This is a genomic window from Mesorhizobium sp. WSM4823, assembly GCF_055811195.1.
The window spans coordinates 733,143-788,875 of record NZ_JBVVQL010000001.1; the positions used below are offsets into that span (position 1 = coordinate 733,143).

A 55,733-nucleotide genomic window follows, 5' to 3' on the forward strand; every position below is an offset into this window, starting at 1 on the left:
CAACCCGCCTCCCCAAATCCCCCCCGCGACCCTCCCACGCCCCCGGCGCCGCGCCCCGGGGTTTTTTTGGGGGGGGCGGGGGGGGGGGGGCCCCCCCCCCCACCGACGCCTGCTTTTCCCCGGCGCGCTGCCGCAAAACAAAGTCGCGATAGCTGATGCACTCGACATCCGGCTTGGTGCAGACCTCGCCTGCAAAGCGCTCCAGCGCATTCCAGTAGGCGCCGTCATTCATAAGCGTGAAATGGAAGCCGAGTTCCAGCGGAATGCGTTTCCCCTGGTGTTGGGCATCGAACGCGGCGCGAAAGGCGTCATAGGTCCGGTCGGCGAACTCGTCTGCCTTGCTCGGCCGCTCGAAGCCGCCGGAATGCCTGACATAGAGATTGTAGTCCATCGCGATCACCCGTCTTCTGTCGGGGCCTTCCGGAATCTGCGGCAGCGAAAAGCGCGTGATGCCATTGGCGGTCGTCGGCCGGACCGGTCCGCGCGAGACGCCGCTCGCGTCGAAGACGTAGCCCGCCTTTGGCAGCGCCTCGTAAAGCGCCTTGTTTGTCGACAGATAGGGTGCGCGAAAGCCGACTGACTGACGCGCGATTTCGCGCCAGCCCGCGGGTTCGGGGGCAATGCCGTTGATCGAATAGGCGTTTTCGAGAATGTGGGAGAAAGAGCCGAACTCGCTCAGCCAGTCGGCCTTGCTCCAGTCCTTGCCGTCGAAATGGCCGCAGCCATGGCTGCCGATGTCGTGCCCCTCCGAGGCGGCGAGGTTTATCTGCTCGAGCCGGTCGGCGACTTCCTGCTTCGAGGCCGCAAAGCCGATATTGGATTTTCCCGATGTCTTGCCGGGCGCCGTATACTCCTCGCGCGTTTCCGGCGAGAGCAGGAAGACGCAGGAGACGAAATAGGTGAAATGGGCGCCGGTGCGCGCGGCTAGCGCCCGGCCGCGCTTCCACTGCGAAATATCGCGGGCGCTGTCGAACGAGATGATGACGGCCTGCTTCGGCTTTGCCGGCGCTGGCGCCGTAGGCGGGTCGGCGGCAGCAGCGCCCGCCGCAGCAAGCGACGCGATGGAAAACGCAACAACGCGGGACAAACGAGGCATCGATGTCTGATCTGGATCTGAGGAGGGTTCGAGCACCGGCTATCGGCAAAATGTGGCGTCGGTGCGGTCGCCTCCGGTGGTCACATGCCCGGCGATTAGCCGATTTTCCTATCGTGCCTCTTCCATGCCGACGAAATTTCGCTAAAACGCGGGCTCCGCATCGGCCTGAGGATCGGAATTGATTGCAGGAAGCACGATGCGCAATTCAAAGTGTTAGAGCGTGCTTTGTGCGTCCAAGGACGCAGGTCGCTCTAAACCGCCCTGGGGCGGCAGGATGGTTTTGAGATGTCGGACGACAGTTTTATCCGCGAAGTCAACGAAGAGATTCGTCGCGAACAGGCGCATGCGCTGTGGGACCGTTTTGGCCCTGCCTTGATTGCGCTCGCGGTGCTGGTGGTGCTCGGCACTGCCGCCTTCGTCGGCTATCGCTATTGGGACGAGACCCGCGCCAATCGCTCGGGCGATGCCTTCTCGCAGGCGCTGAAGCTTGCCAATGAGGGCAAGAGCGACGAAGCGCTGACGGCCCTCGGGGCGCTGGAGAAAGATGGCTACGGCGCCTATCCGCTGCTAGCCCGCATGCGGGCGGCAACCGTCAAGGCGGACAAGGGCGATTTCGCCGCCGCGGTCAAGGACTTCGATGAGGTCGCCGCCGACGCAGACATTCCATCAGGTCTTCGCGACATGGCGCGCCTCAGGGCAGCGCTGCTGCTCGTCGATCACGGTTCTTTCGCCGATGTCTCCAGCCGCGTCGAGGCGATCACCGCCGACACCAATCCCCTGCGCCATACGGCGCGCGAGGCGCTGGGCCTTGCCGCCTGGAAGGAAGGCAAGGCAACGGACGCACTGAAACTGTTCGACCAGATCGCCTCGGATGATGGCGCCCCGCGCAACGCGCGCGAGCGGGCGACGTTGATGTCCGAGCTGATCCGTGGTTCGGGCGGCGTGTCGTAGTGCAATGTCGCCCAAAAGTGCGAAGCGGTTTTGGGATCAACGACATGCACGATGGTAGAGCTGAATGACATTCAAAGTCGCCATCATCGGCCGGCCTAACGTCGGCAAATCGACCCTTTTCAACCGTCTGGTGGGAAGGAAGCTGGCGCTTGTCGATGACACGCCTGGCGTCACCCGCGACCGTCGCGTCCATGCCGCCAAGCTCTACGATCTGCATTTCGACGTCATCGATACCGCCGGCTTCGAGGACGCTGCTGCTTCGACGCTGCCGGGCCGCATGCGTGCCCAGACCGAGATCGCCATCCGCGAAGCCGACCTGATCTTTTTCACGATCGATGCCAAGTCCGGGCTGATGCCCGACGACAAGACCTTCGCCGAGATCGTGCGCAAATCCGGCAAGCCGGTTGTCGTCGTCGCCAACAAGGCCGAGGCGCGCGGCGCCCAGGGCGGCATGCTGGAAGCCTGGGAACTCGGCCTTGGCGAGCCGATCCCGGTCTCGGCCGAGCACGGCCAGGGCCTGCCCGATTTGCGCGATGCGGTGATCGCTGCACTGGGCGAGGCGCGCGCCTTCGGCGAAGACGAAGAGGATGCGGACGAGGAGACCGCCGCCAGCGAGGTGCTGATCGGCGAGGACATCACCGATCCGGATGCCGAGCCGACCTATGATGATACCAAGCCGATGCGCATCGCCGTCGTTGGCCGTCCGAATGCCGGCAAGTCAACGCTGATCAACGCGTTGATCGGCGAGGAGCGGCTGTTGACCGGGCCGGAAGCCGGCATCACCCGAGACTCCATCTCAGTCGACTGGGATTGGCATGGCCGCCGCCTGAAACTGTTCGACACCGCCGGCATGCGTCGCAAGGCCAGGATCCACGAAAAGCTGGAAGTCATGTCGGTGCAGGACGGCCTGCGCGCCATCCGCTTTGCCGAGATCGTCATCATCGTGCTCGACGCCACCATTCCCTTCGAGAAGCAGGATCTGCAGATCGCCGACCTGATCATCCGCGAGGGCCGCGCGCCGGTGATCGCCTTCAACAAATGGGATATGATCGACCACCCCCAGGAACTCCTGGCGGAACTGCGCGAGAAGACTGAGCGGCTGTTGCCGCAGGCGCGCGGAATGCAAGCGGTGCCGGTCTCGGCCGAGACTGGGCGCGGCCTCGACAAGCTGATGGATGCCGTCATCAGGACGCATCGAGTGTGGAACAGCCGCGTCTCGACCGGCAAGCTCAACCGCTGGCTGGAAGGCATCCTAGCGCATCATCCGCCGCCTGCCGTGGCCGGGCGTCGGCTGAAGATCAAATATGTCACGCAGGCCAAGACGCGCCCGCCGGGCTTCGTCGTCTCCTGCTCACGGCCGGACGCGATGCCGCAATCCTATGTCCGCTATCTCTCTAACAGCCTGCGCGAAGCCTTCGACATGCCCGGCGTGCCGATCCGCATCGCCTTGCGCACCTCGGAAAATCCGTTCGCAAGCAAGGCGAAAAAACGCCGCTGAGCGATTGCGCCTCGGCGATTGGCGGAACGCCCATCGCTTCGTCATGCCGCGACGCCGATCACCATTCCGGGCCTTCTCGTCTTCTGGTCGTGGGCGGGCGTCTGGCTGGCTGCGGCTTTTTGCGCGCCGATCGCCTGGCCGATCTTTCTTCGGCCCGAAGATGGCCGCAAAAGCGCCTGACTTCAGATCGAGGGAGGGTCGACAGGGAAAACACGATCCAACCTGTTAACGCACCATCAAGGTTAATGCATCATTGTGCCTCTCCAGTGGGGTCAGTTGCGTTTCTGGAGAGTTCCGTGCATCGACGTGTTTTGAAGCGGCTTGTCGCCGTCGCCGGTGAGAAGAAACGTTCACTGCTGTCTCCGTCCATTGTTGATCGGTACATTCGGACCGGCTTTCCGAATCTCTCCGTGTACCGACGTCTCCCGACGCTGGTTGCCGCCGTCGGTGAGAAGAGACGTTCACTGCTGTCTCCTCTGGTCATTGGGCTTGGCATCTGGGTCGGCTTTCCCACGGTCATTGCCTATCAGGACATGACGAGCCTGGTTTCCGGCCTCAAGGCGCCGAACGCCCGCTGGAACGCCTATGTCGAGAAATCCGTCGCCGGCTCGGTTCACGCCGCCGAAATGCCTTTCCTCGATTCCGACACGACCGGCGCGATCTCGGGTTCCGGCGTCCGGTTGCCCGGCATCGGCGCTGTGTCGTTTCGCGGCAAGGGCAGCGCGGCCAGCACGACGCCCGACGAGGACCGCGTCATACGTGCCGACAAGAAAGGCCGCATCATCATGGTCTCGCCGGTCGCGCCGCCGAAGAATTTCAACGCCGGCTCGATTTTCAAACGCACCTCCTCACTGCTCCGTCCAAGCATGGACAGCGGCCTGAAGATGGCCTTCGCCACGCCGGAGATCAAAGGCAAGGAGATCCAGATTGCCGCCGCGTTCCACGCGCGCGTCGACAAGAAGCCGGATCCCGGCGTGCCGGCCATGCTTGCCGCACTGGTCAACAACGATCGCCCCGATGTCCTTGCGACCGCCTACGCAGCGGCTGAGCCCGACTATGCCCAGGCTTCGCCCTTCGAGGCCTTGCTGCAGGACGAGAAGCCCAATGGCGGCCGCTTCATTCCGCCGCTGGCCAAGGGCGATCATTCGTGGATGCAAACTCCGCTGCCGGCGAGCGTCTTCTCCAAGCCGGAACAGACTTGTCTCGCCAACGGCATCTACTTCGAGGCGCGCGGTGAATCGGTGCGCGGCCAGGCTGCCGTCGCCCAGGTCATCCTCAATCGCGTTCGCAATCCGGCCTATCCGAACTCGATCTGCGGCGTCGTCTATCAGAACGACAAATGGTTCAACCGTTGCCAGTTTTCCTTCGCCTGCGACGGCAGGAAGAAGCGCATCCAGAGCCCGGCCCACTACAAGACCGCGCAGGACATCGCCATGGCGGTCACTGCTGGCAAGATCTTCATCCCGGAAGTGGGATCGTCGACCCATTACTACGCCAACTACGTCAATCCGGGTTGGGCGCGGACAATGAAAAAGATGACCAAGATCGGCCTGCACATCTTTTATCGCACCTATGGCGGCGGCTGGAGCTGAGCGCTTCGCAAGGTCCCAGACGCGGTCGATCGAAGACGCATCGCCGGGGGGATTCGGCCGCGGCACGCCAACGATGGTGTCGGGCACGATGTCGCACCCTGGCAAGCTACTGATTCAACTATGAAAAATACTTGAGGCTGAAGGTCCGCCCGTGGCTTGACGGGCGCGGACCCTCTAACTATGTTGCCGGCGACTTAAGAGCGGACGGACGGCGACGATCTGACCGGGCAAGGGGGTTGCGATGGCCGACAAGAATGGGCCAGACGGAACCGGAGAAACCGGCCCCGGCAAACAGCGTCAAGCCGACATCCGCGACGAAGATCTTGAGCGCCGCCGGCGCGACCTTGAAGCATCGCTTGCGACAAGGCGGCCGGACCGGCTCGAGGGGAAAGACGACGCGAAAGCGGGCAGTGCGGCCGGGTATGGCCAGGCGCTCAAACTGTCCAGCGAGTTCATCGCCGGGATAGTGGTTGGTGCCGGTATCGGCTGGATCATCGATCGTTTGGCAGGGACATCGCCTTGGGGTCTGATCGTTTTTTTGCTGCTGGGTTTTGTCGCCGGCGTGCTCAACGTCCTGCGTTCTGCAGGGCTTATGGCGGAATTCGGACAGGGCGATAGAACGCGCGATCCGAAAGAATGAATTTGAGGCGCCGCTTGCCGGCGCACCGAACAGGACACTCAAGCCGCGTGCGGCTTTGATGGGGAATTAAAGTGGCTGCTGACAAGGTCGATCCGATCCACCAGTTCCATATCAACAAGCTGATTCCGATCGAGATCGGCGGCTATGATCTATCCTTCACCAATTCGGCCCTTTTCATGGTCGCGACCGTCGCCGTTGCGTCGGCGTTCCTCTATCTCACCACATCGAGCCGCAGCCTCGTTCCCACCCGTCTTCAGTCGGTCTCAGAAATGGCTTATGAATTCGTCGGCAACATGCTGAGGGACGCGGCCGGAACGCAAGGCATGAAGTTCTTCCCCCTCGTGTTTTCGCTGTTCATGTTCGTGCTTGTCGCCAATCTGCTCGGTCTTTTCCCGTATTTCTTCACCGTCACCAGCCACATCATCGTCACCTTCGGCCTTGCCGCGCTGGTGATCGGAACGGTCGTCGTCTACGGCTTCATGAAGCACGGCCTTGGTTTCCTGAAACTGTTCGTCCCGCATGGCGTGCCGGTATACCTGCTGCCGCTGGTGGTGCTGATCGAGGTGATTTCCTTCGTTTCGCGCCCGGTCAGCCTGTCGGTTCGTCTGTTCGCCAACATGCTGGCAGGCCACATCACGCTGAAGGTGTTCTCGGGCTTCGTCGTGAGCTTGAGCGCGCTTGGCACGCTTGGCATCGCCGGATCGGTCCTGCCGCTAGCGATGGCCGTGGCGCTGACGGCACTGGAACTGCTGGTCGCCTTCCTGCAGGCCTACGTCTTTGCCGTGCTGACCTGCATGTATCTGAACGACGCCCTGCACCCCGGGCACTGACCCAGGCTGGCCAAGAGTTTCCGGCATTGCTGCCGGATGGAATCGCAACAGAATTTTTAGATCCAAAGGAGTTGAACAAATGGAAGCAGAAGCAGCAAAGTACATCGGCGCCGGCATCGCATGCCTCGGCATGGGTGGCGCCGGTATTGGCCTCGGCAACATCTTCGGCAGCTATCTGGCGGGCGCGTTGCGCAACCCGTCGGCCGCGGATGGCCAGTTCGGCCGCCTGATCTTCGGCTTCGCCGTGACAGAAGCACTGGGCATCTTCTCCCTTCTCATCGCGCTTCTGGCGCTGTTCGGCTGAGCCCCTGTTCGGCTAACATTGGGAATTGGACGGCCCGCCGCAATCAGCGGCAGGCCTGATATCAGGGAATAGTCCATGTTCGTGACATCTGCCTTTGCGCAAGAGTCCGCGCCCGCCGTCGAAGGCGGCCATACCGGCACGGAAGGCGATACGCATTCCGGCACCGGTGTGCCTGCCGAGGCGCACGGCGTGTTCCCGCCATTCGATCCGGCGACATTCCCGTCGCAGCTTCTGTGGCTGGCGATCACCTTCGGGCTGTTCTATCTGTTCCTGAAGAAAGTGGTGATGCCGCGTGTCGGCGGCATCATCGATGTCCGCAACGACCGTATCACTCAGGACCTCGACCATGCCGCCAGGCTGAAGAGCGAGGCCGATGCCGCCGTTGCCGCCTATGAGCAGGAATTGGCGGAGGCCAAGACCAGGGCCAATGCGATCGGCCAGCAGGCCAGCGATGCCGCCAAGGCAGAAGCCGAAGCCGCCCGCAAGAAGGTCGAGGCAGCGCTTGACCAGAAGCTCGGCGAGGCCGAGGCTCGCATTTCGTCCATCAAGGCCAACGCCATGAAGGAAGTCGGCACGATCGCCGAAGACACCGCTTCGGCCATTGTCGAGGCGCTTGTCGGCGGCAAGGCCAGCAAGGCCGAGATTGCTGCAGCCGTCAAATCCGTGGCTAGGTGAGGAGCGCATCATGGACGCCACATCACTCGCGACGCTTTGGGCCACCGTTGCCCTCGTCATTTTCCTGGCCATTGCCGTCTACATCAAGGTGCCGGGGCTGATCGCCAAGGCGCTCGACGCCCGCGCTGACAAGATCAGCAATGAGCTTGAGGACGCGCGCCGGCTGCGCGAGGAGGCCCAGCAACTGCTCGGCGAATACCAGCGCAAGCGCAAGGAAGCCGAGCAGGAGGCTGCCGACATCGTCGCCGCCGCCAAGCGCGAGGCCGAAATGCTAGCCTCTGAAGCGCACCAGAAGACCGAGGACTATGTTATCAGGCGCACCGCACTTGCCGAATTGAAGATCGGTCAGGCCGAGCGCGAGGCGATCGGCGAGGTGCGCGCCAGTGCCGTCGACATCGCCGTCGAAGCCGCGCGCACGCTGCTCGCCGGCAAGATCGACGCCAGGGCCGGCGCCGACCTGTTCAAGGCCTCGCTTCAGGACGTGAAGTCCAAGCTGAATTAAGCGATTTCATCGAGAAATTCATCGAAAGCCGCCTGGGAAACCTGGCGGCTTTTTTATTGCGGGCGGGCGAGCGCGTAATCTCCCTCCTTGAGGGGGAGATGGCCGGCAGGCCAGGGGGGGTAGCCGCGCGTGAAGCGCCAACCTTCTCTTTTGTTCCACATGGCGTCGCGCCAGCCGAGACGACCCCCTCTGTCGCCTTCGGCGACATCTCCCCCTCAAGGGGGGAGATTGGCGCTCGCCTCAATCCAGCCCAACAAGGCTCTCTTCATCAGGCACTTCGGTTCCGCCAAGCCGGAACGGCGCGAAGGACGCGCGGTGTAGCCGCGCCACCGGTCCATGCAGCTCGATCGCCGTGCGGTGACGGACCGTGGCGTAGCCCATGTGGAGTTCGAACCCGTAATGCGCGTGATGGCTGCCGCAGCCGCACATCATGCGGTCGCGCATCACCTTGGCGACGATCGAGGCGGCGGCGATCGACTGCGAGCGCTGGTCGCCCTTGATCAGCGCCCTGCCTTCGCAGGGCAATCCGGGCGGCACATCGCGGCCATCGGCCAAGGCCAATTTCGGCTGCACCGGCAAGCCGACCAACGCGCGACGCATCGCCTCGAGGCTGGCCTTGAGAATATTGCTGCCATCGATGCCTTCCGCGCTGACGGAGGCCATCGACACGCCAAGAGCGGATCCGAGGATTTTCAGGAACAGCGCCTCGCGCTGCAAATGGCTGAGCCGCTTGGAATCGTCGAGGCCGTCGGGAATGTTGGCGGGATCGAGCACCACCGCTGCCGCGACGACCGGCCCGGCGAGCGGGCCGCGGCCCGCCTCGTCCATTCCCGCCACTGGCCACAGGCCCTCGCTCATCGCCTTCGTCTCGAAGGAGAAATCGGGTCTCTCAACGATTTCGAAGAGAAGCGGAGAATCAGAGCGCACGCGAGCCATGTTGCGGCGAGGTTCGCATTGGCTCCGATTCTCCGCAAGCCCCTTCGGGTCGGCGGGGCACCGGACCCGGAGGGCACCGTCTGCAAGCCCGGGGACAAGACAGGCCGGACGGGATCTTTTCATGTGCCGCCGGCAATAGCGGCACATGATGTTTTCAAAGCAGCATCAGTTGTTCGGTTGCCTTGGCCGCGACGACGAATTGGTCGGTCCTGAGCGACCGCCGCTCGGCATTGAGACCAAGCCGTTTGGCTGATATCTCGAAGCGCCGGCCGATCTGCCAGGCATAGGGGCCGGCGCCTTTCATGCGCTTGCCCCAATCCGAATCGTAGTCCTTGCCGTCGCGCATCGAGCGGATCAGCGACATGACGTGGCGATAGCGGTCCGGATAATGGCGCAGCAGCCAATCCTTGAAAATCGGCGCGACCTCAAGCGGCAGGCGCAGCACGACATAGCCGGCCTCGCGCGCTCCTGCAGCAAATGCCGAATCGAGGATGCGTTCCATCTCTTGATCGGTTAGGCCGGGGATGATCGGAGCCACCATGACCGATGTCGGAATGCCGGCATCCGAAAGCTGCCTGATCGCCTCCAGCCGCTTGGTCGGCGTCGACGCGCGTGGCTCCATCATTCTGGCCAACATCCGGTCCAATGTCGTCACCGACAGCGCCACCTTGGCCAGCCCGCGTTCGGCCATGCGCGACAGAATGTCGATGTCGCGCGTCACCAGCGCGGATTTGGTGACGATGCCGACCGGGTGGCCGCGCGCCTCCAGCACTTCGAGGATCTCGCGCATGATCCGGTACTGCTTCTCGATCGGCTGGTAGGGATCGGTGTTGGTGCCGATAGCAATGGTGCGCGGCTGATAGCCGTCCTTCGACAGTTCCTTGTCGAGCAGCCGCGCCGCATCCGGCTTAGCGAATAGCTTCGATTCGAAATCCAGCCCCGGCGACAGGCCCATGAAGCTGTGCGTTGGCCGGGCGAAGCAATAGACGCAGCCATGCTCGCAGCCGCGATAGGGGTTGATGGAGCGGTCGAAGGAAATGTCGGGCGATTGGTTGCGGGTGATGATGGTCCGCGGCTTCTCGACCTGTACCTCGGTCTTGAAGGGCGGCAGTTCCTCCAGCGAATTCCAGCCATCGTCGAACACATGTCGGCTGACCGGCTCGAACCGGCCGGACGGGTTGATGCCGGCGGACCGGCCGCGATTGCGGTCCGGACGGATACGGACGCCGCTCTGCTCGATCATCGCATTGGCCATCTCGGCTCTTCCGGCCCCGAAGGCGGCAATGTCGGCACGCACGATCTGTTCCATTTTCGCCCTCTCCCAGGGACTGTCGGCAGGCTGTCGAATCGCTCTGTTCATGAAAATAATCCTATTTCATCGACGAGAACAAAGCAAGAACTTTTTGCGGTGCGAAGCGACAACTGGCGCTACGCCCGGCTTTCCGCTATTCGGCTAACGATGCTCAGCGTTCTCATCCAGACCCTCAATGACGAAGAGAGACTTGCCCGCACGCTCGCCTCGCTGATCGGCGGCGCGGTCGAGGGCGTGGTGCGCGACGTCGTGGTCTGCGACACCGGCTCGACCGACCAGACGCACCGCGTTGCCGAACATGCCGGCTGCCTCTTTGTGGCGAGCGGCGGCATTGCTGCTGGTATCCGGCAGGCCAAGGGCGACTGGCTGCTGCTGCTGGAGCCGGGGGCGCGGCTGGCGGAAGGCTGGATCGACGAGGTCGCCGCCCACACATCAAAGCAAACCATGCCAGCGCGATTCTCGCGGGCGCGCGGCAGCCGCGTGCCATTCCTGTCGCGGGTGTTTTCGGGAAACCGGGCATTGGCCGAAGGATTGGTGATCAGCAAGCGTCAGGCCACGGCCTTGTCGAAAAACGCCCGCAGCGCCGAAGCCATCGCACGCGGCCTTGCGACCAAGAGGCTCGACGCCGAGATCTGGGTGGCGCCTACGAAGTGAGGGGCGGTCCTCTGCCCGAAAGCGCGAAGGAAGGCCGCGTCGCCTGCTGAAGTGAAGTTCTGCTGACGTTCCTTTTACGAGACGTTTGACTTTGTCTGGGTTAGGCGGGGAGCAGACTGTAGGCGGAAAAAATGCTGCCGGCTGAAATCAAGCTCGGCCACGTCTTCCGTTATCCTAATCTCTGGCATTGGCAACACCGCGAGGAAGGTGACAAGGGGCCGGGGTTCAGCCATTGCCGAGGGGCCCAACGATCTCGACGCCTTCGGCTAGCGCGGCTGCGACCAGCTTGCGGTCCAACGTGGCGAGCGGAAGCGTTCGCTCGAGAGCCAGTGACAGGTAGCCGGCATCGTAGGCGCTCAGCGCGTGGCTTGTTGCTAACGTCAAAAGAGATCCGTCACCGCCCGCTCCCGCATCCTCAAGCGGCAGGCGCCGCAACCGGCCCATCGCCGCGATCGCCTCGCCTGGAGCAATGCGGTTGCGGCGCTCGGCTATCAGAACGATGCTGCGGGCCTCGTGCCAGAACAGGGACGGCACCGGGCATTGCGCTGTCAGTGAGCCAATCAGCGCTTCAGCCGCCTCACTGTGCTCCTCCGGAAGGAGCCATGCGGCCGCAATGGACGCATCAAGGACGAAGACCATCAGTAGCGATGGCCTTCATACTTCCAGGCCAGAATCTCTTCGGTCGTGACGGGCTTGGCCCTGGCCCGCGCGGCGCGGGCTTCTTCGATCAGAGCGCCTAGGTCGTTTTTCTTGGGGATTCGGCTCAGTTTTGCGATTGGATCATTGCCGCGTGAAATGATGACCTCCTCCCCGGCTTCGACCTTGGCCAGCAGATCGGAGAGGTGTGTCTTGGCCTCTCCGACCTTGACGGTGATGGTCATGGTTCTCTCCTGAGGTCGCACATAGGCGCTATCGTTGAGCGGCGCGTGGACAGCACGGCAATTGGGAATTTAAACGACGGTAGCGCGATCTTTTCGTGTTGGTCAAGGCTTGGTCTATCGATAAGAGGCCATTATCACCGGCGACATCGGCGCTGTGCATTTTATTCGGAATGGCGAAGCAAATTGAATGAGCCGATGGCCTATGCGATCGCGGTGATAGGCGGATCTGATGGAAGCCGATTGGCGCGACACTCCTAGGGGGAATGCATATGGAGAAATGCATATGCTTGTCGTCCTGCCGGAAACTCGCGATACTCGGCAACATTTTCGGGGAGACTGCAGATGAACGCATCTAAATTCGCTCGTATCGCCTTGCTGGGAGCCGCCTGGTCAGTGCCGGCGATCGCGTCGGCGCAGGAATCGTCCCTTTGGTCGGTTTATGAGAACACGCTCAAATCGGCCAAGTACATCGATCTGACCCATGCCTTTGAGCCGGTGCAGCCGGTATGGCCGGGTTTCGCCAATGCCAAATTCAAGCCGACTGTCGCCGGGAAGGACATCGAGGGCTACGTCAAGGCCGGCGAGGAGTTCACCTACGACAAGCATGGCTTCGTCGCGACCGCCTACGAGTTGTCGACGGACCAATATGGCACGCAGCTCGATCCGCCCTCCCACTGGAACCCGCTCGGCGCAACGATCAGCGACCTGCCGGCCACCTATGCCGTGCGCCCGCTCGTCGTGATCGACATCAGCGGCAAGGTGCAAAATGACGAGGGCTATCACCTCCAGGTCGCTGACATCGAAGAGTGGGAAAAGGAGCACGGCCGCATACCGGAAGGTTCGGTCGTATTCGTGCGCTCGGATTGGTACAAGAAATGGTCCGATGCCGCCCGCTTCAACCAAAAGCCGTTTCCAGGCGTCAGTTTGGACGCGCTGAAGTTCCTGCATCTGGAGCGGAAGATCCTGTTTCATGGCCATGAGCCGCTCGACACCGACACCACGCCCAATCTCGAAGGCGAACATTGGCTGCTTCACAACGATTTCACCCAGGCGGAAGGCGTTGCAAACCTCGACAAGGTGCCGGAGGCCGGGGCGTTGGTTACAATCGGCTTTGCCAAACCGCTTGGCGGGTCGGGTGGCTATGCGCGTTACATCGCTATTGCACCCGCCGACTGGACGGAGGGCGTTTCGGTCACCGAAGCGCCTGGTGTGCCGCTTCCCCGGCAAACCGCGCCGCTCAAGCGTGATGAGAACGGCGTCTTCCGGCCGACGCCCTGATCACTAACGATCAAACGGACGGCCGGGCAGACGTTCGGCCCCTCGGGCGCTCGCGAAAACGTGACTGTCCCGGCGATAGCCATCGTATCCGCTAACGCTATCGTGGCGTGGCGCCAGTTCTGCCACGGGAGGCAGCCATGCTTCGCCTATCTGCCGCCGTTCTGCTGATACTGGCTTGCTGGCCGCCCGCCGCTTCGGCCCAGGAAGGGCCGCCGCCGTCGAGATGCGTTGCGATCGCGCAGGCGCTGCCGTCGGCCACCTATGCCAACTTCACGGCGCCAAAGGCGCAGACGCCGCTGTTGGCCCAGGCAGTCGTCGACGGCGAGGTTACGATCACCTATGCCGGCCATTCGACCTACATCATCGAGACGCCCGCCGGCGTCAGGATCGCCACCGACTTTTCCGGCGTCTACGGCGCTGACCCGCTGCCACGCGTGGTGACCATGAACAAGGCTCATCGCACCCATTATTCGGACCATCCGGATCCCGCCATCGAATATGTGCTGCGCGGTTGGAATCCGGATGGCGGTCCGGCGCGCCACGCCCTTGTCGTGGACGATGTCTACATCCGCAACGTGCCGACGGATATCCGCAATGGCGGCGATCTCGGCAAGGACGGCAATTCCATCTTCATCTTCGAAGTGGCAGGACTGTGCATCGGCCATCTCGGCCATCTGCACCACCGGCTGGAGGACGCGCATTACGGGGCCATCGGCCGGCTCGACATCCTTATGGTGCCTATCGACGGCGGCATGACGCTGTCGCTCGACCGGATGACCGAAATCACCACGCGGCTCTATTCCTCGATGATCCTGCCCATGCATCGCCATTCGACCCCGGTCAGCGAATTCACGGGTAAGATGGGCGACGATTTCGCCGTGGAATTCCTCTCCGGCCGGTCGTTGGCGGTTTCGCTGAAGACCTTGCCCGACCGGCCGACGATCATCATTCTCGAAGGGGTTTGATCGCTTCGTCCTGAACTTCCGAACCCTGCGCAACCTGTCCTTTCCACTCGATCGAAACAGGTGCTGAGGCTTGGCTTTCAGCAGGCAGTTTTAGCGGCTTCTCCACTCCGCAGGCCGACAGGACCTACGAGGGCGTGTCACTCCAGCTGTTGCGGTTATCGCTAAAATTGGTATTGTGTTGGTATTATCGCTATGGGCCCCAGGCGTGATATTCCTCGAATTTTTTGCTGCCGCGCAGAGCAAGGGAAGTGATGCGCCGGTCTACAGGCGTCTGCAGACAGCCCTGGTCGATGCGATCGCCTCGGGCACCTTGAAACCGGGAGCCATTCTTCCGCCCGAACGCGAGCTCGCCCTCGAGCTTGGCATCTCGCGGGTGACCGTGCGCAGAGCGATGGCTGAACTTGTGCGGCAAGGTCTGATTACCCAGCGACATGGCAGCGGAACATATGTTTCGGGGACGCGCGAGCGCGTCGTGCAAAGCTTGAGCCGACTTTATTCCTTCTCCGAAGACATGACGTCGCGCGGCCGGATGCCAGGTACGCTGTGGCTGGAGCGCGACCTTAGCCTGGCCAATGCCGACGAGGCGCGCCAGCTCGAAATGCCCAGTGGCGGGTCTGTCGTTCGAATGAGCCGGCTGCGGCTGGCGGACAACGAGCCCATCGCGTTGGAAAGCTCGTTGATTCCGGCTACTATCTTGCCCGACCCGAAGAAGATCGAAGACTCCCTCTACCAGACGTTGCGCGACCTTGGCCATGTTCCGGTCAAGGCCGTTCAGCGTTTCTCGGCGATCAACCTCGATGAAAAGAGCGCCCGCCTTCTCAAGGCACAAACGGGCGCCGCGGCGCTCGACATCTACCGGATAACCCGGAGGGAAGACGGCGTCGTCGTTGAATCCAGCCGGTCGATTTTTCGCGGCGACGCCTACGATTTCGTTGCTGAACTCGGGCTGGGCAGATGAAATATGGTACCGGGCAGATCGGCGCCATCAGCGAAGCCCTTCGTGAAAATAAAACAGGCACGCGCTGATGTCCGGCACGATTGAACCGCCACCAGGCGGCCATGGATCAGCCTGCATTGCGTGCCGTCAGAGATAAGACCAATTCATGACCAGTTATTTTCTTGGCATCGACGCGGGCTCGTCCGTAGCCAAAGTCGCGGTATTCGACGAGAAAGGCCAACAGCTCGGCATGGGATTTCGTCGCATTCGCCTGCAAAGACCGTATCCGGGCTGGTCGGAACTCGATCCCGCCCTGGCATGGAGCGCGGTGAGCGAGGCGATTCGCGCGGCTCTCGACAATGCCGGTATCGTGGGAAACGACATTGCCGCCGTGGGCTTGTCGGCAGCCATGGTAGGGGCGTGGCTGGTCGATGACACCGGCAGTGCCTTGCGCCCCGGTATCATTTGGGAGGACAGCCGGTCGCAGGATTTGCTGGAACGGCGGGCGGCCGACGTGCCGGATTTCTATCAAAGGATCTTCCAGTCGGATGGCTGCGTATTGCAGCAGGGCTGCACGTTGCCGCTCCTTGCCTGGCTGCGAGCACATGAGCCAGATGTGCTGGACAGGGCGGCCCATGTTTTCGGCTATAAGGATTTCCTGCGTCTGAAGCTGACCGGGCGGGTAGCCGCCGATCGAACGGAAGCTGCAGTGGCGCCAGGCAGCGCGCGGCAGCGCGACTACAGTCCCGAAATGCTTGCGCTGTTCGATGTCGCCGACCTGGCGCACAAGCTGCCGCCAGCAGCAGATTCCGAAACCATAGCCGGCTTCGTCACGGCCGCAGCAGCAATTGCTACCGGCCTGGGGGAAGGCACGCCGGTGGCGATCGGCGCCGGCGACGTTCCGGCAACGGTCATTGGCGCCAGTGCGCTCGAGAGCGGGATGGCGATGGCGGTTCTCGGCACGACCTGCATGGTCGGCATCGTCTCGGATCGGCCCGTGTTCACGCCACCCAATCTGGGCCTGCTTTTTACCTTGCCCGGCGAGAATTGGTTCCGTGCGATGGTCAACGTGGCCGGCACGCTCAACCTTGACTGGGCTATCGAAACGCTGTTGCCCGACATAGCCGGGGAACCCGATCTCTACGCGCGGGTCGAGGCGATGATCGCCCCGCTGCCTGTCGGCAACGAGGGCGTGACCTATCTGCCATATCTCAGCGAGAGCGGCATCATTGCGCCAGTGGTCGACCACGAGGCGCGCGCCGGTTTTTACGGTCTCGCACCCCGACACGGGCGGCCTCACATGATCCGGGCCGTCTATGAGGGCGTGACGCTGGCGATGCGCGATCTGTACCAAGGTCTGGAAGGCGCCAGCGGCGAAATCCTGCTGACCGGCGGCGGAGCGCGCAGCCTGATGTGGACCCAAATGATCGCCGACGCGCTCGGCGTCACCGTTCTCGTCCCGGCCGGGACGGAATTTGGCGCCAGGGGAGCAGCTCTCCTCGCGGCGACAGCCATTGGGCGGTTCGGGTCGATCCGCGAAGCTTCGACTGCGACCCGGCAGATACAGCGCCGCCATGAGCCGGACGGTTCGATGAAGCCGGCCTGGGACCGCGCCTTCACTAATTATTGCGCCCGCCGCGACAGCAGCTTGCGCAGATAGCCGGAAAAGCTCTACACAGTTGTTCCAGGTGGTACATACCACGAGAAATTCTGGTTCAACCTGTCCATGCCTTCGATCATCGCCGCAGACGACGTGCCGCTTTACCAACGCATCGCGAGTTCGTTCGCGGCGCAGATCGCATCCGGTGCGCTGAAGGTCGGCGAAAGACTGCCGTCGGAGCGGCAGATGGCCGAGGAACTCGGCGCGAGCCGAATGACTGCTCGCCAGGCGCTCAAGCTTCTCGAACGGCGCGGCTTGGTAGAGACGCGCACCGGTCGAGGCGCCTTTGTCGCCCATCCGCACATCGAACAGCAGCTCAGCACGTTGAGCGGTTTCACCGAGGAGATGCATCGCGGCGGCCGCATGGCTTCCAGTATCGTGCTGGATGCAGGCGTTGGCGCGGCGGATCGCGAAGCGGCGGCAGCACTCGGCATTGCCGAGCATGCGCCGGTTCATCGCCTCGTTCGCGTGCGTCTGGCGGATGCCGAGCCCGTTGGTCTCGAGCGCACCGAAATCCCGGCCATGCTGGCGCCGAAACTGCTGGAACGCGCGGATTTCAGCACGGATTCGCTCTATCGCGTGTTGCGCGAGGATTATGGCCTCTACCCGAGCGAAGCCGAGCAGAAGCTCTGGTCAGCGCATCCGGATGCGGCCAGTGCTGCGTCGCTTGGTATTTCGCTGCAGAGCCCGGTTCTCCTTCTCACCCGCCGCACGCTCGATGCGAAGGGCCGTCCGATCGAATACGTGCGGGCGGTCTATCGCGGCGACTGCTTCGTGATGCGCGTTAATCTGACGCTCGGATTGGACAAATGACCAAAACGCCGACTGCCGCCGCTTATCTGGCCGACCTCACCACCCGCATCGGCCGTCTGTACGACGACAATGCCGAAGCGATCGCGCTCGCCGCCGCCGCCGTCGAGCGCACGGCCAAGGCTGACGGGCTGGTCTATGTTTTTGGCACCGGCCACAGCCACACCATGGCCGAAGAGGCACATTTCCGGGCCGGTGGGCTGGCGCTGACCGTGCCGATCCTCGCCGCCACGACCATGGTGCATGAAGGTGCGGTCGCGGGCACTGTATTCGAGCGAATGTCGGGCATCGTCGCGCCCATATTCGCCCGCTATCCAATCGGCCCAAACGATGTGCTGATCGTCGTGTCCAACAGCGGCGTCAATACGGCCACCGTAGAGGCTGCGTTGATAGGCAAGACAATCGGAGCGACCGTTGTCGCGATCACCTCGGAAGCCTATTCCAAGGCTGCAGCCCAAGGGCGGACGCGGCTCGCCGATGTCGCCGACATCGTCCTCGACAATGGTGCGCCTCCTGGCGACGCCACCGTCAGCCTGCCGGGGAGCAGTTTGCGTGCCGGCCCGGTCTCAACCTCGATCGGGGCAGCGCTGATGAACGCCGTCTTTGTGGAAGCAGCCGCGCGTCTGCAGTCGGCTGGTGGCGCCGCACCGATTTATCTCAGCGCCAACATGCCGGGCGCCAAGGAGGTCAACGAGGCGCTGATCGAGCGCTATCGGCCGCGCAATCCGCATCTTTGAGATTCCAGGACACAGGGATTTCGGGACTCAAGGGGAGTCTCGGAGCAACGGGAGAAAACGATGATGGGCCCTACAAGATTTCTGACGATCGCCGGCTTTGCCGCTACGCTTCTTGCCGGCACCGCCTATGCCGAGCCGGTAGACCTGACGCTCTGGCATATGGAGCAGCCGCCACACCGCGTGCAGCGCATGAAGGAGCTGCTCGACGAATTCAACGCTGCGCATCCCGATATCCAAGTCAAGCAGGAGCCGCAAAGCTGGGGCGAGGTCTACGCCAAGGCGCCGGCTGCCTTCGCTGCCGGAAACGGTCCGGACCTTCTCTTTACCATTCCCGATTTCACGACAGTTCTGAAAGGCATCGATGTCGTCGTGCCGGTCGACGACCTGGTCAAGGACCTCGAGGGCAAGCATGGCTTCGTCGAAGCGACACTCGCGCCCTACAAATATGACGACCATGTCTGGGCCGTGCCGGCCTACAACATGGCGATCTCGCTATGGTACCGCAACAGCGTGCTGAAGGCGGCAGGCGTCGAGGTGCCGAAGACCTGGAGCGAGTGGCAGGCGGCCGCCGAGAAGCTCTCGACCGATGGCAAATCCGGCATCGGTCTTCCGGCCAACAAGCAGCTCTATACGGACCAAACCGTCTATAGCTTCATGGTCAACAGCGGTGCGGGCGATCTCTACAACGACGACGGCTCGATTGCCTTCGACAAGCCGGAAACCGTCAAAGCCTACGATTTCTACAGCAAGCTTGCCAAGTTTTCGCCAGCCGACAACAGCACGTGGACCTGGGGGGAGGCCGAGGCCTGCTTTGCAAACAGCAGCTGCGGCATGATCCTGCAATTCGGTGTCATCAACACCTACGAAACGCAGGCCGAAGGCGATGCCGCCGATCTCGGCGTGGCGTCCGTTCCCCATGCCGACGATCAGAGCGCGTCGGCGACCATCTCCTATTCGAACGCCATCATGCTGACGACAAAGGATGAGGCGAAGCAGAATGCCGCCAAGGTGTTTCTCACCTGGTTGCTTGAGCCTGCAAATTACGGTCGCTTCCTCACAATGGAGCCAGGCCTGTTCCTGCCGGTGACCAATGACGGCGCCAAGACGGAATCGTTCTGGAGCGACAAGACCGTGACCAAATACAAGTCCCAGGTCGAAACCATGATCGCCAATTCGCAAACCGGCAAACTCTTCGGCTTCACCACCGGCAAGGTGTTTCCATCGATCGGAGCGATCTCGGCTCAGAATGTGATCGCCGAGACCCTACAGCACGTTGTTGTCGACGGTCAGAGCGCTGCCGATGCCGTCAAGGCCGGGCAGGCGCGCATGTCCGAAATCGCTGCCAAATAGCGGGGCAAGCCGGGGAACGCTCATGAAGAATACGACGCTCGCCTTTGCGTTCGTTTCGCCGGCGCTCCTCTTCCTGCTGGCGGTCCTCGGCTGGCCGCTCGTTCAAGCCGCCATCCTGAGCTTTCAGGATGTCGGCGTGATCGGTTCTGAAGGCCAGTTCATCGGCCTCGGCAATTATGCAACGATCCTCGGCGGCGCCGGCTTCTGGCGTGCGCTTGGCCGCAGTGTCGTCTGGGTGCTGTCCAACGCGGTGGTGCAGACTTTGTTGGCGCTGGCAGCGGCGCTTATCCTCAATCAAAAATTTCCCGGCGTCCGGATCGCACGCACCTGGATAATCCTCACATGGATTGTGCCCACCGTGGTGGTCGTCATCATCTGGCGCTGGCTGCTTTCCTCGTCTGGCGGCATGATCAACCCTCTTTTGATCCAGGCCGGCGTGATCGAGCGTCCGGTTGGCTTCTTCGCCACGCGCGAAGGCGCCATGACCACGCTGATCATGATCAATTCCTGGCGCTGGTTTCCGTTCACCACACTGATGATGCTGGCTGGCCTGACGCGAATCCCGGGCGATCTCTACGAGGCGGCCCGGATCGATGGCGCTGGCACGTTCCAGCGTTTCAAGCGCATCACCTGGCCGTTGCTGCAACCGACGCTGATGGTGCTCGGCGTCGTCGGCACGCTTCTGTCCTTCAACGTCTTCGACGTGATCTGGCTGCTCACTGCGGGTGGCCCGTCCGGCGCAACCCAGACATTGCCGGTGCTCATCTATGAAACCGCCTTCAAAGGCTATCGTTTGAGCGAAGCTGCGACGATTTCCGTCCTCACCAGCATCCTCCTGATGGGATTCGCCTTTTTGACGACGCGTGCCATGACGGCGGCGGAGGCGGATCGATGAGGCGTACTTTCGGCCAGTCGCTTTCGCTCTATGGCGGCGTTTTGGTCCTTGCTCTTGCAATCGGTCTGCCGTTCTGGTGGGTGTTGAGCGGCTCCATCAAACTGCCGAAGGAAATCATTCAGCGTGTACCCACGATGGTGCCGCACAGCTTTACCCTTCAACATTTCGAAAAGCTCCTGCAGGCCTCGGATTTCCCGATTTATCTGCTCAACAGCATGGTTGTGGCGCTGTTTTCCACGGCCTTCACGGTGTTGCTGGCCTTGCCTGCCGCCTATGCCTTTTTTCGCATGGAGTTCCCGGGCCGCAACGCGCTCTACAAGACGATCCTGCTCGCTTACGCCTTCCCCGGCGTGGTGGTGCTGATCCCGCTCTACGGCCTGTTCGCGAAGGTCGGGCTGATCGACAGTCCGGTGGCGCTGGTTATCGTCAACGTCGCCTTCGCGTTGCCGTTCTCGATCTGGATGATGCGTTCGTTCCTGGCGACCGTTCCGCGCGAGATCGAGGAGGCGGCGGTCGTCGATGGAGCACCCACCACCACCATCCTGGTCAGGATCCTGATGCCGCTGATTGCGCCGGGCATCGCCAGCGTCGCTATCTTCGCGTTCATCTCGTCCTGGACGGAGTTCCTGTTCGCCTCGGTATTAATCGTCTCGGATGCCAGGCGCACCATTCCGGTCGGCTTTGCCGGCATCATCGGCCAGTATCAGATCGACTGGGGCCTGCTGCTTGCCGGCGCCACGGCAGCTATCATTCCGGTCGTCGCACTCTTCGCCCTTGTCGGCCGCTGGTTCGTCTCCGGCCTCACCGACGGCGCCGTAAAATAGGCTCGAGGAAGAACTATGGCGGGTCTATCACTTCAGTCGGTCAAGAAGCGCTTTGGCGAAACCGAAATTATCGGTGGTGTCGATCTTGACGTCGCCGATGGTGAATTCGTCGTCTTTGTCGGCCCCTCCGGCTGCGGCAAGTCAACGCTTCTGCGCATGATCGCCGGGCTGGAAAGAACCTCGGACGGGCGTATCCTGATCGGCGGGCGCGACGTCACCGAGGAGGATCCAGCCAAGCGCGGGATCGCCATGGTGTTCCAGACCTATGCGCTCTATCCGCACATGACTGTGGCCACCAACATGGGATTTCCGTTGGAGATGGCCGGGCGCCCTAAGGAGGAGATCGACCGCAAGGTGGCGGAGGCGGCGAAGATACTACATCTGGAGGCCTATCTCGGGCGTAAACCACGCGAGCTTTCCGGCGGACAGCGCCAACGCGTTGCCATCGGCCGCGCGATCGTACGCCAGCCGGGCGTCTTCCTGTTCGATGAGCCCCTGTCGAACCTCGACGCCGAACTGCGTGTGCAGATGCGCATCGAGATCGCCCGGCTGCATCAGGAACTCGGCACAACCATGATCTACGTCACGCACGACCAGATCGAGGCCATGACGCTGGCCAGCCGTATCGTCGTGCTGCGCGCCGGTCGCATCGAGCAGGTCGGCGCCCCGCTGGAGCTTTATGAGGACCCGGACAATAGTTTCGTGGCAGGTTTCATCGGCTCGCCACGCATGAATTTCGTCCCGGCTACGGTCACGGCTGTCGAAGACGGAAGGGCTGTGGTCGCGGCGCCGGAGGCCGGCCTCGCCGGCATGGCCATCACCACACGCGGCGCGCCGCCGAAACCGGGCACGTCAGTCAGCCTCGGCGTTCGTCCGGAGCATTTCGTGCCCGCCAAAGGCGCGACTGGAGCGCTTTCTGGCAAGATCTCCCTTGTCGAGCGCCTTGGCGGCGTCACCTACGGCCATGCTTTGCTCGCTAGCGGCTCGATGATCACGGTTGAAAGCCGCGAAGCGGATCGTTTCGAAATCGGCAAGACGGAAATCTTCGGATTCCAGCGCGCATTTTTGTTCGGCGCCGACGGCATTCGATTGTAAATGTCGGGTCTGGGTGAGTTGGTGGGGCGAGCATCATCTCCCCAGAGAAAATTATCGGCCTCTCTTTTATTGTGCATTGCACAAAACCTGCCCTGAGGTTACCACTGATGTGGGCAGATGGGTTGGGTAACGCTGGAGCGGTGGGCGACCGACGCTTCGTCGACGCTGCGCTCATTGCTGAGGATCCCGATGACCCTTTCAGGCCCTGACAAATCCGGTGCTGCCAGCCTCGAGTCGATCGCCCGAAACGGCAGCCTACTGCGCCGCATTGCAGTGCGGATTCCGACCTATCTGTCGGACCTTCGCGAGAATCCGGCATGGCTGCCGATGTTCATGCTGGCGCGCACCATGCCGGCGCGACGGTTGCATTGGCGTGGCGCCAAACCGGTACGACCAGCACAAAAGACCGAGGAAACGATGTTCACCGGCGTCGATCGTGATGCGGCAGTCGGCGCGCTCCGCTCGGACGGCCTCTTTTCAGGGCTTGCCCTGCCGTCGTCGGTCCACGAGGAGATCGCCAGCTTCGCGCAGCGCACGCCTTGCTTCGGCAATTTCGACCGTCGGCTGGAGTTCCTGCCGGCCGAGCATGCCGAGGCCGAGAAGCGCTTCGGCCGCCCCTTGCTCAGCGGGCATTTTTTCGAGCGGATCCTCGATTGTAACGCCGCGCTTACCGTGCAGCGCGACCCGCTGCTTCTCGACATCGCCGCCCATTATCTCGGCAGCCAGGCAAAGCTGATCACGACACGCGTCTGGTGGAGCTTTCCGACGAGCTCCGTCTCCGACGCCGAGAAGAACCTGGCATCGCTGGGAAAATACCACTTCGATCTCGACGATTGGCGGATGCTGAAATTCTTCTTCTATCTCAATCCGGTCGATGCCGAGACCGGTCCGCATGTCTATATCAGGGGCAGCCACAATCGACGCATCCTCAAGCACCAGATGACGCTTCTTGTCGGCCATCCGGCGGAAGAGGTTCTGAACGTCTATGGTGCGCAGAGCCCGATCACGCTGACCGGCGAGGCGGGTTTAGGCTTTGTCGAGGATCCGTTCGGCTTCCACATGGGCACCGTGCCGACGCGCAAACCGCGGCTAATGATGGAAGTCGGCTTCGGCGTTTCGCCGCCGTCGCGCCGGCGATTCCACGGCGAGCCGGTCATCCGGCGCTGATCTTTGGGAAAGCCCCGAAATAGCCTTCGGGGAATCTGGCTTAACTTATCTTGGTGCCGCCGCGCCTGAGATGCTCGTCCAGGCGCGGCATGATCTCGACGAAGTTGCAGGGCATGTGCCGGTAGTCGAGCTGCGGCTTCAAAATGCCGTCCCAGGCGTCCTTGCAGGCGCCGGGCGAACCGGGCAGCACAAAGACGAAGGTCGCGTTGACGACGCCGCCAGTCGCCCGGCTCTGGATCGTCGAAGTGCCGATTTTGTCATAGGAAATACGGTGGAACACTTCGGAAAAGCCGTCCATGCGCTTTTCGAAGATTGGCTCCAGCGCCTCCGGCGTCACGTCCCGGCCGGTAAAGCCAGTGCCGCCGGTGGTGATGACAACATCGATCGCTTCGTCCTTCGACCAGCCAAGAACCTTGTCTCGGATTTTCTCGCGGTCGTCGGTGACGATATCGCGAGCGGCCAGGACATGGCCGGCCTCCACGATGCGGTCGGCCAGCGTCTGGCCGGATTTGTCGTCGGCGAGGCTGCGCGTATCGGAAACGGTCAGCACCGCGATGCGCACGGGAATGAAGGAGCGGCTCTCGTCAATCCTGGCCATATCAGTCAGCCTCCGATGTCATGCTTCGCGTCGCAGCGACGAACCAGTCAGGATGGCGGCTGCGAATATCGACGGCCGCGCGCTTGGCCACATTGCCCGTCTCGAACAGCCCGAAGCAGGTCGCGCCGGAACCGGACATCCGGGCGAACCCCGCTCCGGCCTTGTTGAGCACCGAAAGCGCCTTGCCGATGGCGGGTTGGATCGCCCGCGCAGCGGGCTCGAGATCGTTGCGCGTGACCTCCAGCCAATTGCGGATGCTGTGGAAGTCGAGGCTGCGCGGCAGCGGCGGCAGCCCCTCATTGTCGCGACCGGAGAGCGCATTGAACACCTCGGCCGTGGAGACGGCAGTGCCGGGATTGACGAGAACCAGCCCGAGTGCCGGAAAGCCGGGAACGGTCCACAACTCGTCACCGATGCCGCGCGCGATCAGCGGCTTTGCCGCGAGGCACATTGGAACGTCGGCGCCCAGCGGGAGGGCGACCCGCGCCAGTTCGGCTTCGTCGAGGTCCAGCCTCCACGTTTCGGCCAGCCCGCGCAGCACCGTTGCGGCGTCGCTCGACCCGCCGCCGACGCCGGATGCGACCGGCAGGTTCTTTTCGAGCCTGATGGCGACCGGCGGTGTGTGCTGCAGACCAGCCTGCTCTCGCAGCGCGTCGCGCGCCTTTATGACCAGATTGCTGTCGTCGGGCGGGACCGTGGAGGCGTATCGGCCCGACACGGAAAACCCGTCGCTGTCGGCGAGCTTGATCTCGACCCTGTCGCCGAAGCGCGTGAACACCGCCAGGCTTTCGATCGTGTGATAGCCGTCGGCGCGCCTGCCGGTGACGTGCAGCGCGAGATTTATCTTGGCATGCGCGTGCAACGCCCGGACGGTGATGCCGGAATCCACTGTGTCAGTCGCGAGCGGGATGATGTCAGTCCTTGGCCAGCCGGTATTCGCCGGTCTTCGGATCCTTGACCAGCGTGCCCATTGAGCCGTTGGTAGCCTGCTTTTCGGTGCGCCGTGCCTTGGCCGTCACGCGCTCGGCTTCCTTGACGAAGGAGCGATAGCCGAAATAGGCGACGGCGCCGACGAGGGCAAAGAAAATGATCTGCGGCATATCAAAACTCCTCCCTCGCAAGGCCGGCATAGACATCCGGTCGGGTCGTTTGACGCTTCATGCTAGACGGTTTCACCGGTTTTTCAAAGCCCGAAGCGCGCCCATAGCGCGCGCGCTTCCGCCGCATCGATCACGCCGCTTGCGGCAGCAGCGGCGATATCGGGCGCCGAAAAGCCCTTCATGCTTGAACCAAACCAGCCGAACCGGCCGAACAGACCGCGCGGCGCCGTTATCAGTTTGAGCTGAGTTTTTGGCCCGAAACGGGTCTTCAGCACGCTGCGCATGTCGCCGAGCGCATCGACAAGGCCGAGCTCCAGCCCCTTCTTGCCGGTCCAGAACAGGCCGGTAAACAGGTCCGGGTCGTCCTTGAGCTTGGGCCCGCGCCGGTCCTTGACGAGGTCGATAAAGGTCTCGTGGACATCGAGCTGCAGCGCCTTCAGCCGCTCGACGTCTTCCTTCTTCTCGGGCTTGAACGGATCGAGCACCGCTTTGTTCTGACCGGCGGTATGGACGCGGCGCTCGACCCCGATCTTCTTCATCAGCTCGGGAAAGCCGAACGAGGCCGACACCACGCCGATCGAACCGACGATGGAGGACGGATCGGCAAAGATCTCGTCGCCGGCGACCGCGATCATATAGCCGCCCGACGCCGCCACGTCCTCGACGAAGACCAGAACCTTTTTGTTCTTCTCGGTCGCCAGGTCGCGGATACGTCTGAAGATCAGCCGCGATTGCACCGGCGAGCCGCCCGGCGAATTGATCGAAATGGCGACTGCGGGCGCTTCGAAGGAAAACGCCTTCTCGATAGGGCCGGCGGTGGACGCCAGCGAAAGACTCGGCCGAAACTGGCCGCCGCCGGCCATGATGGTGCCGTGCAGCCGGATGACGGGAATGGTGACGATGTCGGAGCGCCAGGATTTCGGCAGCAGGCGGTTGAGAAGGCGTTTCACGGGATCTCCGGTCAATTGGTCTGAAGGCATGTAGGGATTCGCCGGCCAACGGCAATGCCGCGGCGACGGCAGATAAAAAAGTCAGTCGCCGAACAGGGAAGCCAGCCCGTTGTTGATCATCTCGGTCCGCTCCGAAGGGCCATTGCCCGATTGCGCATGCAGCATCAGCGGCGGGCGGATAGACAGCTTTCCGCGCGCGCCCAATATTGCCCTGATGACGATACGGATCGCCGCTGCCTCGGGGCGAGGGTGGACGGCCAGCATCTCGGCGTCGCCGAAGCGGCCCGACATCGCATCGAGGACGGCGCCGAGCTGATCGGGCCTGGCAATCACGGCAAGGCCGCCGCGCGGCCTGACCACCGCAGCCGCACTTCGGATCCAGCTGTCGAACAATCCGTCCTCCATGACATGCGCCGCCTTTTTGAGCGGATCGGGCGTGGCGCGATCCTCGGCCGCGTTGAAGGGTGGGTTCATGATGACGAAATCGAAGGAATTGTCGGCAAGCCCAGCGGCGGTTCGCGCCTGGCCCGACAGCGCGACGTCGGCGGCGAGCACCGAGGCGCGGTCATTGAGATGCGCATTGCCGGGGTGGGCAAGCGTCGTCGCTGCGAAGGCAGCCATTTCGGCAGATTTTTCGACGAGCACGGCCGTCGCATCAGGACAGCGCGACAGCACGGCCAGGCCCGCAGCGCCAGCACCCGCCCCGAAATCGGCTAGGCGGCCGGTGAAGGAGGACGGCACGGCAGCGGCCAGCATCATGGCGTCCATGCCGGCGCGATGACCGGCCTGTTTCGGCTGCACCAGCCAGAACCGCCCGCGATGGAAGGCATCGACCGTATGGGCCGGCGTGTCCTGGACAAGGGTGGCGCGCGCCGCGGACATTATTTCTGGCGGATCTCGTTGGCGATGCCGGCATCCGTCAGGATGCGCCGCGCCGCATCGGCCTGATCGGCGTCGACCATGATGCGCCTGGGCAGGATGCCGATCGAACCGTCGAGCACGCTCATGTTCTGGTCGGCGACGAAACAGCCGATGCCAGCATCGCGCATCAGCGATTCGACAAAGGAGATGATGACGGCATCGTTGGTGCGGATAAGCTCTATCATGGGGGGAAATTCGCAGGTTGCAGCGTTCATGTAAATGTGGGTGGCCCGCCTTGCCAGTCTCGACCGCGCCAATTCGCCTCTTGCCGTGCCCGTGGGTACCGCCCTAGAGTCCTCTCAAGGGACCAGCATGCCGTCGTGCATATTGAGGTTGGGAGTTTTGTCGTGGGTGTCGTTCTCAACATTGAAAACGGGAAGCGGGAAGCTGCCTCGATCAAGGATCTCATCGACCTGACGGCGGCCGATATGGGCCGCGTCAACAAACTGATCCTGTCAAAGGCCGGTTCCGACGTCGAGATGATCCCAGAAATCGCCAACCACCTGATCTCTTCGGGCGGCAAGCGGCTGAGGCCGATGCTGACGCTCGCCTCAGCCCAGATGTTCGGCTATTCCGGCGAAGGCCATGTCAAGCTCGCCACATCGGTCGAGTTCATGCACACGGCTACGCTCCTCCACGACGACGTCGTCGACGAAAGCGGCATGCGGCGCGGCAAGAAGACCGCCCGCATGATCTGGGGCAACCAGGCGAGCGTGCTGGTCGGCGATTTCCTGCTCGGCCAGGCTTTCCGCATGATGGTCGATGTCGGTTCGCTGGAAGCGCTCGACATCTTGTCGAGTGCGGCCTCGATCATCGCCGAGGGCGAGGTGATGCAGCTCGCCGCAGCCAAGAACCTCGAAACCACCGAGGATGAGCATTTCGCGGTGATCAAGGCCAAGACCGCCGCCCTGTTCTCCGCCGCCGCCGAGGTCGGACCGGTCATCGCCCAGGCGACGCGAAACGATCGCGCGGCACTGCGGTCCTATGGCATGAATCTCGGCCTTGCCTTCCAGCTGATCGACGATGCGCTGGATTATGGCGGCACCAGCAAGGATCTGGGCAAGAATGTCGGCGACGATTTCCGCGAAGGCAAGGTGACGTTGCCGGTGATCCTCGCCTACCGGCGCGGCACCAAGGCCGAACGCACCTTCTGGAAGCGCGCCATCGAGGACAATGTCACCGACGACGCCGGGCTGGAAAAGGCAATCGGATTGATGACCCGCCACGGGGCGATTACCGACACCATTGGGCGCGCCGGCCATTTCGGCGAGATCGCCCGCGACGCGCTGGCGCCGCTTGAAGCGACGCCGCAGAAATCGGCGCTGATCGACGTCATCGATTTCTGCATCAGCCGGGTGAGCTGAGAGGCGCCGCTCCTCATCTTGGTTTCCCAGGAAGCACCAATGCGGCGAGCAGGCTGACGGCGATGCCTGCCGCAGCGAGCCAGAAGGCGACCTGGATGCCGTCCGCGACAGCGGTCTTCAAGGCGTCACCGGTCAATCCGCCGACATGGCGGTTAGCGATCGCGATCAGCACCGCCATGCCGATCGCATTGCCGACATTGAGCATGGTGGAGGCCATCCCCGACGCGACACCTTGCTCGTCATGGGAAACACCCGAGGCGGCAGCGATCCACATGGCAGTCCAGACAATGCCTTGTCCGACGCCGGAGATGATCAGGCCGGGTACGAGGGACAGATAGAGGCTGTCCGCGTTTGCGCCCGGTACCATCAAGGCCGTGCCGATCGCGCCGATGACCATGCCGCCGACCAGCGTAGCGCGGGTCGAAAAACGCGTTGCCAGACGTTCGCCGAATTGAGTGCCGGCGGCGATGGCGACCGACGGCACGAGGAACGCAAGGCCGGCCTGCAAGGCGGTGAAGCCGTGCACGTTCTGCAGCAGTACGGTGAGGAAGTAGGGCAGGGCACCGAAAGTCCCCATGAAGAGGAAGGTGATCGTCATGCCGGCGACGAGGCTGCGGTTGTGGAACAGGCGCAGCGGCATCAGCGGGTCGGCGCTTTTCGCCTCTATCACCGCGAAGGTGATGAGGAAGAGTGCCGCCAGTGCGGCGCTGACAATGATCGCGATCGACCCCCAGCCATATTCGGGCCCCTGAACCAGCGTGAAGACAAGCAAGGTCGCGCCGGCGGTGACGGTCAGCGCGCCCGGCAGATCGAAGCTGCGGTGTTCGTGCCGCTTGCTGTCACGCGGAATGACGGCGAAAGCCGCAATGATGGCGACGCCGGCCAAGAGCACGTTGACATAGAAGACCGATGGCCAGCCGAAGGCGCTGGTGAGCAGGCCTCCCGCCAGCGAGCCGAGCGTCAGGCCGCTCGCGCCGGCGCCACCCCAGACCGCGAGCGCCCGGTTGCGTTCCGGCCCTTCGGCAAACAGGCGGTTGATCAGCGACAGCGTGGCCGGGAACAGGAACGCGGCGCCGACACCTTGCACCGCACGAGCCGCGATGATCATTTCCGGCGACCAGGCGAGGCCGCCGACCAAAGACGAAAGCGCATAGAGCCAGAGCGCGAAGATGAAAACCCGGCGCTGGCCGATCAGGTCGGCGGCCCGGCCGCCGAACAGCAGGAAGCCGCCGGTGAACACCGTATAGGCGCTGACCACCCATTGCAGGGTCTGGCCCGAAAAGCCCAACCCCGCGCCGATTTCCGGCAAAGCCACGAAGACGATATTGAGGTCGAGTGCGATGATGAGCTGCGCGAAGGCAAGCAATGCCAGCGTGGCGCCGCGCTTCGCGCCGATCCCTCCTGCTGCCGCGGCGCCGAACGGCGCGCCTTGATCGAGTGAACTCATGTCTATCTCCATGTCGATGATTCTTTATCGATCGACAAAGAATTAAATTTGCAATCCGAAGTCAAGCGGATTATTTGTTGATTGATAAAAAATGGAGGTCGCAATGGCGGGAAGGCCAAGGGAGTTCGATCGCGATCAGGCGCTGGAGAAGGCCCGCGACGCCTTCTGGGCGCGTGGCTATGAAGGTACCTCGATGGCCGATCTGGTGTCGGTGCTTGGTCTGGCGTCGCCGCGCATCTATGCCGCCTTCGGCTCGAAGGAGAACCTGTTTCGGGAAGCTGTCGTTCTCTACGAAACCAAGGAAGGAAGCTTCGCCACCCGCGCGCTTGCCGAGGAGCCAACCGCCCGGCGGTTTGTCGAGCGGCTGCTGCGTGACGCCATCGAAATCTACACGAGGCCGGATCTGCCGCAGGGCTGCATGGTCGTCACGGCCGCGACCAACTGCGCCGCCGAGAACGATGGCGTGCTTTACTGGCTGGCCGAGCGTCGCCTGGCGCGCAATGCACTGATTGTCGAGCGCCTGAGCAAGGGCGTTCGGGAGGGGGAGCTCAAACCGGACACCGACCCGGAAGCCTTGGGCGATTACTACACCACGGTTCTGTTTGGTCTCTCGGTGCAGGCGCGCGACGGTGTGCCGAAAAAGCGGCTGCACGATCTGGTCACCGTGTCGATGCAGTCGCTGGACGCAAGACTCAGCTAGGGGTTCTGAGCTTCATCGGCGATGGTGCCGAAATCAGCAGGAATTTCCCCAGCAGCAGATCAGCAGATCCTAACTAGCAGCATCGAAACTGTGCGGCTGACGAGATCATTGAAACGTCCTCGCGCCCTTCAGCAGCGCCACGAGCTGGCTCTGGCGGCTGATTCCGGTCTTTCGGAAGATTCGCTCGAGATAGGTGCGGGCCGATTTGACGGCGATGCCGATTTCCATGGCCGCCTCCTGCACGGAACGGCCGGAGGCAAGCTCGACGGCGAGCCGGGCTTCAGCCGGCGTCAGGTCGAACAGGCCGGAAAGGATATGGGGCGACGGAACAGTCGCGCAAAGGCTGACCTCGGTTGCCGTGACGAGAATATCCGCGCCTGAAAAAATATCATGCGCGGCGCGGCGCAACGGCAACAGGTGGACGATCAGCGCCGGCCGCCCCTTCGTTCCCGCAACCGGGATGGATCGCACGCTGTGGCTATCCCGGTTATGCGCGATGGCCTGTTGGAAAAGCGCGTTTGCCGGAGCATCGGCAAGCGCCATGCCGCCATGGGCTGTGGGAAGGAAGACGTCCGCCATGTCTTCGAGGAGCAGATTGGCCGTCAGCACGCGGCCCGACCCGCTCATGATTGCGGCCGGCAACCTGATTTCCCCGAGAATAGACACTGCGGTCCTGGCCCGTTCTAGACCCAGGCGCCCAGCGACAAGGCTGGCTCTTGCGAGGTGGGGCCGCAGTCCGTTCAGCAGATCGATCGCGGCCTGATCGTAGAGCCCGTCTTTCAGCCAGCGCTGGAAGGCAAACAGGGCAAGCTCTCCGCCAGCCATTGGAACGGATGTGCATACATGCGATCCAACGCCAAATGCCGTCGCGTTTTTATGGACGGGATCGCGCTCGATCTCCTCGTCGGTCATGAAATCGTCGACCCGTACAAAGCTTGCGGGCTGCGTGCTGCACATGCGCTGAACGCTTTCGGAAAACTTCCAAGTGTCTCCCGCCATGAACTCGTCGAGCAAGGGCTGGACATGCGCTTCGGTGATGGCGCGGACTGGCGTGTGATCGCTGAAGACAAAGATCGCGCCGCTTGCCGAGCGCGAGATCGCGCTTGCCGCTCCCAATACGTCCGGCCACAGCTCGGCGGCGAACGCTGCTTCGTAGATCAGATCGACAATGGCGAAGGCCTGCTCGTCCCGCGGCATTTCCAGCATCGGCATTTTCCTGGTCGAAGCAACGACATCCATCTGCACGGTTCCCCGCATCATTCCGCAGCGGAAACTCTCGATCCTCGCCGCTTACGGATAGCTTACGGCATCGGTTGCCGGGACTGCAGCAGGACAAGCCGGCAGTCCGCCAGCCCGGCAAAATCGGTCGACGGTCGCGGTTAGGCGCTCTGTTGACGTGGTTTGTTAAGCGCATGACCCGATTGTGAATTCGCGCCGGGTTGAAGCGTGACCCCAAAAAGGCCATGCTTTGCCTGGAAAAGATCGAGTCTACGGCGATCCCGCTGACGCGGGCATGGCTTTGACTGAAAGGGATACGATGCGGCAAGGATGTGCGCGCTGGCTGACGGGGCTGGCAATTGTGACGGGCATGGCGATCTCCGGTCTGCCAGCCCAAGCCAAAGAGACCACCGAGCCAGTCAAGATCACATCCTTCTCGGGAGCCTATCTCGCCGCGCGGGTCGCCGAGGGCGATAACGATCTCGACAGCGCCATCACCTATTACAAGCAGGCGCTCGCCTTCGCTCCTGGTGACACCTCGTTGCAGCAAAGCCTGATGCTGTCGCTGATCGCGCAAGGGCGCTTCGAAGAATCCCTGGTCTATGCCGACAAGCTCAAGGCGGTCCCAGACGTCGAGCGGTTTTCGCGCCTGGCGCTGGCCGTCGGTTCCTTTCATAAGAAGGACTTCACCAAGGCAGAATACTGGCTCAAGCTTTCGCTTGAATCCGATCTCGACCGGCTGATCTCCGGCGTCATGACCGGTTGGGCCAAGCAGGGCGCCGGCGACGCCAGCGAGGCCATGGCCTCCATCGACAAGCTGCAGGGGCCGGACTGGTTCGGCCTGTTCAAATCCTTCCATCGTGCGCTGATTGCGGATGCGTCGGGCCTGCCCGAAAAGGCGGATGCAATCTACGCCGCGACGCTGCAGGACACCGCGACCGGTAGCGCGGCGCCCGAAACATGGATGCGCAATGCGCAGGCCTACGCCTCCTTCCTCGCCCGCAAGGGCGACAAGGACAAGGCGCTGTCGGTGCTTGATCAAGCCGAGGCATTTGCATCCGGCAAGGTGGAAATATCGGCGCTTCGCGACAAGATCACCAAGGGCGAGAAGATCGAACCCTTCGTTGCCGGCCCGTCTGACGGCGCCTCGGAAATTCTGCTCGATCTCGCCACCGCACTCAATCGCGGCGGCGGCGAGCCGTTCGTCCGCCTCTATCTGCAATATGCCCTGGCACTGAAGCCCGACAGCGACGCGGCCCTGGTCCAGCTCGCCGCCGTTTCCGAGCAATTGAAGGACGGCGAGGGCGCCATCGCCTTCTATCGCCGCATCCCGGCCAGTTCGCCGCTGAAGGAGCTTTCGGAACTGCAGCTCGGCCTCAACCTTGCCGATCTCGACCGCCATGACGAGGCCATCTCCCATCTGAAAGCCCTAGTCGAAGCGCATCCCGACGACATGCGCGCCTATCAGGCGCTCGGTGGCGTCTATGGCTCGAAGGAGGATTTCCGCTCTGCTGCCGATCTCTACGACAAGGCGGTGGCGGCGCTGAAGACCCCGACGCGCGCCGACTGGAACGTTTTCTACCAGCGCGGCATTGCCTATGAGCGGCTGAAGGAGTGGCCAAAGGCAGAGCCGAATTTCCGCAAGGCGCTGGAATTGTTCCCCGACCAGCCGCAGGTTCTGAACTATCTCGGCTATTCCTGGGTGGACATGAACATCAACCTCAAGGAAGGCCTTGAGATGATCCAGAAGGCCGTCGATCTCAGGCCGAGTGACGGCTACATCGTCGATTCGCTGGGCTGGGCCTATTTCCGGCTGGGCAGGTTTGATGACGCCGTGCGCGAAATGGAACGCGCCGTTTCGTTGAAGCCGGAAGATCCGGTGCTGAATGATCACCTCGGCGACGCCTATTGGCGCGTTGGCCGCAGGCTGGAAGCCACCTTCCAGTGGAACCAGGCCCGCGACCTCAAGCCGGATCCCGACGTGCTCGCTGCCTTGCAGCAGAAGCTGCTGAAGGGCCTGCCGCCGATCGAATCCAACACGGCGCAGGAAACCCCGAAGGTCAAGCCCGAGCCGGTGCCTGCGCCGAAGGGCTGAATACTTCTGAATTCGATTATGCGGGGCTCGTCGCCGCTGTCGCTAAGGGTCTGCACTATAAGCCATGCTAATCGTGCGTGGTGCCGAGCACCGCTCGGAGCCCTGAGTCGTTCTGGCGGAGATGTTCCTCGATCCATCGGGTCGTACGGTCGTAGGCATCCGAAAACAACTCGGAATGCCGACTCCAATCCATGAAGCTGATAGTGTTCGGAACCTCCGGACAGACCAGGATATCCTCTTCGCCGACGGCAATGTCCTGTGGCCGGTGTGCCAGCATGCTCGAGGCAATGACCTGAAGCATGCTGGGAACTCGAGGCAAGCGGGCACGACCGAAAGGGTTCAGCAAGGCCAATGCCAGTTCGGAAGCTCCGGGGATGCGATCATAGTCTATGTCGTATTTCTGCGGTGCACTCGACCCGAAGGTAACGATGACATTGGGTCCGGTCTTGAGCTCCGTCATCTGCTCCAGCGGCAAATTGTTCATGATAGCGCCGTCCACCAGCATATCGCCGTTATCTGTAAAGAACGGCGGCAGGACACCCGGGATGGAGCCGGACGCCCGAACGGCGTGCCAGAGCTTGCCACGACGGTGGACATGGGGCTGACGGCTGCTCAGATTGGTCGAAAGCGCAAAGAACGGAAGCCAAAGATCCTCGATCAGAACGTCGCCGTATTCCAGCCGAAGGGCCTGATCAAACGCTTTGTGATCCAGAAGTGCGAAATGCGGCAAGGTGGGGCGGCGAAACGCCCGGCTCTTGATAAATATGTTGTGGGTGCCTCGGTCGATCTGGTCGGCATCCAAGCCTTTTGCGAAGCCGGCCATCATCGCCGCTCCGGAACTTGTCCCGCCGAGATAGTCGAAGCAAGCGCCCGCCTCAACGAAAGCCTTGTAGACGCCTAAGTGAGCGCTACCGAGGGACCCACCCCCTGCCGCCACGAAGCCCACTGCCTTGCCCGAAATAAATCGGACCAGGCGCTGGAAATCAGACGCGTCGTCCAGCGCAACATGATGATGCTGGTCAACATAGGGTCGCTCATCGAGCCATGCAGAGGTACCGGAGACCGCAGCCGGGCGATTGTCGTGAATTAGGACAAGCCGACTGGTCGATGGCGGATGGACCGATAGCGTCAGTTTCTCAGACGGGTTCAGGCGAGGCGAGCAGGACGCGTTGGCCAGCAACAGGACGGTATCGGCCTGGCGAATGCAGACTTGGGTCCATTCATTAGGTTCCTCATCGGCAACATAGACGATGAATTGGGCTTCCGCCTCCAGTTCGTTCAACCAGTTAAGGATCGGCTGGTCGTCGATCGGAAGACCTGGGAACTTCGCTTGGATGTCAAGCCGGGAAACGAACCGAGCGCGCGTGGCCGCGCCGAACGCTTGCCGCAGGTGCTGGATGAGCACCGGTGAGATGCGACTTCCGCCGGCTGCAATGATTGCGAGCGTTCGGATCTTGGCAGGTTCCTTGAGACGCGATGAACTCGGAGATTGGGTGGCAAACCGGCGCGCCAGAAATACCGTGACCGCCTCTCTCAGGCTAGGCAATGTCTCGGCCGCCTTCTCGAAATTACTGCGACCGATTTCAAGGACGATCGAATCGCGCGCTGCAAGGACAGTGGCCGTGCGGGGTAGTCCCGCGAAGAAACCGATTTCACCGATGAGTTCACCCTGTGCGATCTCCGCGACCAAGCCGGTCGAATCTCCTTTGTGTACCGTAAAGCGTCCAGACAGCACGATGAAAAACCTGTCCGACGCATCGCCTTCGCGAACCAGAACCTCACCGCGTCTCAGGACCCGACGGTCGGATTCGGCAGCTAAAGCCTCGAGCGCCAGCAACGAGGCCCGATCGAACATCAATGTTGCCGACAATAAACTCGCTGCAAGAGAATCGACGGAGGACAACTGAGCCATCCCTTGGGAATCCATGACTTTTGTCTTCTCGAGAGCGCTGAACGCCTGCCGAATGATACCACACATGAGAGCCGCTGAACGGCTGAGGCGCGGGAATGACCGCTGGGCGCTCTCATCTCTGGCCCCCAGCAAGGGGCCACGATCAGGCCGCCACACCGCTCTCGGCGTCCGTCTCTTGGGCCGGGAATTCACTTGAGCCCACATCGCGAACTGCTCGCTTGCCTGCTATTTTGTTTGCGAGCGCAATCTTGTCGTGCGGACTCGGGCCAAGGTAAGTGTGAACCGTCCGCTGCGGTCATTCCCCCAACCGAATCAATTGGGACCCACAGATTCAGCGCTTGCGCCGTATGTCACGCGTTAACTCACCCGATTGCCCTGGCTGCGGCCGGCCACTTGCCTTGACGCCTGCCGGTGGGCGCTCTAGGGAGGGCCGCATCCCCGCCTTTCCCGTCGAGGCCGCCGTGACCGTTGACATCCCAGCCCATATGCATCCCAGCCGCTCGTTCCAGGGGCTGATCCTGACCTTGCATAATTACTGGGCGGACTATGGCTGCGTCGTTCTCCAGCCCTATGACATGGAAGTCGGCGCCGGCACGTTCCATCCGGCGACGACACTGCGCGCGCTCGGGCCAAAGCGCTGGAATGCGGCCTATGTGCAGCCCTCGCGCCGGCCCAAGGATGGACGCTATGGCGAGAACCCGAACCGCCTGCAGCACTATTACCAGTATCAGGTGATCCTGAAGCCGAACCCGCCCAATCTGCAGGAGCTTTATCTCGGCTCGCTGGCAGCCATCGGCGTCGATCCGCTGCTGCATGACATCCGCTTCGTCGAGGACGACTGGGAAAGCCCGACGCTCGGCGCCTGGGGGCTGGGCTGGGAGTGCTGGTGCGACGGCATGGAAGTGTCGCAGTTTACCTATTTCCAGCAGGTCTGCGGCATCGAATGCGCGCCTGTGGCGGGCGAGCTCACCTACGGGCTGGAGCGGCTGGCGATGTATGTGCAAGGCGTCGACAATGTCTACGACCTCAACTTCAACGGCCGCGAGGGCGCCGACAAGGTGACCTATGGCGACGTCTTCCTGCAGGCCGAGCAGGAATATTCGCGCCACAATTTCGAATTTGCCAACACGGCGATGCTGCTTCGGCATTTCGAGGACGCCGAAGCGGAGTGCAAGGCGTTGCTCGATGCCGGCTCGCCAGCTTCGAACGACAATCTGGCGATGCACCGGATGGTGTTCCCCGCCTACGACCAGTGCATCAAGGCCAGTCACGTCTTCAACCTGCTCGACGCGCGTGGCGTCATTTCCGTCACCGAGCGACAGAGCTACATCCTGCGGGTGCGCAATCTGGCGAAGGCCTGTGGTGAGGCGTTTTTGATGACGCAGGCCGGTGGGCTGGCAGCTTAGCTCCAAAGGCCGTTGGCAATTTCGACTGAAACGCTGATTGGCAATACGCCTTGGCTGCTGGAGCCAGCCATCGTCCGCAGCGCTTGCCTGACGCCGGGCATCGCGAACGTGCCATGAGCCTGCGCCGCGAAACAGGCGCTGAGCGCGAGGATCTGGAGAAATGTCGATGCCGTCTTCATGGTCGTTCAGCCAATAGTTCTCTGCCTGAGCGTGGGTCGCTTCAGCGCTGCGTTCGGTTCAGGGAAATCTTTGACCCAAGGACGAGCGGGCTCGCTCCAACCCGACAGTCCATCGCATTTTTTAGGAAATCGCCGGTAGATGCCCCGATGTTGCGCGGAAGGGTGACAGCGGTCAGCCGAGTTGCTATGCCCCGCCGGACCATTTGCCGCGTGAGCCCCATCAATGCCCGACCTGTTTCTAGAACTCCGCTCGGAAGAGATTCCTGCTCAGCCGCACGCCCGCAGCGCCGCAGGCGCGAGGACGTGCAAAAAAGGAAAAGGCATGCGGGGAGGGAAACTCTGATGCCGGATCTGTTGCTCGAACTGCGCTCGGAAGAGATCCCCGCACGCATGCAGCGCAAGGCTGCCGGCGACCTGAGGAAGATGCTGACCGACGGTCTTGTCGAGGCCGGTCTGACCTATGAGGCGGCACGCGAATACTGGACGCCGCGGCGTCTCTCGCTCGACATTCGCGGCGTGACCGCGCGCTCGAAGGACATGAGCGAGGAGATCAAGGGGCCGTCGACCAAGGCTCCCGAACAGGCAGTTCAGGGTTTTCTGCGCAAGGCCGGTCTTTCCTCGATCGCCGAGGCGCATATCCATGCCGATCCGAAGAAGGGCGACTTCTATGTCGCCCATATCTCCAAGCCGGGCAGGGCGGCGGAAGAAATCATCGCCGAGTTGGTTCCAGCCGTCATCCGCGACTTTCCATGGCCGAAATCGATGCGTTGGGGGCCGGCCTCGGCGAAACCCGGATCGTTGCGTTGGGTGCGGCCGCTGCAATCCATCCTCTGCACCTTCGGCCCGGAGACCGAGGAGCCGGTGGTGGTCGATTTCGAGATCGATGGCATCCGTTCGGGCAATGTCACCTACGGTCATCGTTTTCATGCGCCGGGCGCGATCGCCGTGCGCCGTTTCGACGACTATGCCGCCAAGCTGGAGGCGGCGAAGGTCGTGCTCGATGCCGACCGGCGCAAGCAGATCATCCTTTCCGACGCCAGGAATCTCGCTTTCGCCAACGGGCTCGATCTGGTCGAGGACGAGGGCCTGCTCGAGGAAGTGTCAGGCCTGGTCGAATGGCCGGTCGTGCTGATGGGCGAATTCGAGCAGGACTTTCTCGCCATTCCGGCCGAGGTGATCCGGCTAACCATCCGCGCCAACCAGAAGTGTTTTGTCACACGGCCGCAGGGCGTCGGTGAAGAGCTTTCCAACCGCTTCATCCTGACCGCCAACATCGGGGCCAAGGATAGCGGCAAGGAGATCGCCTACGGCAACGGCAAGGTGGTGCGCGCCCGGCTGTCCGACGCGCTCTATTTCTGGAAGACCGATCAAGGCGACCTGCCCGACCTCGACCAATTGCAGGCATCGGCGGAAAAGTTCGGGCTCGATCTCAAAAAGCCGCTCGACCAACGCATGGCTCGCCTCGATCATCTCGACGTGACGTTCCATGCCAAGCTTGGCACCCAGGGTGAGCGGGTTGAGCGGATTGCCCGGCTGGCTGAGGATTTGGCGCCGATCGTGGCGAGTTCAATCTCCCCCCTTGAGGGGGAGATGCCAAGTGGTGACAAAGAGGGCAGGCCAGAGGGGGTCGCTTCGGCTGGCGCGACGCGATCTGGTCTTTCGAAAAAAGACGAAGTTGGCACTCCACGCGAACCGACCCCCTCTGTCGCCTTCGGCGACATCTCCCCCTCGAGGGGGGAGATTCCCGCGCTCGCACGCCGCGCCGCGGTATTGGCCAAGGCCGATCTCACCACAGAAGTGGTCGGCGAGTTCCCTGAACTGCAGGGGGCCATGGGCCGCAAATATGCGCTGCTGCAGGGCGAGCATCCATCGGTCGCAGCCGCCGTCGAGGAACACTACAAACCGCAAGGCCCATCAGACCGCGTGCCGACCGATCCGGTCTCGATTGCCGTCGCGCTCGGCGACAAGCTCGACACGTTGGTCGGCTTCTGGGCGATTGATGAGAAGCCGACTGGCAGCAAAGATCCCTATGCCCTCAGGCGAGCTGCGTTGGGCATGATCAGGATTTTGGTTGAAAATGGCGTGAGATTGAGCGTGAGCAACCAAATTCACGCTGCGTATCTTAACATCCTTGTTCAAAAACAACGCGGCGATACATACGTGTACGCGAGGGTGAAAGGTCATCAGGAATTTTGGACCATCAATCGAAATCGGCTCGGTCCTAAGTTCGGGCCGAAATACGCCGAACCTGTTGAGTTTGACGTCCAGACTCCGATCTATGTTGTTATAGAGGAGCGAAATTCCGACTCTGAGGATTCGATTTCACAGGTGATCGAAACAGTCGTAAAAAACTCCGGACAGCCTCTGGTGTCCTTTGCCGAATTGAACTCCGATCTCCTAGCCTTCTTCCACGATCGCCTGAAAGTCTATCTGCGCGACCAGGGTGCGCGGCATGATTTGATCGACGCTGTCATCACCCCGCAGTCCGACGACCTCCTTCAAATCGTCCGCCGGGTTGAGGCGCTCGGCTCGTTCCTCGACACCGAGGACGGCAAGAACCTGCTTGCCGGCACCAAGCGCGCGGCCAACATTCTCGCTGCCGAGGAGAAGAAGAAGACAATCATCGCCGACCGTGTCGAACCGGCGCTTTTCCGCGAAGATGCTGAAAAGAAGCTGTTTGCGGCGGTGAATCGGGCCGAGAAGGAAGCCGGCGAAGCGATTCACAATGAAGACTTTTCCGCCGCCATGCTGGCGCTTAGCGTGTTGCGCGAAGCGGTTGATTCATTCTTTGAACGCGTTCTCGTGAATGATGAGGACCAGGCTGTTCGTGCCAACCGCCTCGCACTGTTGGCACGCGTCCGGGCAGCGACCGACCAGGTTGCGGATTTCTCGAAAATCGCCGGCTGAGGCTTGGGAAATATTTCTTTCCAATAGCCGATTCGAGCCGGCTTACAGTCATATGACGATGATCTCCGGGTGCCACAAGGAGCATGTTCCCCAACCCCACGGAGGCTTCCATGAATTCCGCTCGCGACATCGAAGTGACAGAAGAAACGCCCGCCGAGACGCTTGAGTCTGCTTCCGAAACAACCCTCGATCAAGCCGCCGCTGCGACGGTCGAAGCTGCCGATCTGTCGGACGAGGACAGTGAGGACGAAAGCGAAGCGACGGCCGAGGAAGGCGCTGAAGACGACAAAGCCGCCACCCTCTCGGATGACGATGAGGAAGACGAAGAAGATGATGACGATGACGATGACGAGGAAGACGACGGCGACAGCGTGAAGGCCGAGGCGCCAGACGCTGACGAAGATGACGCTGACGAAGAGGACGCCTCCGACGACGAGGACGAAGAGGTCGCGGCCTGAGGTTTTTTCAGGCGACGGAATTTACTCAGCGGACCAGGACGGCGCGCAAGCGTCGTCCTGGTCTAGCGGCTATCTAGCCTGGTCGATCTCGGGAATGGGCGTCGGCTGCGGCATTGCGGGCTCAGGCGAGCTGTTCGTCGCCGTTATCTTTTCGCCAGGTCTGCTGCCCGCCCCAGGTGCCGCGGCAGCGGTGGTCGCGGCAGGTGCGGCGCTGGGAGCCGGGGTTGCGAAGGCATCGCCGACGATGCCGCCGCGAATGATCATCGGGCTTTGCATGGAATCATGCTTGGGCTGGCTCGGGATCGCAGCAACTTTTTCATAGGCGACATCGGGCACTGGTTCACCGAGCGCCACGATCGATGGGGTGGAGGAGCTCTCAGCCACCTTCACCGGTTCAGGCGCGCCAAGCTTGACGACGGACGGCGTCGAGGATGGTGCACCTGGCACAATGAAGGACGAAGCCTGCGCTCCTCCCGCAGCCAGAATGAGACCAAGCGCTCCCAGGATACGCACCCAGACCATGATAGTTCCCCTTGCCCAACAGGCCGGCATCATACCGTCGGGGAATTGATGCGGGCTTGCGAGGAAAGATAGCATTTTAGCGATTGGTAATCCGCCAACCGCCGGACTTGCCTCGTGCCGGGCTTGCCCCGAGAACGTCACCGTACTACGCACCCACATTTGTGAGGTCCCGCATCTGTAAGGTGATGACAGTGGCTGAGATACTTGCCGCCAGCGAGGCGATGGAGCGGGCGCTGGCGCTGCTCGAAGGCGGCGATGTCGTCGCCATTCCGACCGAAACCGTCTACGGCCTGGCCGGCGACGCCACCAACGGCGTTGGCGTGGCGCGCATCTTCGAGGCCAAGGGCCGGCCGCGCTTCAACCCGCTGATCGCCCACGTTGCCGATCTGCCGATGGCCGAGCGCATCGCAGTGTTCGATCCGCTGTCGAAAAGACTGGCGCAGACATTCTGGCCGGGACCGCTGACGCTGGTGCTGCCGCAGCGGCCCGGCAACGGCATCCATCCACTGGTCACTGCCGGGTTGGACACGATCGCGCTGCGCATGCCGAAAGGCTTCGGCGGCGAGCTGATCGCCAGGCTCGGACGCCCGCTTGCGGCGCCCAGCGCCAATTCTTCGGGAAGGATCAGCGCCACGACGGCCCAGGCGGTGGCGGCCGATCTCGGCGCAAAAATCAAGCTGGTGGTCGATGGCGGCGCAACGTCCGTCGGGCTCGAATCGACGATCGTCAAGGTCGAGGGTGGAAAGCTGCGGCTGCTGCGGCCGGGCGGCATTGCTGCCGAGGAGATCGAAACGGCCGCCGGCATGGCGCTGCTGCGCGGTGCGACAGCCATTGAGGCTCCGGGCATGTTGGCCTCGCATTATGCGCCGGGTGCTGCGGTGCGGATCAATGCGGCAAAAGTCGCAAAGGGCGAAGCCTTGCTGGCGTTCGGCGGCCGCCGTGCCGACGGCTGGCAAAGCGCTGCCGCTTTTCGCAACCTGTCCGAGACCGGCGACCTGCGCGAGGCCGCAGCCAACCTCTTTGCCCACATGCAGGATCTCGATCGCAGCGGCGCCAAGACAATCGCTGTCGAGCCGATCCCGTTCGACGGCCTGGGCGAGGCGATCAACGACCGGCTTTCGCGCGCCGCCGCCCCTCGTGACAAGATCGACTGAGGACCGGAGTTTCCATTCATGAACGACATATCCAGGGATATCGACCCCGCCCTCATTGATCGCTTTGCGGCCATCGTCGGCGACAAATATGCTCTCCGCGACCAGCAGGACATCGCGCCTTACCTGACGGAGAGACGCGGCCTTTGGCATGGCCGGACGGCGCTGGTGCTGAGGCCCGGCAGCGTCGACGAGGTTAGCAGCATCATGCGGCTGGCGACCGAGACGGCAACGCCTATCGTTCCGCAAAGCGGCAATACCGGGCTGGTCGGCGCGCAGGTGCCGGATATGTCCGGACGTGAGATTGTGCTGTCGCTATCGCGGCTGAACCGCATCCGCGAGATCGACGTCCTGTCCAATACGGTGACGGTCGAGGCCGGGGTCATCCTGCAAACGCTGCAGGAAGCGGCAGATGCGGCCGACCGGCTGTTTCCGCTGTCGCTTGCCGCGCAAGGCTCCTGCCAGATCGGCGGCAATCTCTCTTCCAATGCCGGCGGCACCGGCGTGCTTGCCTATGGCAATGCGCGTGAGCTCTGCCTCGGGGTCGAGGTCGTGCTGCCGACGGGCGAGGTGTTCGACGATTTGCGCAAGCTGAAGAAGGACAACACCGGCTACGATCTGAAGAACCTGTTCGTCGGCGCCGAGGGTACGCTCGGCATCATCACCGCTGCCGTGCTCAAGCTCTTCCCCAAGCCCAAGGGGCGTGAGGTGGCTTTCGCCGGCCTGCCCTCGCCGGAGGCGGCGCTGTCCCTGTTCGGCCTGGCGATGGACCGTGCCGGGGCCGCACTCACCGCTTTCGAGCTGATCGGACAGAGGCCCTACGACTTTACGCTTCAGCACGCGCCAGGGGTCGTGCGGCCGCTAGCCGGGGATTGGCCATGGTATGTGCTGATGCAGATCTCGTCGGGCCGCTCCGCGGAGGATGCGAGGACCCTGATCGAGGAGGTGCTGTCGGAAGGTCTCGAACAGGAAATCGTCGGCGACGCGGTGATCGCGGCAACTCTCGCCCAGGGCGACGCCTTCTGGAATTTCCGCGAGGTGCTGCCCGACTCGCAGAAACCCGAAGGCGCCTCGATCAAGCACGACATCTCAGTGCCGGTGGCAGCTATCCCGCAATTCATCGAAAAGGCCGCCGGCGCCGTGCAGTCGGTCAGCCCGGGTGCGCGCGAGGTCTGTTTCGGCCACATGGGGGACGGCAATCTCCACTATAATATTTCCCGGCCGGTCGGCGGCGATGACGACGCGTTTCTCGGGCTCTATCACACCATGAATAAGGCGGTGCACGATGTCGTTCGCAGCTTCCACGGCTCGATCTCGGCAGAGCACGGCATCGGCCAGCTGAAACGGGACGAATTGATCGCGACGGCGCCGCCGATGGCGATCGATCTGATGCGCAGGGTGAAGACGGCCTTCGATCCGGCCGGCATCATGAATCCCGGTAAGGTTATCTGATCCTTTCGATATCCTGTGCCTGGTCGTATTCCGATAACCATCCCTCTGAGATCAGCAAAATTTAACCGACTTTCTTAAGCGCCGCGATAAGAAGCCCGCGCTAATGTTTCTCCACAACGAGGCTGGAAAAACCGGCCCGGAGACCCGGAAGACCGGCTCTCAGGAGAGACAGGAAAGGCACAATATGAACACTGGACTGAAGCCAGTCTGGGCCGGGCGCAACATGCGCCTCGATCCATTCCGCCTGCCGCAAGTGGTGAGCTATGCCACGCGCGACGACTATGGCGACGTTACCTTCACCATCGACCACCGTGGCGCCGTCATTCGCCGCATGCTGGAGATGAGCGGCGTGCCGGCGATCATCGCTTTGCCCGCCAACGCATTTCGCGGCGTGGCCGCCCGCGCGATGGAGGATCCGGATGGCAATGTCACGGTGACCTTGGAACTTCTGCACAATGATCCGATGCTGTCGGTGCCGCTGCTGGTGGCCGACGATCTCGAGGATGTCGCCGCCGATTGGCGCGCCTGGGCCGACGCTTACCGTCTGCCGATGCTTCTGATCGAATCCGACGGCATCGCCCGCACGCTGGAGGAATCGTTAGGCGCTGCCATCAAGACATTGCCGGCGCAGGACCGCCGCAAGGGTCGCGTTTCGAACACGCGCCGCCCGCGCTTCCTCGCCCGCCGCAGGGCCGGCGACCTCGGCCTCAGACTGGTGATTGGCGGACAGGAAATTATCTCACGCGAGTAGTCCACATGCGCCTCTTCCTTCTCCCACAAGAAGGGGAGACGGGAGCCTAAACCAGCGGCTTCAGCGCCGCCCAGACCGCACCACCGATCAGGCCAAGGAAGATCAGCCAGCCGACCTGGTTATTCGACTTGAACAGTCGCAGGCACTGGTCCGGATCGTCGATGTCAAGCACGGCGATCTGCCGCGTCATATGAGCGCCGGCGGCGACCAGCCCGGCCAGCGCCGGCACTGGCGCCTGCGCCGACGCAAAGGCGATGGCGAAGCAGACCAGCGCTCCGCCATAGAGCCCGACAAGCCAGGCCTTGGTGTTGTCGCCGAACAGGCGTGCGGTCGAGCGCACACCGACGATGGCGTCGTCTTCCTTGTCCTGATGTGCATAGATCGTGTCATAGCCGATCACCCACAGGATCGAGCCGATATAGAGCATGACGGCCGGGCCATCGATGTCGCCGAACTCCGCCGCCCATCCCATCAGCGCACCCCAGGAAAAAGCGAGTCCGAGAACGAGTTGCGGCCAGTTGGTAAATCGCTTCATGAACGGATAAATGGCGACGATCGCGAGCGAACAGACGCCGAGCAGGATGGCGAAGCTGTTGAACTGCAGAAGTACAGCGAGGCCGACCAAAGCCTGGATAAGGAGAAATGCCCAGGCCTGCCGGCGTGTGACCTTTCCCGCCGGCAGCGGCCGCGAGCGCGTGCGCTCCACCTGGTTATCGATGTCCTGGTCGACGAGATCGTTGTAGGTGCAGCCGGCGCCGCGCATGGCGATGGCGCCGGCCAGGAACAGCCCGAGATACCAGGGGGTCGGCAGTAGCGAGAGAACCGGGTCGCCGGGGCGAGGGTAGGCGCTTGCTGCAAGGGCAGCCGACCACCAGCACGGCCACAGCAGCAGCTGCCAGCCGATTGGCCGGTCCCATCGCGCAAGCTGCGCATAGGGCCACAGCCAGCGTGGCAGTATGCGGTAGACCCAGTGGCCGCTCGGCGCATCGGCGACGCGGCCCTGGGCCGCTTTCGACTGGACGGTTTCCATTGCGCTGAAGTGGCAGCCGCGGCGAACGCCGTCAAGCGGCAAGCCGGGCCGATACATTCCCGTTCCCGCATGGAATTGCTCTCAAAGTCTGCCAAAATGTCTTGACCCATCATCCGGGTCGCAATAGCGCAGTGCTGATCATGGAATGGCAAGGAATCTGGGCATGCGTGTTTTGTTGATCGGCTCCGGCGGCCGCGAACATGCCTTGGCCTGGAAGATCGCGGCCTCGCCGCTGCTGACCAAGCTGTATGCGGCCCCCGGCAATCCGGGCATCGGCCGCGAAGCTGAACTGGTGACGCTAGATACTGCAGGTCATGCGGCGGTGGCCCGGTTTTGCACCGAGAAAAACATCGACCTCGTCGTCATCGGGCCGGAAGGGCCGCTGGTCGCCGGCATTGCCGACGACCTTCGCGCCGCAGGCATCCGCGTGTTCGGCCCGTCCAAGGCTGCGGCGCGGCTGGAAGGTTCGAAGGGTTTCACCAAGGACCTTTGCGCGAGATACGACATCCCGACCGCCGCCTATGGCCGTTTCGGCGACCTGACGTCGGCCAGGGCCTATGTCGAAAAGATGGGCGCGCCGATCGTCATCAAGGCAGACGGCCTCGCCGCCGGAAAGGGCGTCACTGTTGCCATGACGCTGGCCGAGGCGCTGGCGGCACTCGATGCCTGTTTCGACGGGTCCTTCGGACAGGCCGGCGCGGAGGTCGTGGTCGAGGAGTTCCTCACCGGCGAAGAAGCGAGCTTCTTTTGCCTGTGCGACGGCGTCACCGCGCTGCCGTTCGGCACCGCACAGGACCACAAGCGCCTCAGTGACGGCGACATCGGCCCGAACACCGGCGGCATGGGCGCCTATTCGCCGGCTTCGGTAATGACGCCGGAGATGATCGGCCGCACCATGCGCGAGATCGTCGAGCCGACCATGCGCGGCATGGCCGAGCTTGGCGCGCCGTTTTCCGGCGTGCTGTTCGCCGGCCTGATGATCACGGACAAGGGGCCGAAGCTGATCGAATACAACACCCGTTTCGGTGACCCGGAATGTCAGGTGCTGATGATGCGGCTGAAAGATGATCTCTTGGTCCTGCTGAACGCTTCTGCCGACGGCCAGCTTGCGCATAGCTCAGTGCGCTGGCGCGACGAGGCGGCGCTTACCGTGGTGATGGCGGCCAGGGGCTATCCCGGCACGCCGGAAAAGGGTTCGGTGATCCGCGGCGTCGAAGAGGCCGCGGGCGATGGCGTCGAGATTTTTCATGCCGGCACCGCCATCAACGGCGGCGCGCTGGTCGCCAATGGCGGCCGTGTGCTCGACGTCACGGCTGTCGGCGGCACGGTCGGCGAGGCGCAGAGGCGAGCCTATGCCGCGCTCGACCGGATCGATTGGCCGCAAGGCTTCTGCCGCCGCGACATCGGCTGGCAGGCTGTTGCGCGCGAGCAGACACGCTGATCCTTCAACGGCTTTAGAATTCAGCGCAGCCCACGGTCGAACTCGGTCGATGCGGTGCTGACCGGATCGCTGGCGGCGCGCGCCGCTTCGGAGGCCGATGCGGAGGGCTTTTCCTTCCGCGTCCAGGCCACATACTCGGCGATCCCGTGCGAAAGGCGCGGCGCTGCCTCTACAAAAGCCATTTGAAAGCTGCTGCGGAATTTGGTCCAGCGTGCGCTGAACGTGGCGATCATTTCGGTGAAGCTCGGCGGTGGTACCGCCACGGTGGCGTAGGTAATGGCATTGCCGGCTAGCCCGGCCTCGCGCGAGAGAGGCACCGGTATCGAGGCGAGGTAATCCGGCTGCACGTCGATCAGGCCGCCGAAGGGCCATTGCGCGCGCAATGCGGCGGCATCCATCGGTGCGACATTGACATCGATATCGTTGGGCGTGCCAGCCACCCGGTAAGGGCAGCGGAACCGCCCGCAATTGGCTTTTGCCGAAAACTGCCAGAGTGCGTAGCCTTGCCAGTTGCCCATCGGGAAATGCACGCCGATGTCTGGCTTGTAGCGCGCATACCAGAGCGGTAGCCGCGACAGGAGCCGGTATTTGTACTTGTTGTCGGCGATGTGCTTGGCGGTCTTGCCGTTGGTGTAGAGCACGGGAAAGCGGCCAATCCGCCGATGCACATGGCGCACGAACGCTTCGGCATCCTCGAGCGACATCCATTTCGTGGGGTCATCGTCCTCGATGTCGAGGGCAAGCAGGTCATCCGGCCCAGGCTTCGCGAAGTTGATGAAATTATTGGCCTGTCCCACCGGATCGCCGGGGCGGGCGAGATGATAAGCGCCCCATTTCAGGCCGAGCGCCTTGGCCACCACCTTGCGCGTCTGGAACAGTTCCTGTGCTACCGCATGGCGCTTCCACAGCGTCTTGCAGAGCCTCGTCTCGGTCTCGGCGCCGAAACAGAAATAGGCTGGCGGCATCCCATCCGAGGCCTTGTTGATGAAGCCGACGATGCGCTTGTCGGTCGCAAGCTCGGCCCAGTCGATGGAATTATATTCGTAGGCATCGATCACCAGCGCCCGGTCGGCATTCTTCCACGGCTCGGAAAAATCCGAGGCTTCTGCCACCGGCGTCAGCGCCATCGCCGCAATGAAAGCGAGAAGCGCTGAGCGGCGAAGTGGGTGCGCCGGTTTTTTCAAACAGGAAATCCCCGCTGGCTAAACACCAATCCTGAACCGCCACGGTTAAGGAAATACTTCGGGTCCGCAAGAGGCTGAGTTGGGGCTGGCGAGGTCATCATTGTGGCACTTTTGAGGGCAAAGCGACGAGCACGATTGTCAGTCGAATAGTTTCAATGCTGTTGCTATGGGCAAGAACAGTGATAGCGGACGGCTCTGCAAGGGTGTGAAGCCATGCTTGCGATAGAAAGCGGCCGCCTGGTCATCCTTGGCATCGACAATCAACGCGAAGGACGCAGGAGCAGCACTGACACTGCGTCGTAGCGCATCCACGAGCAACGCCGACCCGACCTGCCGTCCCTGGTATCTGACATCGACTGCCAGTCTGCCAATCAATATGGCGGGCAGAACCGGATAATGCGGCAGGCGTTTTGCTTGGTCTTCTGGCAAGGACGAGATCGGTATGCTCGACGCCGCCAAAGTGTAGTACCCGGCAATGGCTCCCGCATCGCGATCCACGGCAACGAAGCAATTGCCTACTCGGCGTTTGACATCCTGGCTGGCTTGTTCCCGGACATAGCGATCAAGCGCCAACACCCCGCAGCTGAACGCCTTGCGCTCATGCGACCCCCCGAGTGGTTCGATAATGAGGGCGAAATTCAACGCGGCTCGACGACAAGCCGTTTGTGAGCGTCGGCGGCCTTGCGCAGCGCTTCATTGGGCTCGGGTGGATTGAGAATCGCCTCCATCATGGCGCGCTGATCATCGATGGAAATACGCAGAATGGCGGTATCCTCGATCGTGCGCTGCGCCGCCTCTTGAGCGGCTGCGACCACGAAGTCACTGACGCTGCGGCCTTGGATTTCGGCAGCACGTTTCACCACGTTCAGCATATCCGGCGAAATACGAGCTTCGAGACGGGCCGTACGGGCCTGTTGGTTTGGCATCACAGTCACCTCTGATGCCGATATGTACGGTATATAGCCGTACATATCAAGTGCGATCTCTCTTCCCAATATGACCGCTGGCCGCCGTCACGGGCGCGAGAGCGGCTGGATCTGGAACGGATCGGGCGCCGGCGCTTGCGGAACCGTTCCCTCGGCCTCGCGTTTGCGGTTATGGGCCAGCGAGCATTGCGGCGAACACAGAATGCCGCGATCCGACCAATAGGCGGCGCCATCCTCGATCTTCCCGTGATGGTACCAAAAACCTGCCGCTCGGTAGGGCAGGCCGCATTCGATGCAGCGATAGGCGTCAGGTCTGGCGAGCACGGGCGGTCCGATCCGGTATTCTTGATCCGTCGCCGGTCGAACTTGTCCGGCTTTTTGCCGAATTTAACGTGTGTCGCAGCAATTGCAAAATCTGCGTGACAAAATTTGACGTTTACGTAAAAAGAAGCCGAAAGGGGAGACCCGAAGCGGGTGGCTTTGTTGCGGCACGGATCTTAAGTTGCGTGCCGGACGGAGGAGGAGCGAGCGGCATGTATCGGGCACCAGTCGACGAAATCGCCTTCACGCTGAAGCATGTGGCCGGCCTGAAACCGGCGCTCGACGCCGGCACCTTTGGCGACCTCGGCGAAGACCTGGTCGATGCCATTCTGGCGGAAGCCGGCCGCTTCGCCACGGAGGAGGTTGCGCCGCTCTATAAGATCGGCGACGAACAAGGCGCAGTGCTGAAGGACGCGGCCGTCACCACGCCGCCCGGCTGGAAACAACTCTATCGTCGCTGGATCGACGGCGGCTGGAACGCGCTGTCCGCACCGGAGGAATTCGGCGGCCAGGCGCTGCCGGCCATGCTGGGCGTCGCCGCGCTCGAAATGTGGAACTCCGCCGCCATGGCTTTCGGTATCGGCCCGACGCTGACCATGGGGGCGGTCGAAGCGCTCGACAAGCACGCCTCGCCGGCGCTGAAGGCCAAATATCTGGAAAAGCTCGTCTCCGGCGAATGGATGGGCACGATGAACCTGACTGAGCCGCAGGCGGGCTCGGACCTGAATGCCTTGCGCACCCGCGCCGAGCCGGCCGGCGACGGCACCTACCGCATCTTCGGGCAAAAGATATTCATCACCTATGGCGAGCACGATTTCACCGACAACATCATCCATCTGGTGCTGGCACGGTTGCCGGACGCGCCGGCTGGCACGCGTGGTCTTTCGCTGTTCCTGGTGCCGAAATTCCTTGTCGGCGACGATGGCGCGCTGGGCGCACGCAACGACGTCTTCTGCTCCGGGCTGGAGCACAAATTGGGCATCCACGCCTCGCCGACCTGCACCATGATCTATGGCGACGGTTTCGAAGGCATGGTGCCTGGCGCGATCGGCTGGCTGATCGGTGAGGAAAACAAGGGCCTCGCCTGCATGTTCACCATGATGAACAATGCGCGGCTCGCCGTCGGCATCCAGGGCGTAGCGGTGGCCGAAACGGCCACGCAGAAGGCGCTCGCCTACGCCAATGACCGCCGGCAAGGCAAGGCTGCGAGTTATGACGGCAACGGCATGGCGCCGATCGTCCATCACCCTGACGTGCAGCGCAATCTCCTGACCATGAAAGCGCTGACCCAGATTGCGCGCGCCATCAGCTATTCCTGCGCGCATGCCATCGATCATGCGCGCATAACCAGTGGCGATGAGGCCAGCCACTGGCAGGAACGCGCCAATCTTTTGACGCCGCTGGCCAAGGCCTTTTCGACCGATGTCGGCGTCGAGGTCGCCTCGCTCGGGCTGCAGGTGCACGGCGGCATGGGTTTCATCGAGGAGACGGGTGCGGCAGCACTTTATCGCGACGCGCGAATCGCGCCGATCTATGAGGGCACCAACGGCATCCAGGCGATCGACCTGGTGGTGCGCAAGCTGCCGCTTGGCGGCGGCGAGCACATTCATGTTTACATCGCCGAGCTGAAGGTGGTCGCCAATCAAGTGCGGACGTCAAATCTTCAAGGTTTTGGTCGCACCGCCGATGGTCTCGACAAGGCGCTCGACGACCTCAGCCAAGCGACGCGCTTCCTGCAAGGGCTGCTTGCCGACAGGCGCTCGGACGAGGCGCTGGCCGGTGCGACGCCGTATCTGAGGCTGATCTCGCTTGCGGCGGGCGGCGCCTATCTGGCACGCGGCGCGCTTTCCGACCAAAGCCGCATCGCCCTTTGCCGTTTCTTCGCCGAAAACCTGCTTGGCGAAGCGGGCGCGCTGAAGGAGCGCGTGATCGGCGGCGGCGAAAGCCTCGCCGCCGCCGGCAAGACGCTGATTTCTGCCTAGCGTTTCACTAGGCCTGATGCTCCAAAAGGGCCTGACGTTCACAAAGGATCACCCGTGACAGAGCATATCCTCGTCGAGCGCCAGGGCGCCATCCAGATCATCCGCATGAACCGCCCGGACAAGAAGAACGCGCTGACGCGCGCCATGTATGCGACAATGTCTAAATCTCTTGCCGAGGGCGACGCCGATCCGGCGGTCCGCGTCCATGTCTTTTTGGGCGTGCCCGGCGCCTTCTCTTCCGGCAACGATCTTGCCGATTTCATGGTTATTGCCACCGGCGGCGAAGGCGGCACCGAGGTCTGGGATTTCCTGATGGCGCTGGCCAGGACGGAAAAGCCCATGGTTTCAGGCGTCGATGGCATCGCGGTCGGCATCGGCACCACGCTCAACCTGCATTGCGACCTGACCTTCGCCACGCCGCGCACAATGTTCCGCACGCCCTTCGTCGATCTCGGCCTGGTCCCGGAGGCCGGGTCGAGCCTGCTTGCGCCTGAGATTCTGGGCCGACAAGGCGCCTTCGCGCTGCTTGGTCTCGGTGAAGGCTTTTCGGCTGAGCGAGCGAAGGCCGCCGGACTGATCTACGCGGTGGTCGAGGAGAGCGAGCTTGAAACCTCCGTGCTTGCCGCCGCCGGCCAGATCGCGGCCAAGCCACCGCAAGCGCTGAAGATCGCGCGTGACCTGATGCGCGGCTCGCGTGAAGACCTCGTCGCCCGCATCCGTGAGGAGAGCGAGCATTTCCGAGAACGGCTCAAATCCGACGAGGCGCGCGCTGCCTTGACGGCCTTCATGACCAGGAAGAAAGGGTGAATCAGGATCGCGGCTAACGGTGCTCGGTCGCGATACGGATGCCGAGGCCGATCAGCACCATTCCTGTGACGCCTTCGATGACGCGGCGGATCGATGGCCGGCGCAGAAAATCCCCGGCCTTGGCGACGACCGTTGCGTAGAGCGTCAGCCAGGTAAAGGTCATGATGGCGAAGACCGCGCCCAGACTAAGCAACGCGGCGAAGCTTTCCTCACCCGGTGGCACGAACTGGGGCAAAAGGCTGGCGAAGAACACGGCCATCTTTGGATTGCCGAGATCGCTGATCAGGCCCTGGCGAAAGGCGCTTGCCGCCCTCAGCCGCCGCGAAGGCTTGGCGACAGTCAACGCCTCCGCTTCGTGGGACGGACGCAACGCCTCTTGCAGCGCCTTGACGCCGAGATAGACGAGATAGGCAGCACCGGCATATTTGAGGGCGAGGAAAAGCGGTTCCGAAGCGACGAGCAAAGCGACAATGCCGGCGCTGGTGGCCAATGCCCAGATCGTCTGGCCGCTGGCGATACCAAGCGCGGTGAACACGCCGCCGGCGCGCCCGCCGAGAAGTGCGTTGCGAATGGTGATGGCCGTGTCCGGTCCGGGTGTGGCGAGGACGACGAACGAGACGCCGAGGAATGCCAGGAACAGGCTCATGGTTCACCCTTTTGCGACCGGAGCGGCATGAAACCATATCTTGCCGCCCGGTCTTCGAAAAGGCTCAGGGATTCTTCGAAAAGGCTCAGGGATAGAGCCTCGTCTTGTCCCAGCCGCCCTCAGCGTTACGGGAAAAAACGAGGCGGTCATGCAGCCGGAAAGGCCGGTCGTGCCAGAACTCGATCGTCTGCGGCACGATCCGGAAGCCAGACCAGTGTTTCGGTCGCGGGATCTCACCGATCGCGTGGCGCGCTGTGTATTCGGCAACGGCTTTTTCGAGTGCGAAGCGGCTCTCCAGTGGCCGCGACTGTTTCGACGCCCAGGCGCCGATGCGGCTGCCGCGCGGACGCGTCGCATAATAGGCGTCCGCTTCCGCCTCGGTAACGATCTCCACCGGTCCACGCGCGCGCACCTGCCGGCGCAGAGATTTCCAGTGGAAGCACATCGCCGCCTTCATGCTGCCAAGAATCTCGCGGCCTTTGGCGCTTTCGAAATTCGTGTAGAAGACAAATCCGCTTTCATCGAACCCCTTGAGCAGTACCATCCGCACATTCGGCATGCCCTCGGCATCGACGGTCGCCAGCGCCACGCCGTTGGGATCGTTGATCTCACTTTTCGTCGCATCGTCGAGCCATGCGGCAAAGAGGCGGAATGGCTCGGTAGCCTCGGTAAAGTCACCGCTTGTTAACTCGGTTTCGCTCATAGTTTTTCCAAATTCTGTTGCCGGCTGGGGAGACTGCCGATTGTCGCGCATCGCGCAACCTTTTGACAGCGGGCAATGGAGCCTTATTGCTTCGGCCAGCGCCCAGGCTGCGGTCAAGGCCGCCGCGATCGCGTTGGCCGTCCTGCCGCTTGCTGCGTGCGGTGCCGGCGGCTTCAGCCTGGAGCAGGCCGAGGTCGACCGTACGATCCTGACCAGCAGCACGCCTGCTTCTGCCTCGCCGATCGATCAGGATCGCGTCTCGGACCAGACGACGATTCGCAACGCGGTGTCTTCCGCCGACATTCAGGAACTTGGCGGGCAGGCGGTTCCCTGGGCGAATTCCGATACCGGTTCGCGCGGCTCGATCACCGAACTGGCGGAGTCCAGGGACAACGGCCAGCTTTGCCGCCGCTTTACCGCCTCGCGCGAAAGTTTCGATGGCGTCGCCCTGTTCAAGGGTGAGGTATGCCTGGCGGGCGCCGGCGCCTGGCGGATGCAGGACTTCAAAGCGCTCTGATTTTCCGCCATCATACGACCACGCGCCACTGGAATTTCTTCCTATGCGAGCGCATATAGGTGGCAATCGTGGACTTAACTCCATCTCCAGGGCAGGAAGCATGCGCGACCCCTATGAGGTGCTGGGCGTTGCTAAGAACGCATCGGCCAAGGACATAAAATCGGCGTACCGTAAACTCGCCAAGGCTTATCATCCGGACCAGAATCCGGATCCCAAGGCGAAGGAGCGGTTTGCCGCGGCCAACCAGGCTTACGAGATCGTCGGCGACGAGAAGAACCGTGCGGCTTTTGATCGCGGCGAGATCGACGTCGACGGCAAGCCGCGCTTCCAGGGCTTCGAGGGTGCGGCGGGCGGCGCCGATCCTTTCTCCGGTTTTCGCCGGCAGCAAGGGCCCGGCGGTTCGCGCTTCGAGTTTCGCTCAAGCCGTCCGGGCGGCGATCCGTTCGACGGCAACAGCGATATCTTCAGTCAGATTTTCGGCGAGACCTTCTCTCGCGGTGCCGGCACGGGCGCCGGCCGACAGGCGCCGTCCGGCGCCGACCTGAACGTGACGCTCGACGTCACCATCGAGGAAGCGGCGACCGCCGAGAAGGTGACGGCGATGTTCCCCGACGGACGCAAGGTCGCCGTCAAGCTGCCAGCTTATGTCGAGGACGGCCAGACCATCCGGCTGAAGGGCCAGGGCGAGCAAGGGCCGGGGCAGCCGGGCGACGCGCTGGTCAAGATCCGCTTCCGGCGGCACCCGCGCTATCGTGTCGAAGGCCGCGACCTTCATGCAGACCTGCCGGTTGCGCTGGCGGATGCCGTGCTGGGTGCCAAGGTGGCGGTTGAAACACCGACCGGCAAGCTTGCCGTCAATGTTCCCGCCTGGTCGAGCTCGGACAAGGTCCTGCGATTGAAGGGCAGGGGCCTGCCGGAAAAAGTCGGCGGTCACGGCGATCTCTACGCCCATGTGCGGCTGATGCTGCCTGAAGACGGCGACAGCGATCTCGAAGCGCTGATGCGCAACCGGCAACGCTGACGCCTCTTGCAGCTCGCGACCGGCGCTGCCTCCCTCCTGGTGCATGATCTAGTTTTTTGGAGCCGCTTCCTCCATTCGCCGGATCGTTTCGCCAAAGCGGCGCAGCGCCTGCCTCACCGGAACGTGCCGGCTCTCGATCTCCAGCAGGATCATCGTCTCGCTTCCAAGAAAGGCGGCGCTGACGAGGCTAGTCACTTCGGCGGCAGAAAATTGCCCAAGACCGCCGAATTGTCGGCCCGCCTCTTCCGCCAGCCCGGCCAGGAGCTCAAACCAGCCGCGCAGATCGCGGCGCACCGCTTTGGCGATCTCGGGGCTCGACCAACTGGCTGCGATCATCTCGTGCAGGACGCGAACATAGCCGGACGCCAAATCCTCATCGAGGAAATCACAGGCACGTTCCCAACGGCGCCACAGCGGCATCGGTGCTGCAAATGT

The 55,733-nt window shown here is 62.6% G+C and carries 57 protein-coding genes and 2 pseudogenes (1 of these 59 only partly in view); 35 read left to right on the top strand and 24 right to left on the bottom strand.

All coding sequences use genetic code 11. From position 1 onward, the window contains the following. Positions 1–94 precede the first annotated feature (94 nt). Positions 95–1,096: pseudogene (locus tag AC0L26_RS03505) on the bottom strand (polysaccharide deacetylase family protein); the annotation flags it as partial. 285 nt (positions 1,097–1,381) lie between these two features. Between AC0L26_RS03505 and AC0L26_RS03510 the strand changes: the two are divergent. The 8 genes from AC0L26_RS03510 (at position 1,382) to AC0L26_RS03545 (ending at position 8,088) form a co-directional block, all read left to right on the top strand. Beyond that, entirely contained in the window at positions 1,382–2,047 is a 666-nt protein-coding gene (locus AC0L26_RS03510) for a tetratricopeptide repeat protein (protein ID WP_473631271.1), read from the top strand. A gap of 64 nt (positions 2,048–2,111) precedes the next feature. Next, positions 2,112–3,545: a ribosome biogenesis GTPase Der gene (der, locus tag AC0L26_RS03515; protein WP_473631272.1), complete on the top strand. Its 1,434-nt coding sequence runs from the start codon at positions 2,112–2,114 to the stop codon at positions 3,543–3,545. A 410-nt stretch (positions 3,546–3,955) separates the two neighbouring features. Continuing rightward, entirely contained in the window at positions 3,956–5,137 is a 1,182-nt protein-coding gene (locus tag AC0L26_RS03520; RefSeq protein WP_473631273.1) for a cell wall hydrolase, read from the top strand. Positions 5,138–5,378: 241 nt separating this feature from the next. Next, a complete protein-coding gene (locus AC0L26_RS03525) occupies positions 5,379–5,777 on the top strand; it encodes an AtpZ/AtpI family protein (protein WP_473631274.1) in 399 nt (132 codons plus the stop codon). 71 nt (positions 5,778–5,848) lie between these two features. After that, positions 5,849–6,607, top strand: a complete 759-nt coding sequence (locus AC0L26_RS03530; protein ID WP_127314361.1) for a F0F1 ATP synthase subunit A — start codon at positions 5,849–5,851, stop codon at positions 6,605–6,607. A 79-nt stretch (positions 6,608–6,686) separates the two neighbouring features. Beyond that, the gene (locus tag AC0L26_RS03535) at positions 6,687–6,911 is read left to right on the top strand and encodes a F0F1 ATP synthase subunit C (RefSeq protein ID WP_056103679.1); all 225 of its coding nucleotides are present in this window, start codon (positions 6,687–6,689) and stop codon (positions 6,909–6,911) included. Between the two features lie 75 nt (positions 6,912–6,986). Then, positions 6,987–7,586: a F0F1 ATP synthase subunit B gene (locus AC0L26_RS03540; protein WP_352938082.1), complete on the top strand. Its 600-nt coding sequence runs from the start codon at positions 6,987–6,989 to the stop codon at positions 7,584–7,586. A gap of 10 nt (positions 7,587–7,596) precedes the next feature. Further along, on the top strand, positions 7,597–8,088 hold the full coding sequence (locus tag AC0L26_RS03545) for a F0F1 ATP synthase subunit B (protein ID WP_473631275.1): 492 nt from the start codon (positions 7,597–7,599) through the stop codon (positions 8,086–8,088). Positions 8,089–8,328: 240 nt separating this feature from the next. Here the strand turns inward: AC0L26_RS03545 and AC0L26_RS03550 are convergent, their stop codons facing one another. Then, on the bottom strand, positions 8,329–9,024 hold the full coding sequence (locus AC0L26_RS03550; protein ID WP_354494333.1) for a ribonuclease HII: 696 nt from the start codon (positions 9,022–9,024) through the stop codon (positions 8,329–8,331). A gap of 154 nt (positions 9,025–9,178) precedes the next feature. Then, positions 9,179–10,333 carry a PA0069 family radical SAM protein gene (locus AC0L26_RS03555; RefSeq protein ID WP_473631277.1) on the bottom strand — a complete coding sequence of 385 codons (1,155 nt, stop codon included), beginning with the start codon at positions 10,331–10,333 and terminating at the stop codon, positions 9,179–9,181. A gap of 150 nt (positions 10,334–10,483) precedes the next feature. Between AC0L26_RS03555 and AC0L26_RS03560 the strand changes: the two genes are divergently transcribed. Then, on the top strand, positions 10,484–10,990 hold the full coding sequence (locus tag AC0L26_RS03560) for a glycosyltransferase (RefSeq protein WP_473631531.1): 507 nt from the start codon (positions 10,484–10,486) through the stop codon (positions 10,988–10,990). Positions 10,991–11,215: 225 nt separating this feature from the next. On the opposite strand, the gene AC0L26_RS03565 is transcribed toward AC0L26_RS03560, so the two are convergent. Both AC0L26_RS03565 and AC0L26_RS03570 read right to left on the bottom strand, forming a co-directional pair. Next, entirely contained in the window at positions 11,216–11,632 is a 417-nt protein-coding gene (locus tag AC0L26_RS03565) for a type II toxin-antitoxin system VapC family toxin (protein ID WP_473631532.1), read from the bottom strand. Further along, on the bottom strand, positions 11,629–11,871 hold the full coding sequence (locus AC0L26_RS03570) for a type II toxin-antitoxin system Phd/YefM family antitoxin (protein ID WP_473631278.1): 243 nt from the start codon (positions 11,869–11,871) through the stop codon (positions 11,629–11,631). The genes AC0L26_RS03565 and AC0L26_RS03570 overlap by 4 nt, the downstream gene beginning before the upstream one ends. A gap of 342 nt (positions 11,872–12,213) precedes the next feature. Here AC0L26_RS03570 and AC0L26_RS03575 point away from each other — a divergent pair, with 342 nt between their 5' ends. From AC0L26_RS03575 to AC0L26_RS03630, 12 genes and pseudogenes are all read left to right on the top strand, one after another. After that, positions 12,214–13,149 carry a cyclase family protein gene (locus AC0L26_RS03575; protein WP_473631279.1) on the top strand — a complete coding sequence of 312 codons (936 nt, stop codon included), beginning with the start codon at positions 12,214–12,216 and terminating at the stop codon, positions 13,147–13,149. Positions 13,150–13,286: 137 nt separating this feature from the next. After that, positions 13,287–14,114, top strand: a complete 828-nt coding sequence (locus AC0L26_RS03580) for an MBL fold metallo-hydrolase (RefSeq protein ID WP_473631280.1) — start codon at positions 13,287–13,289, stop codon at positions 14,112–14,114. A gap of 205 nt (positions 14,115–14,319) precedes the next feature. Beyond that, positions 14,320–14,553: pseudogene (locus tag AC0L26_RS03585) on the top strand (GntR family transcriptional regulator); the annotation flags it as partial. 72 nt (positions 14,554–14,625) lie between these two features. Next, entirely contained in the window at positions 14,626–15,072 is a 447-nt protein-coding gene (locus AC0L26_RS03590) for a GntR family transcriptional regulator (protein ID WP_473631533.1), read from the top strand. A 145-nt stretch (positions 15,073–15,217) separates the two neighbouring features. Beyond that, the gene (locus AC0L26_RS03595) at positions 15,218–16,711 is read left to right on the top strand and encodes an FGGY-family carbohydrate kinase (protein ID WP_473631281.1); all 1,494 of its coding nucleotides are present in this window, start codon (positions 15,218–15,220) and stop codon (positions 16,709–16,711) included. Between the two features lie 66 nt (positions 16,712–16,777). Next, positions 16,778–17,524, top strand: a complete 747-nt coding sequence (locus AC0L26_RS03600) for a GntR family transcriptional regulator (protein WP_473631282.1) — start codon at positions 16,778–16,780, stop codon at positions 17,522–17,524. Next, positions 17,521–18,258: an SIS domain-containing protein gene (locus AC0L26_RS03605; protein ID WP_473631283.1), complete on the top strand. Its 738-nt coding sequence runs from the start codon at positions 17,521–17,523 to the stop codon at positions 18,256–18,258. The genes AC0L26_RS03600 and AC0L26_RS03605 overlap by 4 nt, the downstream gene beginning before the upstream one ends. A 60-nt stretch (positions 18,259–18,318) precedes the next feature. Continuing rightward, positions 18,319–19,608, top strand: a complete 1,290-nt coding sequence (locus AC0L26_RS03610; protein WP_473631284.1) for an ABC transporter substrate-binding protein — start codon at positions 18,319–18,321, stop codon at positions 19,606–19,608. Between the two features lie 22 nt (positions 19,609–19,630). Continuing rightward, positions 19,631–20,503 (top strand): carbohydrate ABC transporter permease, encoded by an 873-nt coding sequence (locus AC0L26_RS03615; protein WP_354494344.1) that lies wholly within the window; start codon positions 19,631–19,633, stop codon positions 20,501–20,503. Next, positions 20,500–21,327, top strand: coding sequence for a carbohydrate ABC transporter permease (locus AC0L26_RS03620; protein WP_473631285.1), 828 nt, complete (start codon positions 20,500–20,502; stop codon positions 21,325–21,327). The genes AC0L26_RS03615 and AC0L26_RS03620 overlap by 4 nt, the downstream gene beginning before the upstream one ends. 15 nt (positions 21,328–21,342) lie before the next feature. Then, on the top strand, positions 21,343–22,422 hold the full coding sequence (locus tag AC0L26_RS03625) for an ABC transporter ATP-binding protein (protein WP_473631287.1): 1,080 nt from the start codon (positions 21,343–21,345) through the stop codon (positions 22,420–22,422). A 189-nt stretch (positions 22,423–22,611) separates the two neighbouring features. Continuing rightward, positions 22,612–23,589: a phytanoyl-CoA dioxygenase family protein gene (locus AC0L26_RS03630; protein ID WP_473631288.1), complete on the top strand. Its 978-nt coding sequence runs from the start codon at positions 22,612–22,614 to the stop codon at positions 23,587–23,589. A gap of 40 nt (positions 23,590–23,629) precedes the next feature. On the opposite strand, the gene moaB is transcribed toward AC0L26_RS03630, so the two are convergent. From moaB to AC0L26_RS03660, 6 genes are all read right to left on the bottom strand, one after another. Next, positions 23,630–24,187 (bottom strand): molybdenum cofactor biosynthesis protein B, encoded by a 558-nt coding sequence (gene moaB, locus AC0L26_RS03635; protein ID WP_473631289.1) that lies wholly within the window; start codon positions 24,185–24,187, stop codon positions 23,630–23,632. Position 24,188: 1 nt separating this feature from the next. Next, positions 24,189–25,076 carry a 4-(cytidine 5'-diphospho)-2-C-methyl-D-erythritol kinase gene (locus AC0L26_RS03640; RefSeq protein WP_473631290.1) on the bottom strand — a complete coding sequence of 296 codons (888 nt, stop codon included), beginning with the start codon at positions 25,074–25,076 and terminating at the stop codon, positions 24,189–24,191. 25 nt (positions 25,077–25,101) lie between these two features. Continuing rightward, a complete protein-coding gene (locus AC0L26_RS03645) occupies positions 25,102–25,287 on the bottom strand; it encodes a hypothetical protein (RefSeq protein ID WP_473631291.1) in 186 nt (61 codons plus the stop codon). Between the two features lie 83 nt (positions 25,288–25,370). After that, entirely contained in the window at positions 25,371–26,237 is an 867-nt protein-coding gene (locus AC0L26_RS03650) for a S49 family peptidase (protein ID WP_473631292.1), read from the bottom strand. Between the two features lie 81 nt (positions 26,238–26,318). Beyond that, positions 26,319–27,119: a tRNA1(Val) (adenine(37)-N6)-methyltransferase gene (locus AC0L26_RS03655; protein WP_473631293.1), complete on the bottom strand. Its 801-nt coding sequence runs from the start codon at positions 27,117–27,119 to the stop codon at positions 26,319–26,321. Then, positions 27,119–27,343, bottom strand: a complete 225-nt coding sequence (locus AC0L26_RS03660) for a putative signal transducing protein (protein ID WP_126039616.1) — start codon at positions 27,341–27,343, stop codon at positions 27,119–27,121. Before AC0L26_RS03660 ends, AC0L26_RS03655 begins: the two co-directional genes overlap by 1 nt. Positions 27,344–27,505: 162 nt before the next feature. Between AC0L26_RS03660 and AC0L26_RS03665 the strand changes: the two genes are divergently transcribed. Next, positions 27,506–28,522: a polyprenyl synthetase family protein gene (locus tag AC0L26_RS03665; RefSeq protein ID WP_352938025.1), complete on the top strand. Its 1,017-nt coding sequence runs from the start codon at positions 27,506–27,508 to the stop codon at positions 28,520–28,522. Between the two features lie 13 nt (positions 28,523–28,535). On the opposite strand, the gene AC0L26_RS03670 is transcribed toward AC0L26_RS03665, so the two are convergent. Next, a complete protein-coding gene (locus AC0L26_RS03670) occupies positions 28,536–29,969 on the bottom strand; it encodes an MFS transporter (RefSeq protein ID WP_473631294.1) in 1,434 nt (477 codons plus the stop codon). A 103-nt stretch (positions 29,970–30,072) separates the two neighbouring features. On the opposite strand from AC0L26_RS03670, the gene AC0L26_RS03675 reads away from it, so the two are divergent. Continuing rightward, the gene (locus AC0L26_RS03675; RefSeq protein WP_473631295.1) at positions 30,073–30,669 is read left to right on the top strand and encodes a TetR/AcrR family transcriptional regulator; all 597 of its coding nucleotides are present in this window, start codon (positions 30,073–30,075) and stop codon (positions 30,667–30,669) included. Between the two features lie 105 nt (positions 30,670–30,774). On the opposite strand, the gene AC0L26_RS03680 is transcribed toward AC0L26_RS03675, so the two are convergent. Further along, positions 30,775–31,908: a helix-turn-helix transcriptional regulator gene (locus AC0L26_RS03680; RefSeq protein WP_473631296.1), complete on the bottom strand. Its 1,134-nt coding sequence runs from the start codon at positions 31,906–31,908 to the stop codon at positions 30,775–30,777. Positions 31,909–32,206: 298 nt separating this feature from the next. Between AC0L26_RS03680 and AC0L26_RS03685 the strand changes: the two genes are divergently transcribed. Then, positions 32,207–33,982, top strand: coding sequence for a tetratricopeptide repeat protein (locus tag AC0L26_RS03685; protein ID WP_473631534.1), 1,776 nt, complete (start codon positions 32,207–32,209; stop codon positions 33,980–33,982). Between the two features lie 67 nt (positions 33,983–34,049). On the opposite strand, the gene AC0L26_RS03690 is transcribed toward AC0L26_RS03685, so the two are convergent. Continuing rightward, the gene (locus AC0L26_RS03690; RefSeq protein WP_473631297.1) at positions 34,050–35,909 is read right to left on the bottom strand and encodes a patatin-like phospholipase family protein; all 1,860 of its coding nucleotides are present in this window, start codon (positions 35,907–35,909) and stop codon (positions 34,050–34,052) included. A gap of 470 nt (positions 35,910–36,379) precedes the next feature. Between AC0L26_RS03690 and AC0L26_RS03695 the strand changes: the two genes are divergently transcribed. After that, positions 36,380–37,300, top strand: coding sequence for a glycine--tRNA ligase subunit alpha (locus tag AC0L26_RS03695; protein ID WP_352938099.1), 921 nt, complete (start codon positions 36,380–36,382; stop codon positions 37,298–37,300). Here the strand turns inward: AC0L26_RS03695 and AC0L26_RS03700 are convergent. Next, positions 37,297–37,479: a hypothetical protein gene (locus tag AC0L26_RS03700; protein WP_473631298.1), complete on the bottom strand. Its 183-nt coding sequence runs from the start codon at positions 37,477–37,479 to the stop codon at positions 37,297–37,299. The two genes, AC0L26_RS03695 and AC0L26_RS03700, sit on opposite strands and share 4 nt — an antisense overlap. A gap of 342 nt (positions 37,480–37,821) precedes the next feature. Here AC0L26_RS03700 and glyS point away from each other — a divergent pair, with 342 nt between their 5' ends. Together glyS and AC0L26_RS03710 are read left to right on the top strand one after the other, a co-directional pair. After that, positions 37,822–40,386 carry a glycine--tRNA ligase subunit beta gene (gene glyS / locus AC0L26_RS03705; protein ID WP_473631299.1) on the top strand — a complete coding sequence of 855 codons (2,565 nt, stop codon included), beginning with the start codon at positions 37,822–37,824 and terminating at the stop codon, positions 40,384–40,386. A 110-nt stretch (positions 40,387–40,496) separates the two neighbouring features. Continuing rightward, a complete protein-coding gene (locus AC0L26_RS03710; protein WP_473631300.1) occupies positions 40,497–40,844 on the top strand; it encodes an ATPase (modular protein) in 348 nt (115 codons plus the stop codon). 69 nt (positions 40,845–40,913) lie between these two features. On the opposite strand, the gene AC0L26_RS03715 is transcribed toward AC0L26_RS03710, so the two are convergent. Further along, the gene (locus AC0L26_RS03715) at positions 40,914–41,366 is read right to left on the bottom strand and encodes a hypothetical protein (protein ID WP_473631301.1); all 453 of its coding nucleotides are present in this window, start codon (positions 41,364–41,366) and stop codon (positions 40,914–40,916) included. Positions 41,367–41,557: 191 nt separating this feature from the next. On the opposite strand from AC0L26_RS03715, the gene AC0L26_RS03720 reads away from it, so the two are divergent. From AC0L26_RS03720 to AC0L26_RS03730, 3 genes are all read left to right on the top strand, one after another. Next, a complete protein-coding gene (locus tag AC0L26_RS03720) occupies positions 41,558–42,520 on the top strand; it encodes an L-threonylcarbamoyladenylate synthase (RefSeq protein ID WP_473631302.1) in 963 nt (320 codons plus the stop codon). 18 nt (positions 42,521–42,538) lie between these two features. Next, entirely contained in the window at positions 42,539–43,969 is a 1,431-nt protein-coding gene (locus AC0L26_RS03725; protein ID WP_473631304.1) for an FAD-binding oxidoreductase, read from the top strand. Positions 43,970–44,153: 184 nt separating this feature from the next. After that, positions 44,154–44,720: a DUF6101 family protein gene (locus AC0L26_RS03730; protein WP_473631305.1), complete on the top strand. Its 567-nt coding sequence runs from the start codon at positions 44,154–44,156 to the stop codon at positions 44,718–44,720. A gap of 46 nt (positions 44,721–44,766) precedes the next feature. Here AC0L26_RS03730 and ubiA read toward each other — a convergent pair whose 3' ends face one another. Beyond that, entirely contained in the window at positions 44,767–45,750 is a 984-nt protein-coding gene (gene ubiA / locus AC0L26_RS03735) for a 4-hydroxybenzoate octaprenyltransferase (protein WP_473631535.1), read from the bottom strand. Positions 45,751–45,913: 163 nt separating this feature from the next. Between ubiA and purD the strand changes: the two genes are divergently transcribed. Then, a complete protein-coding gene (purD, locus tag AC0L26_RS03740; RefSeq protein WP_473631306.1) occupies positions 45,914–47,191 on the top strand; it encodes a phosphoribosylamine--glycine ligase in 1,278 nt (425 codons plus the stop codon). A 20-nt stretch (positions 47,192–47,211) separates the two neighbouring features. Here the strand turns inward: purD and AC0L26_RS03745 are convergent, their stop codons facing one another. From AC0L26_RS03745 to AC0L26_RS03760, 4 genes are all read right to left on the bottom strand, one after another. Then, positions 47,212–48,318, bottom strand: a complete 1,107-nt coding sequence (locus AC0L26_RS03745) for a glycoside hydrolase family 25 protein (RefSeq protein ID WP_473631536.1) — start codon at positions 48,316–48,318, stop codon at positions 47,212–47,214. A gap of 195 nt (positions 48,319–48,513) precedes the next feature. Next, a complete protein-coding gene (locus tag AC0L26_RS03750) occupies positions 48,514–49,017 on the bottom strand; it encodes a GNAT family N-acetyltransferase (protein ID WP_473631307.1) in 504 nt (167 codons plus the stop codon). Further along, positions 49,014–49,346, bottom strand: coding sequence for a type II toxin-antitoxin system TacA family antitoxin (locus tag AC0L26_RS03755; protein WP_473631308.1), 333 nt, complete (start codon positions 49,344–49,346; stop codon positions 49,014–49,016). The genes AC0L26_RS03750 and AC0L26_RS03755 overlap by 4 nt, the downstream gene beginning before the upstream one ends. 42 nt (positions 49,347–49,388) lie before the next feature. Then, positions 49,389–49,625, bottom strand: coding sequence for a hypothetical protein (locus AC0L26_RS03760; protein ID WP_473631309.1), 237 nt, complete (start codon positions 49,623–49,625; stop codon positions 49,389–49,391). Between the two features lie 209 nt (positions 49,626–49,834). Here AC0L26_RS03760 and AC0L26_RS03765 point away from each other — a divergent pair, with 209 nt between their 5' ends. After that, the gene (locus AC0L26_RS03765) at positions 49,835–51,604 is read left to right on the top strand and encodes an acyl-CoA dehydrogenase (protein WP_473631310.1); all 1,770 of its coding nucleotides are present in this window, start codon (positions 49,835–49,837) and stop codon (positions 51,602–51,604) included. Between the two features lie 54 nt (positions 51,605–51,658). Next, complete coding sequence (locus tag AC0L26_RS03770; RefSeq protein ID WP_473631311.1) at positions 51,659–52,411, top strand: crotonase/enoyl-CoA hydratase family protein; 753 nt, start codon at positions 51,659–51,661, stop codon at positions 52,409–52,411. A gap of 13 nt (positions 52,412–52,424) precedes the next feature. Here AC0L26_RS03770 and AC0L26_RS03775 read toward each other — a convergent pair whose 3' ends face one another. Both AC0L26_RS03775 and pdxH read right to left on the bottom strand, forming a co-directional pair. Then, positions 52,425–53,057: a LysE family translocator gene (locus AC0L26_RS03775; protein ID WP_473631312.1), complete on the bottom strand. Its 633-nt coding sequence runs from the start codon at positions 53,055–53,057 to the stop codon at positions 52,425–52,427. 85 nt (positions 53,058–53,142) lie between these two features. Beyond that, positions 53,143–53,760 (bottom strand): pyridoxamine 5'-phosphate oxidase, encoded by a 618-nt coding sequence (gene pdxH, locus AC0L26_RS03780; protein ID WP_354494369.1) that lies wholly within the window; start codon positions 53,758–53,760, stop codon positions 53,143–53,145. 40 nt (positions 53,761–53,800) lie between these two features. Here pdxH and AC0L26_RS03785 point away from each other — a divergent pair, with 40 nt between their 5' ends. Continuing rightward, on the top strand, positions 53,801–54,277 hold the full coding sequence (locus tag AC0L26_RS03785) for an RT0821/Lpp0805 family surface protein (protein WP_473631313.1): 477 nt from the start codon (positions 53,801–53,803) through the stop codon (positions 54,275–54,277). Positions 54,278–54,377: 100 nt separating this feature from the next. Next, positions 54,378–55,298 (top strand): DnaJ C-terminal domain-containing protein, encoded by a 921-nt coding sequence (locus AC0L26_RS03790; RefSeq protein WP_473631314.1) that lies wholly within the window; start codon positions 54,378–54,380, stop codon positions 55,296–55,298. 48 nt (positions 55,299–55,346) lie between these two features. Here AC0L26_RS03790 and AC0L26_RS03795 read toward each other — a convergent pair whose 3' ends face one another. Further along, positions 55,347–55,733: the 3' portion of a TetR/AcrR family transcriptional regulator gene (locus AC0L26_RS03795; RefSeq protein WP_473631315.1), read on the bottom strand. 255 nt of this gene lie beyond the right edge of the window; only the last 387 of its 642 coding nucleotides appear in the window; its start codon lies off the right edge, out of view — the gene reads right to left on this strand; its stop codon occupies positions 55,347–55,349.

Coding starts and splice junctions, on each gene's coding strand:
- AC0L26_RS03510 (WP_473631271.1), top strand. CDS start 1,382: ATGTCGGACGACAGTTTTATCCGCGAAGTCAACGAAGAGATTCGTCGC.
- der (WP_473631272.1), top strand. CDS start 2,112: ATGACATTCAAAGTCGCCATCATCGGCCGGCCTAACGTCGGCAAATCG.
- AC0L26_RS03525 (WP_473631274.1), top strand. CDS start 5,379: ATGGCCGACAAGAATGGGCCAGACGGAACCGGAGAAACCGGCCCCGGC.
- AC0L26_RS03535 (WP_056103679.1), top strand. CDS start 6,687: ATGGAAGCAGAAGCAGCAAAGTACATCGGCGCCGGCATCGCATGCCTC.
- AC0L26_RS03540 (WP_352938082.1), top strand. CDS start 6,987: ATGTTCGTGACATCTGCCTTTGCGCAAGAGTCCGCGCCCGCCGTCGAA.
- AC0L26_RS03545 (WP_473631275.1), top strand. CDS start 7,597: ATGGACGCCACATCACTCGCGACGCTTTGGGCCACCGTTGCCCTCGTC.
- AC0L26_RS03550 (WP_354494333.1), bottom strand. CDS start 9,024: ATGGCTCGCGTGCGCTCTGATTCTCCGCTTCTCTTCGAAATCGTTGAG.
- AC0L26_RS03555 (WP_473631277.1), bottom strand. CDS start 10,333: ATGGAACAGATCGTGCGTGCCGACATTGCCGCCTTCGGGGCCGGAAGA.
- AC0L26_RS03560 (WP_473631531.1), top strand. CDS start 10,484: ATGCTCAGCGTTCTCATCCAGACCCTCAATGACGAAGAGAGACTTGCC.
- AC0L26_RS03570 (WP_473631278.1), bottom strand. CDS start 11,871: ATGACCATCACCGTCAAGGTCGGAGAGGCCAAGACACACCTCTCCGAT.
- AC0L26_RS03575 (WP_473631279.1), top strand. CDS start 12,214: ATGAACGCATCTAAATTCGCTCGTATCGCCTTGCTGGGAGCCGCCTGG.
- AC0L26_RS03580 (WP_473631280.1), top strand. CDS start 13,287: ATGCTTCGCCTATCTGCCGCCGTTCTGCTGATACTGGCTTGCTGGCCG.
- AC0L26_RS03590 (WP_473631533.1), top strand. CDS start 14,626: ATGACGTCGCGCGGCCGGATGCCAGGTACGCTGTGGCTGGAGCGCGAC.
- AC0L26_RS03595 (WP_473631281.1), top strand. CDS start 15,218: ATGACCAGTTATTTTCTTGGCATCGACGCGGGCTCGTCCGTAGCCAAA.
- AC0L26_RS03600 (WP_473631282.1), top strand. CDS start 16,778: ATGCCTTCGATCATCGCCGCAGACGACGTGCCGCTTTACCAACGCATC.
- AC0L26_RS03605 (WP_473631283.1), top strand. CDS start 17,521: ATGACCAAAACGCCGACTGCCGCCGCTTATCTGGCCGACCTCACCACC.
- AC0L26_RS03610 (WP_473631284.1), top strand. CDS start 18,319: ATGATGGGCCCTACAAGATTTCTGACGATCGCCGGCTTTGCCGCTACG.
- AC0L26_RS03615 (WP_354494344.1), top strand. CDS start 19,631: ATGAAGAATACGACGCTCGCCTTTGCGTTCGTTTCGCCGGCGCTCCTC.
- AC0L26_RS03620 (WP_473631285.1), top strand. CDS start 20,500: ATGAGGCGTACTTTCGGCCAGTCGCTTTCGCTCTATGGCGGCGTTTTG.
- AC0L26_RS03625 (WP_473631287.1), top strand. CDS start 21,343: ATGGCGGGTCTATCACTTCAGTCGGTCAAGAAGCGCTTTGGCGAAACC.
- AC0L26_RS03630 (WP_473631288.1), top strand. CDS start 22,612: ATGACCCTTTCAGGCCCTGACAAATCCGGTGCTGCCAGCCTCGAGTCG.
- moaB (WP_473631289.1), bottom strand. CDS start 24,187: ATGGCCAGGATTGACGAGAGCCGCTCCTTCATTCCCGTGCGCATCGCG.
- AC0L26_RS03645 (WP_473631291.1), bottom strand. CDS start 25,287: ATGCCGCAGATCATTTTCTTTGCCCTCGTCGGCGCCGTCGCCTATTTC.
- AC0L26_RS03655 (WP_473631293.1), bottom strand. CDS start 27,119: ATGTCCGCGGCGCGCGCCACCCTTGTCCAGGACACGCCGGCCCATACG.
- AC0L26_RS03660 (WP_126039616.1), bottom strand. CDS start 27,343: ATGATAGAGCTTATCCGCACCAACGATGCCGTCATCATCTCCTTTGTC.
- AC0L26_RS03670 (WP_473631294.1), bottom strand. CDS start 29,969: ATGAGTTCACTCGATCAAGGCGCGCCGTTCGGCGCCGCGGCAGCAGGA.
- AC0L26_RS03675 (WP_473631295.1), top strand. CDS start 30,073: ATGGCGGGAAGGCCAAGGGAGTTCGATCGCGATCAGGCGCTGGAGAAG.
- AC0L26_RS03680 (WP_473631296.1), bottom strand. CDS start 31,908: ATGGATGTCGTTGCTTCGACCAGGAAAATGCCGATGCTGGAAATGCCG.
- AC0L26_RS03685 (WP_473631534.1), top strand. CDS start 32,207: ATGCGGCAAGGATGTGCGCGCTGGCTGACGGGGCTGGCAATTGTGACG.
- AC0L26_RS03690 (WP_473631297.1), bottom strand. CDS start 35,909: ATGGATTCCCAAGGGATGGCTCAGTTGTCCTCCGTCGATTCTCTTGCA.
- AC0L26_RS03695 (WP_352938099.1), top strand. CDS start 36,380: ATGCATCCCAGCCGCTCGTTCCAGGGGCTGATCCTGACCTTGCATAAT.
- AC0L26_RS03700 (WP_473631298.1), bottom strand. CDS start 37,479: ATGAAGACGGCATCGACATTTCTCCAGATCCTCGCGCTCAGCGCCTGT.
- glyS (WP_473631299.1), top strand. CDS start 37,822: ATGCCGGATCTGTTGCTCGAACTGCGCTCGGAAGAGATCCCCGCACGC.
- AC0L26_RS03710 (WP_473631300.1), top strand. CDS start 40,497: ATGAATTCCGCTCGCGACATCGAAGTGACAGAAGAAACGCCCGCCGAG.
- AC0L26_RS03715 (WP_473631301.1), bottom strand. CDS start 41,366: ATGGTCTGGGTGCGTATCCTGGGAGCGCTTGGTCTCATTCTGGCTGCG.
- AC0L26_RS03725 (WP_473631304.1), top strand. CDS start 42,539: ATGAACGACATATCCAGGGATATCGACCCCGCCCTCATTGATCGCTTT.
- AC0L26_RS03730 (WP_473631305.1), top strand. CDS start 44,154: ATGAACACTGGACTGAAGCCAGTCTGGGCCGGGCGCAACATGCGCCTC.
- ubiA (WP_473631535.1), bottom strand. CDS start 45,750: ATGGAAACCGTCCAGTCGAAAGCGGCCCAGGGCCGCGTCGCCGATGCG.
- purD (WP_473631306.1), top strand. CDS start 45,914: ATGCGTGTTTTGTTGATCGGCTCCGGCGGCCGCGAACATGCCTTGGCC.
- AC0L26_RS03745 (WP_473631536.1), bottom strand. CDS start 48,318: ATGGCGCTGACGCCGGTGGCAGAAGCCTCGGATTTTTCCGAGCCGTGG.
- AC0L26_RS03755 (WP_473631308.1), bottom strand. CDS start 49,346: ATGTACGGCTATATACCGTACATATCGGCATCAGAGGTGACTGTGATG.
- AC0L26_RS03765 (WP_473631310.1), top strand. CDS start 49,835: ATGTATCGGGCACCAGTCGACGAAATCGCCTTCACGCTGAAGCATGTG.
- AC0L26_RS03775 (WP_473631312.1), bottom strand. CDS start 53,057: ATGAGCCTGTTCCTGGCATTCCTCGGCGTCTCGTTCGTCGTCCTCGCC.
- pdxH (WP_354494369.1), bottom strand. CDS start 53,760: ATGAGCGAAACCGAGTTAACAAGCGGTGACTTTACCGAGGCTACCGAG.
- AC0L26_RS03790 (WP_473631314.1), top strand. CDS start 54,378: ATGCGCGACCCCTATGAGGTGCTGGGCGTTGCTAAGAACGCATCGGCC.